51 protein-coding genes (2 of these 51 only partly in view) are annotated in these 57,671 nt (G+C 71.6%); 15 read left to right on the forward strand and 36 right to left on the reverse strand.

Annotated elements, in window-relative coordinates; genetic code table 11:
* The 4 genes from recA to N553_RS0113610 all read right to left on the reverse strand — a co-directional run.
* Positions 1 to 256, reverse strand: partial view of a recombinase RecA gene (gene recA / locus N553_RS0113595; RefSeq protein ID WP_028046978.1) — the 5' end (the start) only. Its footprint begins 788 nt before the window's first position; only the first 256 of its 1,044 coding nucleotides appear in the window; its start codon is at positions 254 to 256; the stop codon falls past the left edge of the window.
* A gap of 257 nt (positions 257 to 513) precedes the next feature.
* Positions 514 to 1,281 carry an MBL fold metallo-hydrolase gene (locus N553_RS0113600; protein WP_051640175.1) on the reverse strand — a complete coding sequence of 256 codons (768 nt, stop codon included), beginning with the start codon at positions 1,279 to 1,281 and terminating at the stop codon, positions 514 to 516.
* Positions 1,278 to 3,353, reverse strand: a complete 2,076-nt coding sequence (locus N553_RS0113605; protein WP_028046980.1) for an alkaline phosphatase family protein — start codon at positions 3,351 to 3,353, stop codon at positions 1,278 to 1,280. The genes N553_RS0113600 and N553_RS0113605 overlap by 4 nt, the downstream gene beginning before the upstream one ends.
* Positions 3,354 to 3,368: 15 nt before the next feature.
* Positions 3,369 to 3,602 carry a DUF3046 domain-containing protein gene (locus N553_RS0113610; RefSeq protein WP_028046981.1) on the reverse strand — a complete coding sequence of 78 codons (234 nt, stop codon included), beginning with the start codon at positions 3,600 to 3,602 and terminating at the stop codon, positions 3,369 to 3,371.
* A 75-nt stretch (positions 3,603 to 3,677) separates the two neighbouring features.
* On the opposite strand from N553_RS0113610, the gene N553_RS0113620 reads away from it, so the two are divergent.
* Both N553_RS0113620 and N553_RS0113625 read left to right on the forward strand, forming a co-directional pair.
* Positions 3,678 to 8,534 carry an ATP-dependent helicase gene (locus N553_RS0113620; RefSeq protein ID WP_028046982.1) on the forward strand — a complete coding sequence of 1,619 codons (4,857 nt, stop codon included), beginning with the start codon at positions 3,678 to 3,680 and terminating at the stop codon, positions 8,532 to 8,534.
* Positions 8,535 to 8,546: 12 nt separating this feature from the next.
* Positions 8,547 to 9,311, forward strand: coding sequence for a DNA-formamidopyrimidine glycosylase family protein (locus tag N553_RS0113625; RefSeq protein ID WP_028046983.1), 765 nt, complete (start codon positions 8,547 to 8,549; stop codon positions 9,309 to 9,311).
* Between the two features lie 238 nt (positions 9,312 to 9,549).
* Here the strand turns inward: N553_RS0113625 and N553_RS0113630 are convergent, their stop codons facing one another.
* From N553_RS0113630 to N553_RS0113650, 5 genes are all read right to left on the reverse strand, one after another.
* The gene (locus N553_RS0113630; RefSeq protein WP_028046984.1) at positions 9,550 to 9,891 is read right to left on the reverse strand and encodes a helix-turn-helix domain-containing protein; all 342 of its coding nucleotides are present in this window, start codon (positions 9,889 to 9,891) and stop codon (positions 9,550 to 9,552) included.
* 215 nt (positions 9,892 to 10,106) lie between these two features.
* Complete coding sequence (locus tag N553_RS0113635) at positions 10,107 to 10,604, reverse strand: CinA family protein (RefSeq protein WP_028046985.1); 498 nt, start codon at positions 10,602 to 10,604, stop codon at positions 10,107 to 10,109.
* Positions 10,605 to 10,607: 3 nt separating this feature from the next.
* The gene (gene pgsA / locus N553_RS22755) at positions 10,608 to 11,201 is read right to left on the reverse strand and encodes a CDP-diacylglycerol--glycerol-3-phosphate 3-phosphatidyltransferase (protein WP_034622479.1); all 594 of its coding nucleotides are present in this window, start codon (positions 11,199 to 11,201) and stop codon (positions 10,608 to 10,610) included.
* Positions 11,202 to 11,296: 95 nt separating this feature from the next.
* The gene (locus N553_RS0113645; RefSeq protein ID WP_028046986.1) at positions 11,297 to 13,492 is read right to left on the reverse strand and encodes an EAL domain-containing protein; all 2,196 of its coding nucleotides are present in this window, start codon (positions 13,490 to 13,492) and stop codon (positions 11,297 to 11,299) included.
* A complete protein-coding gene (locus N553_RS0113650) occupies positions 13,489 to 16,194 on the reverse strand; it encodes a DNA translocase FtsK (RefSeq protein WP_081844595.1) in 2,706 nt (901 codons plus the stop codon). Before N553_RS0113650 ends, N553_RS0113645 begins: the two co-directional genes overlap by 4 nt.
* 119 nt (positions 16,195 to 16,313) lie before the next feature.
* On the opposite strand from N553_RS0113650, the gene N553_RS0113655 reads away from it, so the two are divergent.
* Positions 16,314 to 17,420: a winged helix DNA-binding domain-containing protein gene (locus tag N553_RS0113655; protein WP_028046988.1), complete on the forward strand. Its 1,107-nt coding sequence runs from the start codon at positions 16,314 to 16,316 to the stop codon at positions 17,418 to 17,420.
* Here N553_RS0113655 and N553_RS22760 read toward each other — a convergent pair.
* Entirely contained in the window at positions 17,417 to 18,220 is an 804-nt protein-coding gene (locus tag N553_RS22760) for an MBL fold metallo-hydrolase (RefSeq protein ID WP_051640176.1), read from the reverse strand. The genes N553_RS0113655 and N553_RS22760 overlap by 4 nt on opposite strands.
* 70 nt (positions 18,221 to 18,290) lie before the next feature.
* On the opposite strand from N553_RS22760, the gene N553_RS0113665 reads away from it, so the two are divergent.
* From N553_RS0113665 to N553_RS0113680, 4 genes are all read left to right on the forward strand, one after another.
* Complete coding sequence (locus tag N553_RS0113665; protein WP_028046989.1) at positions 18,291 to 19,241, forward strand: GlxA family transcriptional regulator; 951 nt, start codon at positions 18,291 to 18,293, stop codon at positions 19,239 to 19,241.
* A gap of 95 nt (positions 19,242 to 19,336) precedes the next feature.
* Positions 19,337 to 20,260 carry a DMT family transporter gene (locus N553_RS0113670; RefSeq protein ID WP_028046990.1) on the forward strand — a complete coding sequence of 308 codons (924 nt, stop codon included), beginning with the start codon at positions 19,337 to 19,339 and terminating at the stop codon, positions 20,258 to 20,260.
* Positions 20,261 to 20,321: 61 nt separating this feature from the next.
* On the forward strand, positions 20,322 to 20,723 hold the full coding sequence (locus N553_RS0113675; RefSeq protein WP_028046991.1) for a hypothetical protein: 402 nt from the start codon (positions 20,322 to 20,324) through the stop codon (positions 20,721 to 20,723).
* Positions 20,724 to 20,855: 132 nt separating this feature from the next.
* Positions 20,856 to 21,233, forward strand: coding sequence for a hypothetical protein (locus tag N553_RS0113680; protein WP_028046992.1), 378 nt, complete (start codon positions 20,856 to 20,858; stop codon positions 21,231 to 21,233).
* A 41-nt stretch (positions 21,234 to 21,274) separates the two neighbouring features.
* On the opposite strand, the gene N553_RS0113685 is transcribed toward N553_RS0113680, so the two are convergent.
* The 6 genes from N553_RS0113685 to N553_RS0113710 form a co-directional block, all read right to left on the reverse strand.
* Positions 21,275 to 22,960 (reverse strand): ribonuclease J, encoded by a 1,686-nt coding sequence (locus N553_RS0113685; protein WP_028046993.1) that lies wholly within the window; start codon positions 22,958 to 22,960, stop codon positions 21,275 to 21,277.
* Between the two features lie 16 nt (positions 22,961 to 22,976).
* The gene (gene dapA / locus N553_RS0113690) at positions 22,977 to 23,894 is read right to left on the reverse strand and encodes a 4-hydroxy-tetrahydrodipicolinate synthase (RefSeq protein ID WP_028046994.1); all 918 of its coding nucleotides are present in this window, start codon (positions 23,892 to 23,894) and stop codon (positions 22,977 to 22,979) included.
* Positions 23,895 to 23,984: 90 nt separating this feature from the next.
* Positions 23,985 to 24,293 carry a hypothetical protein gene (locus N553_RS0113695; RefSeq protein ID WP_028046995.1) on the reverse strand — a complete coding sequence of 103 codons (309 nt, stop codon included), beginning with the start codon at positions 24,291 to 24,293 and terminating at the stop codon, positions 23,985 to 23,987.
* Positions 24,294 to 25,823 carry a M6 family metalloprotease domain-containing protein gene (locus N553_RS22765; protein WP_081844646.1) on the reverse strand — a complete coding sequence of 510 codons (1,530 nt, stop codon included), beginning with the start codon at positions 25,821 to 25,823 and terminating at the stop codon, positions 24,294 to 24,296.
* A gap of 116 nt (positions 25,824 to 25,939) precedes the next feature.
* Positions 25,940 to 26,434: a dihydrofolate reductase gene (locus N553_RS0113705; RefSeq protein ID WP_028046996.1), complete on the reverse strand. Its 495-nt coding sequence runs from the start codon at positions 26,432 to 26,434 to the stop codon at positions 25,940 to 25,942.
* Positions 26,431 to 27,237 carry a thymidylate synthase gene (locus N553_RS0113710; RefSeq protein WP_197030084.1) on the reverse strand — a complete coding sequence of 269 codons (807 nt, stop codon included), beginning with the start codon at positions 27,235 to 27,237 and terminating at the stop codon, positions 26,431 to 26,433. The genes N553_RS0113705 and N553_RS0113710 overlap by 4 nt, the downstream gene beginning before the upstream one ends.
* 61 nt (positions 27,238 to 27,298) lie before the next feature.
* On the opposite strand from N553_RS0113710, the gene N553_RS0113715 reads away from it, so the two are divergent.
* The 4 genes from N553_RS0113715 to N553_RS0113730 are packed head-to-tail and all read left to right on the forward strand — an operon-like array spanning position 27,299 to position 30,431.
* Positions 27,299 to 28,771 carry an NAD-dependent succinate-semialdehyde dehydrogenase gene (locus tag N553_RS0113715; RefSeq protein WP_028046998.1) on the forward strand — a complete coding sequence of 491 codons (1,473 nt, stop codon included), beginning with the start codon at positions 27,299 to 27,301 and terminating at the stop codon, positions 28,769 to 28,771.
* Between the two features lie 13 nt (positions 28,772 to 28,784).
* Positions 28,785 to 29,492 carry an AzlC family ABC transporter permease gene (locus N553_RS22770; RefSeq protein WP_034622484.1) on the forward strand — a complete coding sequence of 236 codons (708 nt, stop codon included), beginning with the start codon at positions 28,785 to 28,787 and terminating at the stop codon, positions 29,490 to 29,492.
* Complete coding sequence (locus tag N553_RS0113725; RefSeq protein ID WP_028046999.1) at positions 29,489 to 29,809, forward strand: AzlD domain-containing protein; 321 nt, start codon at positions 29,489 to 29,491, stop codon at positions 29,807 to 29,809. The genes N553_RS22770 and N553_RS0113725 overlap by 4 nt, the downstream gene beginning before the upstream one ends.
* A 58-nt stretch (positions 29,810 to 29,867) precedes the next feature.
* Positions 29,868 to 30,431 carry a GNAT family N-acetyltransferase gene (locus tag N553_RS0113730; protein ID WP_028047000.1) on the forward strand — a complete coding sequence of 188 codons (564 nt, stop codon included), beginning with the start codon at positions 29,868 to 29,870 and terminating at the stop codon, positions 30,429 to 30,431.
* Here N553_RS0113730 and N553_RS0113735 read toward each other — a convergent pair.
* From N553_RS0113735 to N553_RS0113775, 9 genes are all read right to left on the reverse strand, one after another.
* On the reverse strand, positions 30,428 to 30,883 hold the full coding sequence (locus N553_RS0113735; protein ID WP_028047001.1) for a hypothetical protein: 456 nt from the start codon (positions 30,881 to 30,883) through the stop codon (positions 30,428 to 30,430). The genes N553_RS0113730 and N553_RS0113735 overlap by 4 nt on opposite strands.
* A 4-nt stretch (positions 30,884 to 30,887) precedes the next feature.
* Positions 30,888 to 31,643: a 4-hydroxy-tetrahydrodipicolinate reductase gene (dapB, locus tag N553_RS0113740; protein ID WP_028047002.1), complete on the reverse strand. Its 756-nt coding sequence runs from the start codon at positions 31,641 to 31,643 to the stop codon at positions 30,888 to 30,890.
* Between the two features lie 11 nt (positions 31,644 to 31,654).
* Positions 31,655 to 32,461: a hypothetical protein gene (locus N553_RS0113745; protein ID WP_028047003.1), complete on the reverse strand. Its 807-nt coding sequence runs from the start codon at positions 32,459 to 32,461 to the stop codon at positions 31,655 to 31,657.
* A gap of 134 nt (positions 32,462 to 32,595) precedes the next feature.
* Positions 32,596 to 33,939 (reverse strand): pitrilysin family protein, encoded by a 1,344-nt coding sequence (locus N553_RS0113750; protein ID WP_028047004.1) that lies wholly within the window; start codon positions 33,937 to 33,939, stop codon positions 32,596 to 32,598.
* A gap of 1 nt (position 33,940) precedes the next feature.
* Positions 33,941 to 36,175, reverse strand: a complete 2,235-nt coding sequence (locus N553_RS0113755; RefSeq protein WP_028047005.1) for a polyribonucleotide nucleotidyltransferase — start codon at positions 36,173 to 36,175, stop codon at positions 33,941 to 33,943.
* Between the two features lie 251 nt (positions 36,176 to 36,426).
* Complete coding sequence (rpsO, locus tag N553_RS0113760; protein ID WP_028047006.1) at positions 36,427 to 36,696, reverse strand: 30S ribosomal protein S15; 270 nt, start codon at positions 36,694 to 36,696, stop codon at positions 36,427 to 36,429.
* A 93-nt stretch (positions 36,697 to 36,789) separates the two neighbouring features.
* Positions 36,790 to 37,815, reverse strand: a complete 1,026-nt coding sequence (locus N553_RS0113765) for a bifunctional riboflavin kinase/FAD synthetase (protein WP_028047007.1) — start codon at positions 37,813 to 37,815, stop codon at positions 36,790 to 36,792.
* Positions 37,816 to 37,916: 101 nt separating this feature from the next.
* On the reverse strand, positions 37,917 to 38,849 hold the full coding sequence (gene truB / locus N553_RS0113770; protein WP_028047008.1) for a tRNA pseudouridine(55) synthase TruB: 933 nt from the start codon (positions 38,847 to 38,849) through the stop codon (positions 37,917 to 37,919).
* A complete protein-coding gene (locus tag N553_RS0113775; RefSeq protein ID WP_231505281.1) occupies positions 38,846 to 39,433 on the reverse strand; it encodes a TetR/AcrR family transcriptional regulator in 588 nt (195 codons plus the stop codon). The genes truB and N553_RS0113775 overlap by 4 nt, the downstream gene beginning before the upstream one ends.
* 77 nt (positions 39,434 to 39,510) lie before the next feature.
* Between N553_RS0113775 and N553_RS22775 the strand changes: the two genes are divergently transcribed.
* The gene (locus N553_RS22775; protein ID WP_081844596.1) at positions 39,511 to 40,950 is read left to right on the forward strand and encodes an MFS transporter; all 1,440 of its coding nucleotides are present in this window, start codon (positions 39,511 to 39,513) and stop codon (positions 40,948 to 40,950) included.
* A gap of 60 nt (positions 40,951 to 41,010) precedes the next feature.
* Here N553_RS22775 and rbfA read toward each other — a convergent pair whose 3' ends face one another.
* From rbfA to rimP, 5 genes are all read right to left on the reverse strand, one after another.
* On the reverse strand, positions 41,011 to 41,445 hold the full coding sequence (rbfA, locus tag N553_RS0113785) for a 30S ribosome-binding factor RbfA (RefSeq protein WP_028047010.1): 435 nt from the start codon (positions 41,443 to 41,445) through the stop codon (positions 41,011 to 41,013).
* Between the two features lie 81 nt (positions 41,446 to 41,526).
* Positions 41,527 to 44,382: a translation initiation factor IF-2 gene (gene infB, locus N553_RS0113790; RefSeq protein WP_028047011.1), complete on the reverse strand. Its 2,856-nt coding sequence runs from the start codon at positions 44,380 to 44,382 to the stop codon at positions 41,527 to 41,529.
* 135 nt (positions 44,383 to 44,517) lie between these two features.
* The gene (locus N553_RS22780) at positions 44,518 to 44,937 is read right to left on the reverse strand and encodes a YlxR family protein (protein ID WP_369796716.1); all 420 of its coding nucleotides are present in this window, start codon (positions 44,935 to 44,937) and stop codon (positions 44,518 to 44,520) included.
* Positions 44,934 to 45,962 carry a transcription termination factor NusA gene (nusA, locus tag N553_RS0113800; RefSeq protein ID WP_028047012.1) on the reverse strand — a complete coding sequence of 343 codons (1,029 nt, stop codon included), beginning with the start codon at positions 45,960 to 45,962 and terminating at the stop codon, positions 44,934 to 44,936. Before nusA ends, N553_RS22780 begins: the two co-directional genes overlap by 4 nt.
* A 1-nt stretch (position 45,963) precedes the next feature.
* The gene (gene rimP, locus N553_RS0113805) at positions 45,964 to 46,545 is read right to left on the reverse strand and encodes a ribosome maturation factor RimP (RefSeq protein ID WP_028047013.1); all 582 of its coding nucleotides are present in this window, start codon (positions 46,543 to 46,545) and stop codon (positions 45,964 to 45,966) included.
* Positions 46,546 to 46,659: 114 nt separating this feature from the next.
* Between rimP and N553_RS0113810 the strand changes: the two genes are divergently transcribed.
* The gene (locus N553_RS0113810) at positions 46,660 to 47,745 is read left to right on the forward strand and encodes a DUF4439 domain-containing protein (protein ID WP_028047014.1); all 1,086 of its coding nucleotides are present in this window, start codon (positions 46,660 to 46,662) and stop codon (positions 47,743 to 47,745) included.
* 22 nt (positions 47,746 to 47,767) lie between these two features.
* Here the strand turns inward: N553_RS0113810 and N553_RS0113815 are convergent, their stop codons facing one another.
* Complete coding sequence (locus N553_RS0113815) at positions 47,768 to 49,564, reverse strand: proline--tRNA ligase (protein ID WP_028047015.1); 1,797 nt, start codon at positions 49,562 to 49,564, stop codon at positions 47,768 to 47,770.
* Positions 49,565 to 49,629: 65 nt separating this feature from the next.
* Between N553_RS0113815 and N553_RS0113820 the strand changes: the two genes are divergently transcribed.
* Entirely contained in the window at positions 49,630 to 50,520 is an 891-nt protein-coding gene (locus N553_RS0113820; RefSeq protein ID WP_028047016.1) for an Fpg/Nei family DNA glycosylase, read from the forward strand.
* A gap of 22 nt (positions 50,521 to 50,542) precedes the next feature.
* On the opposite strand, the gene N553_RS0113825 is transcribed toward N553_RS0113820, so the two are convergent.
* The 3 genes from N553_RS0113825 to N553_RS0113835 all read right to left on the reverse strand — a co-directional run bounded on the left by N553_RS0113825 (position 50,543) and on the right by N553_RS0113835 (position 54,161).
* Positions 50,543 to 51,445, reverse strand: coding sequence for a DUF4081 domain-containing GNAT family N-acetyltransferase (locus tag N553_RS0113825; protein ID WP_028047017.1), 903 nt, complete (start codon positions 51,443 to 51,445; stop codon positions 50,543 to 50,545).
* A gap of 90 nt (positions 51,446 to 51,535) precedes the next feature.
* Positions 51,536 to 52,696, reverse strand: a complete 1,161-nt coding sequence (gene ispG, locus N553_RS0113830) for a flavodoxin-dependent (E)-4-hydroxy-3-methylbut-2-enyl-diphosphate synthase (RefSeq protein WP_028047018.1) — start codon at positions 52,694 to 52,696, stop codon at positions 51,536 to 51,538.
* A gap of 154 nt (positions 52,697 to 52,850) precedes the next feature.
* Entirely contained in the window at positions 52,851 to 54,161 is a 1,311-nt protein-coding gene (locus N553_RS0113835) for an RIP metalloprotease (RefSeq protein ID WP_028047019.1), read from the reverse strand.
* A 212-nt stretch (positions 54,162 to 54,373) separates the two neighbouring features.
* On the opposite strand from N553_RS0113835, the gene gabT reads away from it, so the two are divergent.
* Positions 54,374 to 55,720, forward strand: a complete 1,347-nt coding sequence (gabT, locus tag N553_RS0113840; RefSeq protein WP_028047020.1) for a 4-aminobutyrate--2-oxoglutarate transaminase — start codon at positions 54,374 to 54,376, stop codon at positions 55,718 to 55,720.
* Here the strand turns inward: gabT and N553_RS0113845 are convergent.
* Together N553_RS0113845 and N553_RS0113850 are read right to left on the reverse strand one after the other, a co-directional pair.
* Entirely contained in the window at positions 55,717 to 57,000 is a 1,284-nt protein-coding gene (locus N553_RS0113845) for a saccharopine dehydrogenase family protein (RefSeq protein ID WP_028047021.1), read from the reverse strand. The two genes, gabT and N553_RS0113845, sit on opposite strands and share 4 nt — an antisense overlap.
* Before the next feature lie 44 nt (positions 57,001 to 57,044).
* Positions 57,045 to 57,671, reverse strand: partial view of an ABC transporter permease gene (locus N553_RS0113850; protein ID WP_028047022.1) — the 3' portion only. 171 nt of this gene lie beyond the right edge of the window; the window shows 627 of its 798 coding nt (coding positions 172-798); its start codon lies beyond the right edge, outside the window; it ends in the stop codon at positions 57,045 to 57,047.

The raw sequence follows: 57,671 nt of genomic DNA on the forward strand, positions 1-57,671 counted from the left end.
GCTGTGCGTTGGCCACCGCGTGCAGCGCGACGGTCGTCTTGCCCGAGGACTCCGGACCATAGATCTCCACGACGCGGCCGCGCGGCAGCCCGCCGATACCGAGCGCGACGTCCAGGGCGATGGAGCCGGTGGGGATGACCTCGACCGGGGCACGCCCGTCGTCGCCGAGACGCATGATCGATCCCTTGCCGAACTGGCGGTCGATCTGGCTGAGCGCTGCCTCGAGGGCCTTTTCGCGATCCTTTGGTGCGGGCATGTCCGACCTCGTCTGTCTCGAGCAGCACGTGCTGCGGTACGGGGGCTGGTCTTTGTCACGAGCGACGCTATGTCCGACCACCGACATCCCGACCGAACCACCCCCGACCCTGTGCTCCGGCACCCGCCGGCAGGGCTGTGGAAGGCTCAGCCGCTCGCAAGCGCCACCATACCGAACAGATGTTCGAGCGCGCGCTCGACATGCCCGGCGTGTCGAGACCTGTGTCGGACGTCGTGCCGGCGCGGCGGCGGATCCGATCAGGACAGCTCGAGCTGCTCCCCCGGAGCCACCACGTGCACCTGCACGCCCGGCGCCACCCGTGCCGCCGCGTGCGCGAACGCGGGTCCTGCCCGGTCCATCCATCCCGGCGGAAGCCGTCGTGACACCGGTGCGTGGAGTGTCCCCCAGTGCACCGGGACCGCGGCCCGGGCACCCACCGTCACGCACGCGCGCGCGGCCTGCACGGGATCCATGTGCCCGCCCGACAGCCGGGGTCCCCAACCGCCCACGGGGATCAGCGCGAGGTCGATGGGACCACCGGCCAGGTCCGCGAGGTCGGCCATCGCGGCGAACGGCGACGTGTCGCCCGCGAACCAGATGCGATACGTCGGCGTGGTCACCAGGAAGCCGTTCGCGGCGTTGGGCCGGTGCGGCATCGGCCGGTGGATGTGCATCGCAGTGACCAGCCGGACCCGGACCTGCGAGCCCGGGACCTCCCACCAGTCGTGGTCGGTCAGCCCGGCTGCACCCTCGATGCCCCGCCGTCGCAGCCAGTGCGCGTTGGCCGGCGCGGTCAGGACGGGCGTCTCGCCGAGGAGCCGCAGGGAGCCGAGCTCGGCATGGTCGTGGTGCAGGTGCGACAGCAGCACTGCGACCGGACCTGCCCAGTCCTGCGGGCGTGGTGCGCCTCCGCGCCGCCGGAGCAGGCCGGCATGACGCAGGAGCAGAGGGTCGGTCAGGAGCCGGACGCCGTCGAGGTCCAGCACGGTGCTCGCGTGCCCGAGCCACCTGAACCGCAGGGTCACGGTCGCAGACCTTCCGCCGCGGCCCAGCGGATGAGCTGTTCGTGCACCGCCTCCGCACCGACGAGGATCACCCCGTCGCCCACCGGCTCGCGGAGCTCGTCGTCCATCTCCCACCGCGCAGGGTGCAGCAGGAAGGCGTGGTTCTGGGCCCCGCCGATGCCGCCGTGGGAGCCGACCTGCCCCTCGAACGCGTGCACGTGGCCGGTCGCGCTGACCGTGGAGATGAGCAGCAGGTCCCCCGTGTGCGGGAGCCGTGCCGCTCGCACGAGGTCCGGACGCCCGCGCGGGCCGTACGGCAGGAGCGGGTCCTCCCCCTCGGGCTCGGCGTCGTCCTGCTCGAGCAGGACCAGGCCCCGCGGCCCGATCGCGACGAGCCCACGGTCGGCGCTGTCGACCACGACCACACCCACGCCCGGTCGCTCCGCCAGTCCGGCGACGAGCCCCGGCCAACGCTGCTGGAAGTCCTCGAGCGTCAGCCGCCGTGGCACGCGGGGGAACCACACGAGACCCAGGTTGCCCGAGCCGACGGTGACCACCTCGGGCAGGTCGTCCGCACCCTGCTGCTTCGGTCGTCCCTGGTCGGGGCCGAGGACCGCCGTGCCGCGCGACAGGTTCAGGGCGCTGTTGACGAGGGCGTTCAGGGGACCCCAGTCCTCCCCGGTCCCGCTGTCCACCCCGTCCGCAGCAGGTTCTGCCATGAGCGCGCGCACGGTGTCGAGCAGGGTCTCGCCGCCCAGCTGCTCGTAGGTGGCCCCCAGTGCCTGCCCGTGGTCGGACAGCACCACGATCTCGTAGTCCCGCGGCGCCACGGCGACCACGCGCTCGAGCGTGCCCAGCACCCGGTCCAGTCCCTCGAGCGAACGCAGCGACTCAGGACGGGTGGGACCCGCGTGGTGGGCGATCTCGTCGTAGTCGACGAGATCCACGTAGATCGTCGGGTCCCCGCGCAGGAGCGCCTCGGCCACCAACGACGTGTTCAGGTCGCGCAGCAGCACGTTGCTGATGCCGCGCAGCAGGATGTACCAGCCGGTACGCGAGATGCGCGGCTGCACCTCACGGACGCGCTGGCGGCGAGCCTGGTAGATCTCCTTGACCATCTCCGCGACCGAGACCGTAAGTGCGCGTGCGAGGACGAACGGGCTCGCGAAGAACCGGACGTAGGCCGGTCCCGGCCCGAGGCCACCGTCGGGGCCCTTCGTACGCGAGCGGCTCATCACCACGTACGCGGTCGCGGCGTCCCCGGAGAACATCGTCGAGATCGCCGAACCACCACCTGCGAGAAGTCCCTTTCCCGTGGACAGCCGCCCCTCCACGAGCGCAGCGTCCTCCGGGTGGTTCGTCACCACGAGGCGACCGAGGTCCCTGTCCCACCAGCGGAACGCGGGGATCTGGCCCGAGTCGCCGTGCAGGAGGCCCGCCTGGCTGGCCGGTGTCGTCGACGGGATCCGCGCCCACCAGTCCTCGAGCACGTGGTTCCCGTCGGCGATCCACCGTTGGATGTTCGGCGCCAGACCGGCCTCGATGGCCTCACGCAGCACGGGCGCCGCGACACCGTCGAGCTGCACGACGAGCATCCCGGGCTCTCGCTGCGCACCTCGGCTCGGCTCGACGATGCCCCGGCGGCGGGCCTGCCGACGAGCGCGGCGCACCACGACAGAGATCACGTAGTCGCTGTCGTTGGCGCCCAGGACCCAGCGCCCCACCGCCATCACGACCGCCGTGAGGAGCATGACACCGACCACGTCCCAGACGGTGTCCGCGACGATCCCAGGAACCAGCCCAAGCGCGACCCAGAGGACCGCGACCTGCGCGAGCAGGCCGAGGCCCAGAGCGAGAACGGCACTGCCTCGTCGTGCGAGGTACCGCAGCGGTCCACCCAGCAGGAGGTCCCCGAGCGCCACCACGGCGGCCGCCGCGACGATCGAGCCCGGGTTGTCGGACCGCACGCCGTCGATGAGCCACACCGCGGCCGCGAGACCGAGGGTCGTCGTCGCGAGAGTGAGAACGGCTTCGCCGATGTCCTGCAGGGTGGGCACCCACGCGCGGACGCGCCGGCCGGTCGGTGAAGTCATCGTCGGTGTCTCTCCTCAGGACCGCGGCGGCGCCGGGCGGTGGGCGTCGGCCCCCCAGCGAGAGTTCTCGGGAATCTCGAGCTCGTCACACAGGGCGTGCCAGACGTCGCGGGGCTCGACGTTGTCCTCGAGAGCCTGGACGGCTGTGCGCTGGTCGAGACCGCCGAGCACGAGCTCACGGGTGAGCTCGCGTCCGTGCGCAGCGCCCAGGACCTCGTCGACCAGCTGCCAGAACTCGCGATACCGCACGAGGCACAGCCTGCCACCTGCACGGGGCCTTCGGATCCGCTGTCCGGTGTGGGTGCTGCCAGCCACAATGACCTCGTGGTGCTGAAGCGATTCTCCGACCCGACCAGGTCCTGGTTCGAGGGCGCGTTCGCGGAGCCCACGGCCGCCCAGCTCGGCGCCTGGGGCGCGGTGTCGGGCGGCGACCACGCGCTGGTGGTCGCCCCGACCGGCTCGGGCAAGACTCTGGCGGCGTTCCTGTGGGCCCTCGACGGGCTGCTGACCGGGGCACCTGTGGACGACCCGGTCGAGAGGTGCCGCGTCCTGTACGTGTCCCCGCTCAAGGCCCTGGCAACGGACGTCGAGCGGAACCTGCGCTCACCTCTGGTGGGCATCCGCCAGGCGGCCCAGCGCCTCGGAGTCACGCTGCCCGACGTCACGGTCGGCATCCGCACGGGCGACACCCCACCGAACGAGCGCAGGGCCTTCGCGACAAAGCCGCCGGACATCCTCATCACGACGCCCGAGTCGCTGTACCTCGTCCTCACGTCGGGCGCCCGGGCCGGGCTCGCCGGGGTGCGCACGGTGATCGTCGACGAGATCCACGCCGTCGCCGCGACCAAGCGAGGCGCGCACCTCGCGCTCTCCCTGGAGCGCCTCGACGCGCTGCTGGACCGGCCGGGAGGTCCCGGACCGGCGCAGCGGATCGGGCTGTCGGCGACCGTGCAGCCTGTCGCGGCGGTCGCGGAGTACCTCGGCGGCGCGCGCTCCCGCGAGGACGGCGGGCGCGAGGTCGTCGTGGTGCAGCCGCCGTCGACCAAGCAGATCGTCGTGGACGTGGTGGTCCCCGTGCCCGACCTGGCGGACCTGCGCGCTGCCGGCGGGCTTCCTGACGACGACCTGTCCGGCGCCGCGGACGCGCCCCTGGTCCGGGCGTCCATCTGGCCGCACGTCGAGGAGCGCGTCGTGGACCTCGTCGCGGACCACCGCTCGACGCTCGTCTTCACCAACTCCCGGCGTGGCGCGGAGCGCCTGACCGCCCGGATGAACGAGGTCTGGGCGGGACGCCGCGGCGAGGACCTCCCGGACCACGGGTCCGTGGTGGCGGCGTCGGTGCCAGGCCAGTCCGGTACCGCGGTCGGTGTGGACACCCGAGACGCGGCGACGATCTTGGCGCGTGCGCACCACGGCTCGATGAGCCGGGCCGAGCGGACCCGCACCGAGTCGGAGCTCAAGGCCGGGAACCTCCCTGCGGTCGTCGCGACGAGCTCGCTCGAGCTCGGCATCGACATGGGCGCGATCGACCTGGTGGTGCAGGTCGGCGCGCCGCCGTCCGTCGCCAGCGGGCTGCAACGGATCGGCCGGGCCGGGCACCAGGTCGGTGCCGTGTCCCGAGGCGTGGTGTTCCCGACCTTCCGGGGCGAGCTCGTGGCGTCGGCGGTCACGGCCGAGCGGATGCGCACCGGGATGCTCGAACCTCTGCACGTGCCGCGCAACCCGCTCGACGTGCTCGCGCAGCAGATCGTGGCGATGGTCGCGGTCGAGGACTGGTCGCTCGACGACCTGTCGACCGTCGTGCGCCGCGCGGCACCGTTCTCCGGTCTGGGAGACGCGACCCTGCGCGCTGTGCTCGACATGCTCGCCGGACGGTATCCCAGCGAGGAGTTCGCGGAGCTGCGTCCGCGGCTCGTGTGGGACCGCGTCCGGGACGTGCTGACCGGACGCCCGGGCTCGCTGCGGCTGGCTGTCACGAGCGGGGGCACGATCCCCGATCGCGGGATGTACGGGGTCTTCCTGGCCGGCGGTGCCACGGCCAGCGACGTCCCCGTGGACGCGGAACGCACCGGAGGTGCGCTGCGCGGCGGCAAGCGCGTCGGCGAGCTCGACGAGGAGATGGTCTACGAGTCGCGTGTCGGTGACATGTTCACGCTCGGGTCGAGCACCTGGCGGATCGACGACATCACCCCGGACCGCGTGCTGGTCACGCCCGCACCCGGCGTGCCCGGCCGGCTTCCGTTCTGGAAGGGCGACGCACCCGGCAGACCCGCAGAGCTGGGTCGCGCGATGGGCGGCTGGGTGCGTGAGGTGCTCGGCGCGGCCGACGCGCGGACGCGGGTCGAGGCAGCCGGCCTCGACAGCTGGGCGGCCGACAACCTGCTGACCTACCTGACCGAGCAGCAGGCTGCTACCGGGGAGGTGCCGTCGGACACCACGCTCGTGGTCGAGCGCTTCCGGGACGAGCTCGGTGACTGGCGGATCGTCGTGCACTCGCCCTACGGCGCCCGCGTGCACGCGCCCTGGGCGATCGTGATCGGCGCACGGCTGCGGGAGAAGTACGGCGTGGACGCCGCCGCGATGCACTCGGACGACGGGATCGTCCTGCGACTTCCGGACATGCTCGACGCGAGTGCCGGACTCGGTGCCGACGACCCGTGGGCGGACGCGTCCGGACCGGCGATCGACCTGGCCGACCTGCTCCTGGAGCCCGACGAGGTGCTCGACTCGGTCCGTGCCGAGCTCGGCTCGTCGGCGATGTTCGGAGCGCGGTTCCGCGAGGCCGCCAGCCGGGCCCTGCTGCTCCCCCGTCGTCGGCCCGACCGCCGGACGCCGTTGTGGCAGCAGCGTCAGCGGTCGGCCCAGCTGCTCTCGGTCGCCGCGGGGTACCCCGACTTCCCGATCCTGCTCGAGGCCGTGCGGGAGTGCCTCCAGGACGACTTCGACACCGACGCTCTCACCACGCTCATGAGGGACATCGCCGGGCGTCGGGTGCGGGTCGTGGAGGTGACGACGACGCAGCCGTCGCCCTTCGCGCAGTCGCTGCTGTTCGGCTATACCGCCCAGTTCCTCTACGACGGCGACGCCCCGCTGGCCGAACGACGAGCAGCGGCGCTCACGCTCGACCCCACCCTTCTCGCCGAGCTGCTCGGCCAGGGCGGCGCCTCTCAGCTGGCTGACCTGCTCGACCCTGACGCCGTCGTGCGCACGGAGGCGGAGCTGAGCGGGCGCGCGCCGGAGCGACAGGCAGGGTCGATGGAGCAGGTCGCGGACGTGGTGCGCAGGCACGGACCACTCACGACGGCCGAGGTGGCGGAACGCGTGCAGCCGTCGGTCACCGAGCAGCTGCCGGACTGGCTGGCCTCGCTCGAGGCCGCCCGCCGGTTGATCCGCGTCCGGCTCGGCGGGGTCGCGCCGGATCGGACCGAGCAGTGGGCTGCGGTCGAGGACGCGGGGCGGTTGCGAGACGCCCTCGGCGTTGCCCTGCCGATCGGTGTCCCGGAGGTCTTCACCGAGGTGGTGCCAGACCCGGTAGGCGACCTGCTGCGCCGGCACGCCCGTACGCGTGGGCCGTTCACGGCCGCGTCCGCCGCGGCCCGGTTCGGCTGGGGCGTCGCGATCGTCACGGAGACGCTGCGGCGGCTCGAACGCCTCGGCGTCCTCGTGCAGGGACGACTGCGACCCGATGTGCTCGGCGGCACCGGCGACGAGTTCTGCGACGCCGACGTGCTTCGCCAGCTGCGCCGACGGTCGCTGGCGGCCCTGCGTGCCGAGGTGGAGCCCGTGGCTCCGCAGGCACTCGGTGTGTTCCTCCCCCGGTGGCAGGGCGTGCGCCCCGTGGGGCGCGCAGACCGTGCCTCCGCGACCGGTTCGCTGCGGGGCGTGGACGGCGTGGCACGCGTGGTCGAGCAGCTTGCCGGGTCCGTGCTGCCCGCTTCCGCCCTGGAGACCCATGTGCTGCCGGCCAGGGTCTCCGACTACGTCCCAGCCATGCTCGACGAGCTGACCGCCGCCGGGGAGGTCGTGTGGGCCGGGCACGGTGCGCTTGCGGGCCACGACGGTCTCGTCTCCCTGCACCCCGCGGGCGTGGCCGACCTGACCCTCCCGCCGGTCGATCCCGGCGCCGCGGACCTCGGGGACCTGCACCAGGCGGTGCTGACGGCGCTCGCCGGTGGTGGTGCGTGGTTCCTCGGCGCTCTGACCGACCGGGTGCGCCAGCTGCTCGAGGAACAGCCCGAGCAGACACCGACGCAGGTGGACGTCGCGACGGCGGTGTGGGACCTGGTGTGGACCGGGCACGTCACGAACGACGGGCTCGCCCCACTGCGCGCCTGGCTCGGCACGGGGACGACGGCGCACAAGACGCGCACACCCACGCCGCGGGGACGCGCGCTGCGGCCCCGACTCGGTCTGCGCGCGGCCGTCCGCGTCGGCGGCTCGTCCGAGGTCGGCTCGTCGCGGGGCACGGCACTGGCCGCGGGCGGGGGGCGCTGGTCGTTGCTGCCCGCGCGGGAGGCAGACCCGACCCTGCGCGCACACGCACTCGCAGCGCAGCTCCTGGACCGGCACGGGATCCTGACGCGCGCCGTTGCACCGGCGGAGGGCATCGGGTCGCAGTTCACCGACGTCTACAAGGTGCTCTCGGCGCTCGAGCAGGGTGGGCAGGTGCGCCGCGGGTACTTCGTCGAGCGCCTCGGCGGCTCGCAGTTCGCGTTGCCCGGTGCCGTCGACCGCCTGCGGGTCGACGCACAGGTGGTGGAGCGTGCGAGCGACCCCGACGAGCGCAGCGAGCCGCTGGTCGTGGTGCTGGCCGCCACCGATCCGGCGAACCCGTACGGCGCATCGTTGCCCTGGCCCGTCACGGCCTCGGACGGTGGCCACCGACCGGGTCGCAAGGGGGGCGCCCTGGTCGTGCTCGTGGACGGCGCGCTCGTGCTGTACGTGGAACGCGGCGGCCGCACCGTGCTCTCGTTCTCTCCTGACAGTGCCGTCCTGCTCTCCGCGGCGGACGGTCTCGCGGTCACGGTGCGCAGCCGGCGCAGCGGGCGCCTCACCATCGCGCGGCTGGACGGCGAGGACGTGCTCGGCGGCGGAGCGCTCCACGGGCAGGTCGGCCAGGCGCTGGTCGCGGCCGGCTTCGCACCCACGCCGCGCGGCCTGCGCCTGCCGGGACAGTCGTGACGGCGGGCGACCGTGCCCGAGGGTGACGTCCTGCGACGGACGGCCCAGCGGCTCGACGTCGCCCTGACGGGCCATGTCGTCGTTCGCTCCGACCTGCGTTGGCCCTCAGCCGCCACGGTCGACCTCGTCGGCACCACCGTCGTGGGGACGCGCTCGTACGGGAAGCACCTGCTGACCCGGTTCGACGACGGTCGCACCCTGCACACCCACCTGCGCATGGAAGGTCGCTGGCGGGTGGCCCGGACGGGTTCACCGCAGGCTGCCGCCCGGTCGGACGAGGTCCGTGCCGTGCTGGCGACGCAGGAGTGGACGGCTGTCGGGTACCAGCTGGGGATGCTGGACGTGGTGCGAACCACCGACGAGCACGCCGTGATCGGTCACCTCGGCCCGGACCTGCTCGGGGAGACCGTCGACGCGGAGGAAGCCCTGCGACGGTGGGCTGCCCGCCGAGCAACGCCTGTCGCGGAGGTCCTGCTCGACCAGCGGGTCGTCGCGGGGATCGGCACGATCTACGCGGCCGAGTCACTGTTCGCGGAGCGCATCTGGCCGTGGACACCGGCCGACGCCGTCCGCGACCCGTCCCGGCTGCTCGCTGTGGCGCGCCGCCAGATGCAGCAGTCGGTCGCCAGCGGTCGGCCGCCGGGTCGGGTGCACGGACGGTTGCGTCAGCCGTGCGTCCGCTGCGGCACACCGATCGCCGTGGGCCAGGCTCGCAAGCCTCCGATGGAGCGGCCCATCTTCTACTGCCCACGCTGTCAGGCGCCGCCGACCGGTTGACACGGTTGCCGCGCGCCCCTGGTGCCGGGAGGCCGGACGTCGGACCTTCCCCGAGCCGACACGCGGAACGGCCCGCAGACCGATGTCTGCGGGCCGTTCGAGCACATCGCGCGGCAGCACTGGCGCGCGTATGACATAGGCGACGCGCTTGGGCGAACCTTCCAGATGGAAGGTGCACACCCACGCGCCGCGGTGAGCTGACCGTCCGGACCGACGCCACAGCGTCGTCCTGACCCGATCAGCCGATTGCTGCGAGCTCCGATCGCGACCGCGCCCAGCCGCCGTCGGTGGCACCGGCCACCGAAGCCGCCAGGTACGCGGGAATCGTGTCGGGGATCAGCAGACCCTCGGCGACTGCAACACGGTCGCTGACCTCACGCAGGACGAGCGACATGGGGACGTCCAGCGCCTCGCAGATGCTGTTCAGCAGCTCCGACGACGCTTCCTTCTGACCCCGTTCGACCTCGCTCAGATACCCGAGCGAGACGCGGGCTGCCGACGACACTTCACGCAGGGTGCGCCCCTGGCGCTGTCGCGCGTCCCGCAGCACGTCGCCGATCTCTCGACGCAGTACAACCATCCGGGCTCCCCCTCTCGCGTCACGTGCCTCTCCCACACCGGGTGCCAACGTCCGGATCGGACCTGGAACCACGGCTCCCGGCTGTCCCTTTGCCGGGATAACTCCACCGTACCTTGCACCACCGACGCGCGACGGAGTCCTGCGTGCCGGAGGTCGACTGCTCATCACGGTCCTTGCAACGAAGGGCGGGGTCATCGTGTTCCCGCCTCCCTATCTCATCGGCTGTGAACGTCCTCAGGTTCACCCAAGTGTCGGATGACTTCGAGCGCCAGCTGCAGGACGGCGTCCACCGCACCAGCACGGACCGCCGGGCGGTCACCGTCGAGGTGCAGGGAACGCGCCGTCACACCGGCCGGGGTCGCGACCGCGACGTGAACCGTGCCCGGCGGGCGCCCGTCCTGCGGATCTGGTCCGGCGACACCCGTCGTCGCGAGCCCCACATCGGCCCCGAGGCGCAGACGCACACCGTCAGCCATCTCTTGTGCGACCACCGGGTCGACCGCTCCGTGCGCGGCCAGCAGGTCCGTGTCGACGTCGAGCAGCGTGCCCTTCAGGTCGGTGGCGTAGGCGACGATGCCGCCGCGCAGACTCGCGGACGCGCCCGGCACGGCGACCAGGTCGGCGCAGACGAGCCCGCCCGTGAGCGACTCGGCCACCGCAACCGTCCACCCGCGCCACCGCAGCGCCGCGAGCAGCTCGGGGGCGACCTCCATCGGTCAGAGACCGGCGTACGGCGGCCGGCTTGCAGTCCGCCGGATCTGGATCGCGGCACGCACGTAGTCGAGTCCGGTCACCACGGTGACGACCAGTGCCGCGGCCATGGCCAGGACGGCCGCCACGGTCACCCACCCGGGGAGCACGTCGAGCGGCATGAGGTACAGACCGATCGCGACCGACTGCAGGACCGTCTTCAGCTTGCCCCCGCGGGAGGCGGGCAGGACCACGTAGCGCAGCAGGAAGAACCGCATGACCGTGATGCCGATCTCTCGGACGAGGATCACGACGGTGACCCACCACGACAGCTCTCCCAGCCAGGACAGGAGGACCAGAGCGGTGCCGACGAGCAGCTTGTCGGCGATGGGGTCGAGCAGCTTGCCCAGGTCGGTGACCTGCCCGGACCGGCGGGCGAGCCAGCCGTCCACGCGGTCGGTGGCCGCCGCGAGCACGAAGATCACGGTCGCGGTCCACCGCCAGCCGGTGCTGTGCCCACCGTCGGCGAGAAGCGCCCATGCGAAGAACGGCACCAGCGCGATGCGCAGGACCGTGAGCATGTTCGCCAGGTTCCAAGCGGAGGGCACGGCGTCGACCACCGGAACAGCCTAGGTGGACGACGGCCATGCTCAGGTACACCGCACGCCGATGACCTCCCGCCTCGACCGGCGGCGCCGGCACGGGAGGTAGCCGCTCAGGTGGAGACGTCACCCGGTTGTGCCGGCCCGTACAGCCAGCCCTGGCCGTAACGCCACCCGTTGCGGTGCAGGAACTCGGCCTGCTCCTCGTGCTCGATGCCCTCGGCGATCGTGACCATCGCGAGCTCGCGCGCCAGCGCCCCGAGTGCCCGGGCCACCTTGCCGGCCGTGGGGTCCTCGGGGATCCCCGAGGTGAACGACATGTCGAGCTTGACGCCCGCCACGGGCAGGTCCCGAAGGTAGGACAACGGGGAGACGCCGGTACCGAAGTCGTCGAGAAGCACGGGCACACCCGCGGCGGACAGCTGGGTGAGCTCGTGCCGGATCCGCGTACCGGACGCGACGAGCGAGGACTCCGTGAGCTCCACGACGACGCGCCCTGCAGTCAGCCGGTGCCTCGAGATCTCCCCGAGCAGCGTCGTCGCGAACTCCCCGTCGCCGAGCTGGTCGGCCGAGACGTTGACGGAGACCCAGCGTGTCTTGTCCACGGTCGAGGCGACGAACTCGACCACCCGCGTGGCGACGAACTGGCCGAGCGCCACCGCCATCCCGGCCTCCTGGACGTGCGGGAGGAACGATCCGGGGAGCAGCAGCCCTCGGTAGGGGTGCTCCCACCGGACCAGGGCCTCGTAGCCGACCACCCGGGCGTCCGCGAGGTCGACGATGGGCTGGTAGTGCACGACCAGCTGGCCCTCGGCGAGCGCGACCGCGAGCTCACGCTGCAGGTCCGAGGGTGAGCCGGTGGTCATGGACGGTTCGAAGACCTCCGTGCGGCTGCGGCCCGACGCCTTGGCACGGTAGAGCGCGGCGTCTGCAGCGGCCAGCAGCGCGGGCGCTCCCCCGCCTGCCGTCTCGATGTCCACGAGCGCGATACCGATGCTCGCGGCGACGGCGAGCCGTCGGCGTCCGACGCGGACCGTCTCACGCAGCCCGGCATGCACGGCCTGGGCCACCTCGAACACCGCACGCGGAGCGTCGAGGTCCTGCACGACGACGACGAACTCGTCGCCACCGAGGCGTGCGACCGTTCCTCGTCGGGCGGTGGCGGCACGGAGCACGCCGGCGACGTGCACGAGCACCTCGTCACCGGCCGCGTGACCGTAGCGGTCGTTGATCTCCTTGAACCCGTCGAGGTCGCATGCCAGCACGGCCACCCGGTCGGCGGCACCGGGCTGCTCGAGGACCGACTGCAGGACCTCCTGGAGCAGCGTCCGGTTGGCCAGGCCGGTCAGCGGGTCGTGCATCGCCCGGTGGGTCAGCATCTCGGCCTGCAGGCGGGACTCGGTGGAGTCACGAACCTGCACGACGAAGTGGTCGGGCTGCCCGCTCGGCGTGCGCACCAGGGCGGCGTCGAGCGCGACCCACACCAGGTGCCCATCGGCGCGCTGGTACTTCTTCTCGAGCGAGAACCGGTGCTGACCGCCCCCGAGGAGCCGGTCCACCTCGAGGCGCTCGGCGGGTCGGCTGTCTGCCGTGCTGAGGTCCTCCATCCGGTACCCGCGCAGGGCGCCGACGCTCGTTCCCAGCAGCTCGGCGAACGCCGCGTTCGCCTCGATGATGCGCCAGTCGAGGTCCACCAGCGCCATGCCGATCGGAGCGTTCTCCATGGCGACCCGGAACTGCATCTCGCTGCGGGTGAGCGCCGCCTCGACCTCGCGCCGTCCCGTCACGTCGACGAGTGTCGTCAGCAGCGCGTCACCGTCCCTGTCACCCGCGTGCACCAGCTGGCTCGACACCTGCACCATGCGCGCCTGGCTCCCGTCGGTCCCGGGCAGCGCGACACCGACCAGTGTCGGCTCCTCGTCACCGCCCATCAGCGGGCTGTGCGTGCGGTGGCTGAGCACAGACGCGGGGTTCATGGCCAGGCCCTGCTCGTTGAGCAGCACGATCGGCAGGTCCGCGATCGTGCGTCCGACCGCGCTCGCCGCGTCGATACCGAGGATCTCGGCGGCCCGCTCCGAGATGTCCAGCACGCGACCCGTGAGCGACTGGACGAGGACGCCCTCCTTGGTCACGGCCTGGAGTGCGTCGTACCGGTGCCGGAGCTCGCGGCTGAGGGCGAGGAGCTCGTTGGCTCGCCGGACCTCGGCCCGCTGCTTGGCCGCCAGGACGAGCACCGACACGAGCGCGATCACGGCGACGACGGCGATGGCGGTGCTCACGAGCTGCAGACCGCTCCCGAGCGGCGTCATCTGCGGCTGCCGGCCCAGGGCCCGGCGTCCTCCTCCTCAGCACCGTCGAAGTAGTCCGTGGCGACCGGCGGCTCTCCCGGCAGTGCGCCGTCGGGTCCCATCGCGTACGGGTCCGCATCCTCGACGGGTGCACCTCGCAGCATCGCGAGCGTCCCCGGCAGGTCGTCGGGCTGGACCAGGACCTCTCGCGCCTTCGAGCCCTCGGACGGCCCGACGATCTCGCGCGACTCCAGCAGGTCCATGAGCCGGCCGGCCTTGGCGAACCCGACGCGCAGCTTGCGCTGGAGCATCGAGGTGGAGCCGAACTGCGTCGTCACGACGAGCTCCGCCGCCTGCAGCAGCAGGTCGAGGTCGTCGCCGATGTCCTCGTCGACCTGCTTCTTGGCGGCGACGACGGCGATGTCCTGGCGGTAGACCGGCTTGAGCTGCTTCTTGACGTGCTCGACGACCGCGTGGATCTCCGACTCGGACACCCATGCACCCTGCGTGCGCATCGGCTTCGCTGCCCCCATCGGCAGGAACAGCGCGTCACCCTGGCCGATGAGCTTCTCGGCGCCCGGCTGGTCGAGCACGACGCGGGAGTCGGTCAGCGAGCTCGTGGCGAAGGCGAGGCGGGACGGCACGTTGGCCTTGATGAGGCCGGTGACCACGTCGACGCTGGGTCGCTGCGTCGCGAGCACGAGGTGGATGCCGGCCGCGCGGGCCAGCTGGGTGATCCGCTGGATCGAGGCCTCGACGTCGCGCGGCGCGACCATCATCAGGTCCGCGAGCTCGTCGACGACCACCAGCAGGTACGGGTAGGTGGAGATCCTCCGCTCGGAGCCGGGCAGGGGCTTGACCTTGCCCAGGCGCACGGCCGCGTTGAAGTCGTCGATGTGCTTGAACCCGAAGTTGGCCAGGTCGTCGTACCGGGCCTCCATCTCGCGCACCACCCACTCGAGGGCCTCCGCGGCCTTCTTGGGGTTCGTGATGATCGGCGTGATCAGGTGCGGGATGCCCTCGTAGACCGTGAGCTCGACCCGCTTGGGGTCGACGAGCACCATGCGGACCTCGTCCGGCGTCGCCCGCATGAGGATCGACACGATCATCGAGTTCACGAAGCTCGACTTGCCGGCGCCGGTCGCCCCAGCGACGAGCAGGTGCGGCATCTTGGCGAGGTTGGCGGTGACGTAACCGCCCTCGACGTCCTTGCCGACACCGATGACCATGGGGTGCTCGGTGCGCTTCGCGGCGCTGGAACGCAGGACGTCCCCCAGCGAGACCGTCTCGCGGTCGGTGTTCGGGATCTCGATGCCGATCGCGGACTTGCCCGGGATGGGCGACAGGATCCGCACGTCCGCGCTGGCGACCGCGTAGGCGATGTTCTTGCTGAGCGCCGTGACGCGCTCGACCTTGACCGCCTGCCCGAGCTCGACCTCGTACCTGGTCACGGTCGGTCCGCGTGTGAAGCCCGTGACCTTGGCGTCGATCTCGAAGGAGTCGAGCACCGTGGTGAGCGACTCGACGACCCGGTCGTTGGCCGCGGAGCGCACCTTGTGCGGCGCGCCCTTGGTGAGCGTCTCGTCCGAGGGCAGCGTGTAGAGCACATCGCCCTCGAGCATCGGCTGCTCGCCGCGCGGCACCGGCGTGGTCTCGGGGGCCGTGATCGGCTTCTTGGCGACCCGGGCGATGGGCTCGGTGTCCGGCGCCGCGTCACGCTGCCGCGCGGCCTCCGCCTCCGCCTCGGCCGCCTCAGCCGCTGCGGCGACGATGGCCGCGCGTGCGAACGCCTCGTCGCCGTCGTACTCGTCGAGACGCGTCTCGTCGGCCTCGTCGACGGTGTCGGCACGCTTGCGCCCCAGCAGGCCGGGCCTCTTGAGCTTCTTCGCGCGGGGCTCCGGCGCCTCGAGCGCGGTGTGGCCGGCGTTGATGACGAGCGGCGCATCGTCGTCGGGCTCCACCTCGTCGTTCTCGCCGCGCTGGTTGCCCGTGAGCCGGTCGTACACGCCACGCAGGCGCGGGATCACCTGGTGAACGGGCGTCTTGGTGACGACGAGCACCCCGAAGAACGCCAGCAGGACCAGCAGCACGATGGCCACGGCCGGCGTCAGCAGCGTCGCGAGCGGCGTCCCGACGATGAGCCCGAGCATCCCGCCCGCGGAGCGCAGCGCCGCGAAGTCGTCGGTGGTGGGAAGTCCGGCGGCGACCTGCAGGATGCCGCAGACGGCGAGCGTGATCGCTGCGAGCCCGATGCCGATCCGCCCGTTGGCCTCCACCCGGTCCGGGTGGCGCATCAGGCGGACAGCGAGGCCCAGCAGCAGCAGCGGGACGGCGACGCCGACCTTCCCGAACGTCCCGGCGACGACGCTGTGCACGGCGTCGCCCGCGGTCCCGGACAGCGCCCACCACTCACGGGCGGCGATGACGATCGCGAGACCGAGCAGCGTGAAGGCCAAGCCGTCCCGCCGGTGAGCCGGGTCGAGGTCGCGAGCGCCGTGACCGATGTGCCGTGCGGTGCCGCCGATGACATGGGCAGCGCCCATCCAGACGCCCTTGACCATGCGGACGGGAAGTGCCTGCTTGGGTCGCGGCGCTGGGGTCTTGCGCGCGGGAGGCCGGGTGGACGAGCCTCCCCGGCTCGCGCCGGAGGTGGCCTTGCCCGCGGCGCGCGACGACGTCGACGCACCAGAACGGGCGCCTGAGGTGGACGTACGGGTCGCCATGGTCCTCAAAGTAGCCGTGGCCGACCACGGGAGCGCTGTGGGCGGGCGCGTGTCGGGCTCGGATCGGTCAGGATCACCCTGACCGCCACCATGTCGGTGCACGGTGGCACGCTCGCGGGGTGAAGGTCACCGCGTCCCAGGTTCGTCGCTACCGGGTGCACGTTCAGCAGCTGGACAGGGCTGCACGCCCGGACCGCGACCCGGGCGACGCCGCGCTGCTGGACATCGGCGTGCAGGACACCGGGCCGGACGGCGCGCTCTGGGCACTCGCGATCCGCGGCGTGCCGGTGACGGCCGGGCACTGGCCGCACGCGCTCGCCCTGGCATGGACCCTGCGTGGCGCTCCCCACGCCTACCGTCGAGCCGACCTGCCGGACGTCCAGCGAGCGCTGCGGCCGTACTCGGAGGCCGACGCCGCCAAGCGGTTGCTCAACGCCGCCGGCCCGCTCACGGCGGCAGGGATCGCGGCGACCGAGGCGCTCGCCACGACTGCGCGCACCATGCGGGAGGTCGTGACCGGGCCTCTGGTCAAGGGGGACCTGTCGACGCGCATGACTGCGCAGATGCCGGACCCCTACCTCCGCTGGTGCGAGGGCTGCCAGGCCACGCACATGTACGAGATGCCGTTCCGGCTCGCAGCGCTGCACGCCGGCCTGGAGCTCGAGCCCGGCACCTCTCCCCCGGTGGTGCGCCGCATCCCGAGCTGGCCCGCGAGCCAGGTAGGAGTGATCGAGCGCGACGACAGCGACCCCGACCCGGTCCGCGCGGTCCTGCACCTGCTCGGACCGCTCACACCGAAGCAGGTCGCCGCCTACCTCGACGCACCGGCCAGGGACGTCGTCGCACGATGGCCGTCCGATGCCGTCGCGGTGCAGGTCGACGGCGCCGAGGCGCACATGCTGGAGGCTGACACCGAAGCGCTGCGGGACCCACCGGAGACCGACGCGGTGCGGCTCCTCGGGCCCTACGACCCGTACCTGCAGGCCGGCGACCGCGAGGTCGTCGCGCCGGACCGCGACCGCCACGCGTCGCTGTGGCAGTCGATCGGGCGCCCGGGAGCGGTGCTCGCGCGAGGCGAGATCGTCGGGACCTGGCGGCCGCGCGCCCATGGCAAGACGCTCGGGGTCCAGATCGACGAGTGGGTTCCGTGGGACGCCGCCGTTCGCGACGCCGTCGAGGCCGAGCACACGCGGCTGGCCGTATTCCGCGGCGCCCGGCCGGGCTAGACCGCGAGGCGTTCTGGGGCCCCCACGGTCGGTCCCAGCGCGTCCGTCGGCACGCCACGCTCCAGCACCAGCAGGCGCTCGCGACGACCGCCCACGGCCAGCCGCTCCTCGAGCGCTGCCAGGGGGTCGACGAAGTGAGCCCAGTCGGTGTGGTGGACGGGAATCACCCGGGCCGGCGCGAGCAGGTCGATCGCGGCGCTCGCGAGCAGCGCGTCGAGCGTGACCGGCTCAGCCCCGAACCGGCCGACGTTCGCACCGCCCACGAACAGGACCGCGAGGTCGATCGCAGAGAACCTCCTTGCCACGGCAGCGACCACGTCGAGCGAGGCGTTGTCCCCCGACACGTAGACCGTGGGACTTCCCGCGGCCTGAAGGACGAAGCCAGTGACGACTCCGCTGTACGGCTCGGCACCCTCCGGTCCATGACGGGCAGGCACAGCCGTGATGGTCACGTCGCCCTCGTCGATGGACTCCCATGCGTCCAGCCCGACCACACCGGGCACACGGTCCGCGGCGTCCTGGGTGGACACGACCGTCGGCACGTCGGCGAGGAACGCGCGCCCGGCATCGTCGAGGTTGTCGGCGTGCTGGTCGTGCGAGAGCAGCACGACATCGACCGGACCGAGGTCGCGGACAGCGATCGCGGGCCCGACGAGCTTGGTGAGCGTCACGCCGCCGGCACCCGCCGCCGGGAACGCGCGGGGGTCGTCGAACGTGGGGTCGGTCAGGAACGTGAGACCGGCGTAGGTCAGGCGCAGCGTGGGTCCGCCGACGAGCGTGGCGGTGATCGAGGAGGTCATGGCTCCAGCCTTGTCTCGGACGCCTCCGCCCACCAGTGACCCGATGGACACTCTTCGCTAAGATCGGGCCATGCCGTTGCACGAGGTCGCCGTCGTCGCATTCCCCGGTATCAGCCCGTTCCACCTGTCCGTGCCCTCCACCGTCTTCACCTCGAGGTCCAGAAGCGCACCGGAGCCTCGGTACCGGGTCACCGTCTGCGCTCAGCTCCCCGGAGTCCTGAGCACGGACGCGGGCTACGACCTGGTCGTGGCGCACGGCCTCGAGGCGCTCACGTCGGCTCAGACGGTGGTCATCCCGAGCTGGAACACCGCGATCGAGCCACCGGACGAGCTCGTGGATGCCGTCCGTGAGGCGCACGCACGTGGCGCCCGGGTCGTCGCGCTCTGTCTCGGCTCGTTCGTCGTCGCTGCTGCCGGACTCGTGGACGGCCGCGAGGTCGCCACGCACTGGTCTGCCGCGCCCGAGCTGGCCCGTCGCACGCCGTCCGCGACCGTGCGGTCCGACGTCCTGTGGTGCGACCTCGGCGACGTGGTGACGTCAGCGGGGGTTGCGGCGGCCCTCGACTGCTGCCTGCACGTGGTCCGTTCCGACCACGGCGCCTCGTACGCCGCCGACCTCGCCCGGACCCTCGTGCTCGCCCCGCACCGGGACGGCAGCCAGGCCCAGTACATCCGCGCGCCGGTGGCACCCCACGAAGGTCCTGACACCTTCGAGTCCGCTATCGCCTGGGCGACGGCTCGGCTCGACCAGCCGCTCGACCTCGACACCTGGGCGGCGAGCGCGCACCAGTCACGCCGAACGTTCACCCGCCAGTTCCGCGCACGGACCGGTACGAGCCCGGGCCAGTGGCTCCTGCGCCAGCGGCTCATCCGCGCCCGCGTGCTGCTCGAGACCACCGACCAGACAGTCGAGGTCGTCGCGGCCGCATCGGGGTTCGGCTCCTCTGCCGCACTGCGGCAGCACTTCGCGCGTGAGTTCCGCACGAGCCCGCGCCGCCACCGCTCCGCGTTCCGGCCATGAGCGCCGGGTGTCAGTGCCCCGTCGTACGGTTGCCGGATGCGTCTGAGGATCGTGCTCTCGGGGTCGGGCGGCTCGCAGCGGGACGGTGAGTCGTCATGACGCGACGTGGGTGGACGCTGCTGCTCGCCGTCGGAGTCATCTGGGGCATCCCGTACCTCCTGATCAAGATCGCGGTCGGCGAGGTGACGCCGGCGATGGTCGTCTTCGTCCGCACCGCGATAGGCGCGCTGCTGCTGCTGCCCTTCGCGCTGCGTGGCGGTGGGCTCCGCGTGCTGCACGGTCACTGGAGACCGCTTCTCGCCTTCGCGGCGCTGGAGATCATCGGTCCGTGGATTCTGTTGTCCAACGCCGAGACCACGCTGGCCAGCTCGACCACAGGGCTGCTGATCGCCACGGTGCCGATCATCGCGGTCGTCCTGGGGCGCCTCGTCGGCGACCGACGCCCGGTCGGGGCCATCCGGTGGACCGGGCTGCTGGTCGGCCTGGCCGGGGTCGGGCTCCTGCTCGGGCCGGGCGCAGCAAGCGGTGGGAGCCCGTGGGCAGTCGCACAGGTGCTGCTCGCAGCCGTCGGCTACGCCAGCGCGCCCATGATCGCGGACCTCTTCCTGCGCGACGTGCCGGCCATCCCGCTGACCGCCACCTGCCTCGCCGTGACTGCCATGTTCTACCTTCCCGTCGTGCTGCTCACGGGGCCGCACGCGTGGCCGACGCTGGACGCGGTGCTGGCGCTGATCGCCCTTGGCGCCGCCTGCACGGCACTCGCATTCGTGCTGTTCTTCCGGCTCATCCTCGAGGTCGGCGCCGCGCGCTCGACCCTGGTCGCCTACCTCAACCCCGTCGTCGCGGTGGCGCTTGGTGCGCTGGTGCTCGACGAGGCGGTCACGATCGCGGTCGTCGTCGCCACGGCACTGATCCTGCTCGGCTCCGCCGCCGCGTCGCGCCGGTCACGCCCTTCCGAGCCGGCGCCTCGAGACATCGAAGAGCTCGCGGTCCAGCCGGAGGGCGTGCCACCAGGCTGACCTGCAGTGAAACGACCCGACGTCTCGTCAGGAAGCCCGCGGCCACTGCGAGGCTGGCCGCGTGTCCGCGCGCGAGAACCCGGCCGATGGGCCTGAGACGCGCTCTGCGGCTTTCCTGCGGAGCTCTCACGCGTCCAGGCCTCGTGGCTGGTCGACCGGCGAGACGGCAGCGCTGCTCGGCGTCCTGCTGTACGTGCTCCTGCCGTTCGCCTACGTCCTCCTCGTGCTCGCCGCCACATCCTCCTTGGGTGGAGCCGGGAGCGACAGCCCCGAGACGCGACGGCTGGGCCTCATCGCAGTCGTCCTGGCTGCTCTCACGATCGGCTGCGCGATCGGGGCGGTCGTCGCCGGCTGCGTCGCGCTGCTACGAGGGAGACGCGACTCCACCCTGGCGCTCATCGGCATCGTGCTCGGCCTGTTCCCGTTCCTCTGCCTCGTCGTCCTGGCGCTGGTTCCGCACTGACCGCGCCGTGAGGCGCTCGACGGTTGCGCGGTGAGCCTCGGGCGACGGGGGCGGGCGCCCCCGGGGCGAGCGGACGGGTGAAGCGAGCTCTCGTGGAGCACGGTGGGCCACCTCGGGTGCCACGCTCGAGACATGTCCGTGCCGCCGGAGGGCCCCGTCGCAGACCGGACGCCGGTCTCCTTCTCGCCCGGCACGCCTCGCTGGACGACCGGCGCCACGGCGCTGCTGCTCGGCATCCTCACGATCGCTCTGCTGGCCGTCGGGGCCTTCGCCGGTCTGGTCGCCGCCCTCGCGGGCTTCGGCGGCACGAGCGAGGCCGAGGCCAACCTGTGGACCACCGCCGCGGTCGTTGCTGTCGTGCTCGGTGCCGGCTGCGCGATCGGCGCGGTCGCGACCGCCGTCTTCGCCCTCGTCCACGGGCGCGAACGGACGCTGGCGACGACCGGGCTGGTGCTGGGCGTGCTCCCGGTCGTCGGCGTCGCCGTCGTCGTGCTCTTCTCCGTGAGCTGAACCGACCCCGGCCCGCGAACGGACCGGGGTCGGGTCTGACGTCAGGCCTCCACGACCACCGGGATGATCATCGGACGGCGGCGCAGACGGTTGGACACCCAGCGGCCGACGACGCGTCGGATCACCTGCTGGAGCGAGTGCGCGTCGGAGTTGCCGTTGCGCGCCGCGTCCTCGAGGGCAGCGGTGAGCTCAGGGAGGATGTCGTCGAAGACGGCGTCCTGCTCGGCGAAGCCGCGTGCGTGGATCTGCGGGCCGGCCAGCACCTTGCCGTCAGCGGAGCTGACCACCGCGAAGATCGAGATGAAGCCCTCGTCCCCCAGGATCCTGCGGTCCTTGAGCTCGACCTCGGTGATCTCACCGACGCTCGAACCGTCGACGTACACGTACCCGCACGGTACGGCGCCGACGATGCTCGCCTTGCCGTTCACCAGGTCGACCACGATGCCGTCCTCGGCGAGCACCACACGGTCGGCGGGCACCCCGGTCTGGACGGCGAGCGCAGCGTTGGCCACGAGGTGACGGATCTCCCCGTGCACCGGCATGACGTTGCGCGGCTTGAGGATGTTGTAGCAGTACAGGAGCTCACCGGCGCTGGCGTGCCCGGAGACGTGCACCTTGGCGTTGCCCGAGTGCACGACGCGCGCACCGAGACGCGTGAGGCCGTTGATCACCCGGAAGACGGCGTTCTCGTTCCCGGGGATCAGCGACGACGCCATGATGACGGTGTCGCCGGGTCCCACGCTGACCTTGTGGTCGTTGTTGGCGATGCGCGAGAGGGCAGCCATCGGCTCACCCTGCGAGCCCGTGCACATCAGCACGATCTCGTCGTCGCGCAGCTCGTCGACCTTCTTGATGTCGATCAGCACACCGTCGGGAACGTTCAGGTACCCGAGGTCTGCGGCGATCCCCATGTTGCGCACCATCGACCGGCCGACGAGGGCGACGCGGCGGTTGTGCGTGTAGGCGGCGTCGAGGACCTGCTGGACGCGGTGCACGTGCGACGCGAACGAGGCGACGATGATCCGCTTGGTCGAGTCCGCGAAGACCTGGTCCAGAACGGGTCCGATGCCGCGCTCGGGCGACACGAAGCCGGGAACCTCGGCGTTGGTGGAGTCGACCATGAAGAGGTCGACGCCCTTCTCACCGAGCCGCGCGAACGCACGGAGGTCGGTGATCCGGCCGTCCATCGGCAGCTGGTCCATCTTGAAGTCGCCGGTGTGCAGCACGGTCCCGGCCCCGGTGGTCACCGCGACCGCGAGCGCGTCAGGGATCGAGTGGTTGACGGCGATGAACTCGCACTCGAAGTCGCCGAACGCCTCGGTGTCACCCTCGGCCACCACCCGGGTGACCGGCGTGATGCGGTGCTCCTTGAGCTTGGCCTCGATGAACGCCAGCGTCAGGCGGGAGCCGACCAGCGGGATGTCGCGGCGCAGGCGCAGGAGGTACGGGACGGCACCGATGTGGTCCTCGTGCCCGTGGGTCAGGACGATCGCCTCGATGTCGTTCAGGCGGTCCTTGATGTACTCGAAGTCGGGGAGGATCAGGTCGACGCCGGGCTGGTGGTCCTCGGGGAACAGGACGCCGCAGTCGATGACGAGCAGGCGGCCGGCGTACTCGAGGACGGCCATGTTGCGGCCGACCTCACCCAGTCCGCCGAGCGCCACGACGCGCAGGGCCCCGCTCGGCAGTGCCGGGGGCAGGGTGAGCTCGGGGTGCGGGTGACTCATGTGTCTCCTGGTGGGGTCAGCGAACGGCGACGTCGAGCAGTCCGGAAGCCCGCAGGCCGTCTCGGATCAGCGCGAGCTCGTCGTCGGACGCGGGAACGAGCGGGAGGCGCACCGAGCGCTCGGGCAGCAAGCCCAGCACCTGGAGCGCGGCCTTCGCGGCGACGGCCTGGAAGCCGGCACCGTTGAGCGCGTCGATCGCGGGGATGATCGATCGGAAGATGCGCAGCGCCTCGGCGTGGTCACCCGCGTCGAACGCCTGGACGGTGTCCGCGAGCTGACGGCCGGCGACGTGTCCGGTGACGCTGACGATTCCTGCGGCGCCGTGCGCCAGCAGGGTGAGCAGGGCGCCGTCGTCACCGGAGTACCACGCCAGACCGGTGCGCTCGATGGCCTTCGCGGCGGCGAAGGTGTCGCCCGTGGCGTCCTTCATGGCGACCACGCGGTCGTGCTCGGCGAGCGCCTCGATGGTCGCTGCCCCGAACCGGACCCCGGTACGACCGGGCACGTCGTACAGCATGACGGGCAGGTCGGTCGCGTCCGCAACCGCCGTGACGTGCCGCCGGACGCCCTCCTGCGAGGGGCGCGAGTAGTAGGGGCTCACCACGAGCAGACCGTGGGCACCGGCCTCGGCTGCCTGTTCGGCCATCCGGACGGCGTGTGCGGTGTCGTTGGAACCTGCTCCGGCGACGACCCACACGTCGTCGCCCACGGCCTCGACGACGGCGGCGACCAGCTCAGCCTTCTCGGGCGCGTGCGTGGTCGACGCCTCACCGGTCGTGCCGTTCAGCACGAGGCCGTCGTGACCCGTGGCGACGAGGTGCCGGGCCAGCTGGACCGCGGTCCCGAGGTCGACTGCGCCGTCCGCCGTGAAGGGCGTGACCATCGCGGTGAGCACGGACCCGAACGGGCGGGCGGGCGTGGCGGTGCGCGGCATGGGGCCACGGTACCGCCCCGGCGTGTATCGGCGTGGCGGCCGGTCACGACCTAGGCGACCGCCGGACACCGGCGATGCGGTCTGAGCGGGTCACGGTCCTGGTGGCGAGAGCACGGGCGCAGGTTCCGTGGTGACGAGCCTGATGACGTCGGGGCCGGCGAGCACGGCCTCCCCCGAGACGTGCCAGCCGGTCAGGTCCCCTTCGGGCAGCTCGGATCGTCGGGCCTGCAGCGTCCAGGGGCGGCCGGTGCTCTGGTGGTCCGTGAGCAGGTCCGGCTGACCCTCCACCCCGCGCGTGCTCTGGACCTCCACCTCGAGCTCGACGACGTCCGACCCGACCTCTCGGACGGCCTGGACGACCCCGACGACGGCGGTGCGGTTCTTGCGCGCCGCGACCACTCAGCTCACCTTTCCGCCCGCCGGGACGGTGTCGTACAGGGCCTTGAGGTCGAGGGCCTGCTGGGCGATCCCCGTGCCGTCCTTGACGAGCGCGTCGATGAGCACCTTGATCGCGGCCGTGCTGTCAGGAGGCGGCGTCGGGGTCGAGCTGACCCGGACGGACACGGTCATGGAGGCGCCGGACGCGGAGATCGTCGACAGGGCCACGCTCGTGTCGACGTTGGCGAACGACCTCGTGCTCGGCGTGGTCGACCCGTCGACCGCGGTGATCGCACCGGTGCCCGGGAACGGGTCGGCAGGGTCGCCGCCGTTGTGGTTGAGCTCGAGGTCTCGTCGTCCGTCGGCCTGGACGAGCCCGACCTTGTAGTGGTTCTCGTCGGTGTTCCCCGGCATGGACTCGTCGATGTGCCACAGGAGCAGACCGGACCCGGGCAGCGCCGCGTCGTAGCCGTTCGGCTGGCGGTTCTCGAGCAGGAAGTACTCCGACCCGGCGGTGCCGTCCTGCCACAGTCGGAACACCGTGTGCCCGGTGTCGACCGAGGGGATGGTCAGCGGGCCGTCGGCGGTGACGACGGTCGTGGTCACCCAGCCCTGGTTCACCTTGCACCACGCACCCGGGTGTGCGGGCTGCTCACCGGGCACCGCGCCGTTCCAGGAGCCGCCGGCCATGAGGCACCAGTCGCCGATGCCGGAGGACGAGTAGTCGGTGTCGTACAGGTCCGGGAAGCCGAACAGCAGGTGGCCCAGCTCGTGCGCGCTGACCCCGATCTTCGCGTCCTCGGGGATGGTCAGGTAGCCGTAGATCTTGCTCGAGTCCGCCTTGTAGGCCTTCTCGAGCGTCGACTTGTGGGACCAGATGTCACCGAGCGCGCCGGTCTCCTCAGCGCCCTGGCCGGCGTGCACCACGATGAACGCGTCGACGAACCCGTTGTGGTCGTTGTCGTAGGGCGAGAAGTCGACGTCCTTGTTCGCGGCGACCGCTGCGTCGTGCGCCAGGACGGGTGTGCGGAACGGTGTGCCGTTCTTGCCCACGCCGGAGCCGTTCGCGGCGTACCAGGCGAGCGTGTGCGGCATCCGGTACGGGCCGACCACGACTCCCTCGAGCTGGACGAGGTTGTTGGTGACCTCCTGGTAGTACTCCTTGACGCTTCCGTGCGGCAGCACGCCCGTGGAGAAGAACAGGTCCTCCATCTGCGTCTGCGTCGCCGTGAGGTGCTTGTCCGAGAAGTCGACCAGGACCACGGCGATGCGGACGGCTCCGCGCAGCGGCGCCCGGTCCGCAGCCGCACCTCGGATCGCGGTCAGCGACGTGCCGACGGGGAACTCCTCGGGTGGCACGATCACGCCGTCGTTGAACCCGAGAGGGCGCGGGTCCCGCTCGATGCGCAGGAACGGCGCCGCGCCGTCCGTGCGCGCCGCCGCCTCGTTGGCCCCCTCGAGCGCCCGGGTCCACTGTTCACGCAGCTGAGGGCTCGGCGGGACGGCACAGGTCTGGTGAAGCTGGTCGTGCGTGAAGACGGGTTCGCTCAAGGAGTCCGACATCGTCGTGCCTCTCTGCATCGTGGTCGGGGTCCCGTCGATGCGAACCCTTCCTCACCATGAGCCTTCCGCGACGCCGTCGAATACGCCAGAGGCGCCTCGGATTCTCAGCGCCTCAGGTACGACTCGAACCGGTACCGGGTGCCGCCCGCGCTCGACGTGAGCCACGTCTGGTCGGGGTCGGTGCGCGTCCACTCGAGGGGGTCGAGCGTGGGAGCACGCGTGTCGCCGCCGACGTCGAGGGACACCAGCGTGCGTTCCACGCGCTGGGCCAGGGGCAGGAAGAGCGCGTAGACCTCGCCCCCACCCACGACCCACGCGTCCCGGTCCCCGACGAGCCGCAGGGACTCCTCGACCCCGTGGGCGACGAGCGCGCCCGGGGGCTCGACCAGGGGGTTGCGTGTCAGCACGATGTTCGTCCTGCCCGGCAGCGGTCTGAACCGTGGCGGCAGCGAGTCCCAGGTGCCACGACCCATGATGACGGGGTGGCCGCGGGTCAGGTCCCGGAAGTGGGCCATGTCCTCGGGCACGTGCCAGGGCAGGGTTCCGTCGCGGCCGATCACGCCCGTGGGCGTCTGCGCCCAGATCAGGGCGATCGTCACACGGCCACCGGAGCCTTGATGGTCGGGTGGTGCTCGTAACCGACGACCTCGATGTCCTCGAACGTGTACTCGAAGATCGAGGCGGCCCTGCGCAGGTTGAGCGTCGGCGCGGGGTACGGCGCCCGGGTCAGCTGCTCGCGCACCTGGTCGACGTGGTTGTCGTAGATGTGGCAGTCGCCGCCGGTCCAGACGAAGTCCCCGACCTCCAGATCGGCCTGCTGGGCGACCATGTGCGTGAGCAGCGCGTAGGACGCGATGTTGAACGGCACCCCCAGGAACAGGTCCGCCGAGCGCTGGTACAGCTGGCAGGACAGCCGACCGTCCGCCACGTAGAACTGGAAGAACGCGTGGCAGGGCGCGAGCGCCATCGACGGGATGTCCGCGACGTTCCAGGCGGAGACGATGTGCCGGCGCGAGTCGGGGTCGCGGCGCAGGTTCTCGATGAGCTGGGTGATCTGGTCGATGTGGCCGCCGTCGGGCGTCGGCCAGCTGCGCCACTGCACGCCGTAGACGGGGCCGAGCTCACCCTCAGGCGAAGCCCACTCGTCCCAGATGGTCACCTTGTTCTCGTGCAGCCACGCGACGTTGGACTCGCCGCGCAGGAACCAGAGCAGCTCGTACGCGATCGAGCGCAGGTGCACACGCTTGGTGGTGACCAGCGGGAAGCCCTGCGACAGGTCGAACCGCATCTGGTGCCCGAACACGCTGCGGGTGCCGGTCCCCGTGCGATCCGCCTTCGGGGTGCCCGTCTCCAGGACGAGCCTCAGGAGGTCTTCGTACGGGGTCTCGATCATGGGGGCCATCGTAGGTCGCAGATGCGGCGTGCCGGTGGTGCGACGCCCCCGTGCGAGCAAGACTGCGAGCATGACTCCCCCGGCCCTGCCGCCCACCGTCGCGGCGCACGTCCCGACCGGCATCCTGATCGACGGGGCGTGGCGCCCGGCAGCGAGCGGGCGCACGTTCACCGTCTCGGACCCGGGCACGACCGAGTCTCTGTTCGACGTCGCCGACGCCGGCTCCGACGACGCGCTCGACGCCCTCACCGCGGCGTCCAACGCCTTCCCCGAGTGGCGGGCCACGGCACCACGCGTGCGCTCGGAGCTGCTGCGCGCGGTCTTCGAGACGATCACGGCGCGTACCGAGGACATCGCGGCCCTGGTGACCGCCGAGGGCGGCAAGCCTCTGGCCGAGTCACGCGCTGAGGTCGCCTACGGAGCCGACTACATCCGCTGGTACGCCGAGCAGGCGGTCCGCTTCGAGGGCCTCGCGCGCCGCGCACCCTCCGGGACCAACCACCAGCTGGTGCTGCGCCGGGCGGTCGGTCCAGCGCTGCTGATCACCCCGTGGAACTTCCCCATCGCGATGATCGCGCGCAAGGTCGCGCCCGCGCTCGCGGCCGGGTGCAGCGTCGTCATCAAGCCCGCGCAGCTCACTCCGCTGACCACTGCGTACGTCGCCGAGATCATCCGGGCCGAGCTCGCCGACCGTGGTCTGCCGACAGGCGTGATCAACGTGCTGCCGTCGGCCTCGGCCCGCAGCATCTCCGGTCCGCTGCTGTCCGACCCACGGCTGCGCAAGCTCTCCTTCACCGGCTCCACGGAGGTCGGCTCGGCATTGCTGAAGGCGTCGGCAGACACGGTCCTGCGCACGTCCATGGAGCTCGGGGGCAACGCCCCGTTCCTCGTCTTCGAGGACGCCGACATCGACGCTGCGGTGACGGGCGCGGTCCAGGCCAAGATGCGCAACGCCGGCCAGACGTGTGTCGCCGCGAACAGGTTCCTGGTGCACGCGTCGGTCGCGGAGGAGTTCACCGCAGCCCTGACGGTCGCGTTCGACAAGCTCGTGGTCGGGCATGGCGCGGACGAGGGCGTGACCGTCGGCCCGCTGATCGAGGAGGCTGCGGTCGACCGCGTGCAGGAGGTCGTCGCCGAGGCCGTGGACGGCGGGGCGCGCGTGCGGATCGGCGCCGAGCGGCCGGACCGTGCGGGCTACTTCTACAACCCGACCGTCCTGGACCGGGTGTCGCCGGACCTGCGGGTGATCACCGAGGAGACGTTCGGGCCGGTCGCGCCGGTCGTGACCTTCGGGTCCGAGGACGAAGCCGTCGCGCTGGCCAACTCCACACCGTTCGGGCTGGTCGCGTACGCCTACACCCGCGACATCGGGCGGGTCCTGCGTCTTGCGGAGTCGGTCGACACGGGGATGCTCGGCGTGAACCGAGGCCTCGTGTCCGACGCGAGCGCCCCCTTCGGCGGCGTGAAGTCGTCCGGGCTCGGCCGGGAGGGCGGCGAGGCGGGGATCGAGGAGTACCTGGACAGCGTCTACGTGGCCATCTGAGACAGTTGCGTCCGTGACCGAACCCGACGACGACGGCCGGGGCGCCATCCGGCAGGCCGTCTCGGTCTCGCTGGCCACCGGCCTCTACGGGGTCTCGTTCGGTGCCCTTGCCGTAGCGGCAGGCCTGTCCTTGCCGCAGGCGATGGCGCTCAGCCTCCTCATGTTCTCCGGGGGCTCACAGTTCGCGTTCATCGGCGTGGTCGGTGCAGGTGGGGCGGCGGGTGCCGCCGTCGCGACCGCGGGTCTGCTGGGCGTGCGCAACGGGCTCTACGGACCGCAGGTCGCTCCCCTGCTCGGCGTGCGCGGCTGGCGCCGGCTGGCAGCCGCGCAGCTGACCATCGACGAGTCGACCGCCGTAGCGACAGCGCACGCCGGTCGACGCGCCTCACGCCTCGGGTTCTGGTGGACGGGCATCGGTGTCTTCGTCCTGTGGAACACGTTCACGCTGATCGGTGCCCTGCTCGGCGACGCGCTCGGCGACCCGCGCCGATACGGTCTGGACGCGGCGGCCGCGGCCGCGTTCCTCGGTCTGGTGTGGCCGCGGGTCACCGGCCCGAACGCGCGGCACGCGCAGCTCGTCGCGGCGGGTGCCGTCGCGGTCGCCCTGCTGACCACCCCGCTCGTCCCTGCCGGGATCCCGGTCCTCCTCGCGGCGGTCGTCGCGATCCTCACCGGGATGCTGACCTCGGTCCGGCCCCGCAGGGACGAGGCGCCCGCATGAGCCCCACGGTCACCTGGATCGCTCTCCTCGTCGCCAGCGCGGTGTGCTTCGCGCTCAAGATCTCCGGCCACCTGGTGCCCGAGCACTGGCTCGCGCAGCCCCGGGTCGCCCGAACCGCTGCGCTCGTCACGGTCGCCCTGCTGTCCGCTCTGGTCGCTGTCCAGACCGCGACGACCGGCGGAAGCATCGTGATCGACGCCCGGCTGCCCGCACTTCTCGTCGCGGCGATCGCGCTCGTGCTGCGCGCACCGTTCATCGTCGTGGTGCTGCTCGCGGCACTCACGGCCGCAGGCCTGCGCGCCCTCGGCATGCCGTGAGCCGGTTAGGGTGACCAGGCCGCTCCGGCCCCACCAGGACGACGAGAGAGCAGGACCGATGGCGCTGTTCAGCGAGAACGCCGACGTGTCGGTCCGCCCTGCCGTCCGTGGCGACGAGCACGCGATCGCGCGTATCCAGCTGAACGCCTGGCGCGTGTCGCACGCGGACGTCCTGGCCGGCGCACTCGACCTTCTCGACGAGGCCGCGATCGAGTCGCAGTGGCTGGCGGCCGTGACGACGCCGCCGGGAGCCGGGTTCCGGGTGCTCGTGGCGTGCGACGGCCCGACGGTCGTGGGCGTCGTGTCGCTGGCACCGGTCCCCGCGGCGGAGGACCGGCCGTTCGACGCGCCCGGCGGCGTAATCCTCACCCTCGAGGTCGAGCCCTCGCAGCAGCGCAGCGGGCACGGGTCGCGGCTGCTGGCGGCGGCGGTCGACACGCTCCGTCAGGACGGGGCGGACCAGGTGCACACCTGGGTGCTCGACGGAGACAGCGCGCGAGCCCAGTTCCTCGCGTCGTCCGGCCTCGGCCCTGACGACGTCGCGCGTGACCTCGCCTCCGGGACGCTGCCCGACGGCACCGCGCGGGTGGTCGCCGAGCACCGGTGGTCCGCGTCGATCTAGGCCTTGTGCAGGGCGCTCGCCTTGCGCAGGGACTCGCGCGCCCGACGCCGGTCCCCCGCAGCGTCGTACGCGAACGCCAGGTGGTACCAGGACCGCCAGTCGTCGGGTTCCGCCTCGGCCAGCTCCCGCGCGGGCTCGAACGCGGCTCGGGCCGCGGCCCGGTCGATCCGTCCACCGGGTGACCGCGGCAGGTCGTCGACCGGCAGCTCGTCGGCGGCCGCGAGCTCGTCGGCCATCCGCTGCACGTCGACGGCGAGCGACCACTCCCGGAACACGAGCCAGACCACCACGAGGGGCAGCACCCACAGCGCGACGCCGAGGACCGCCCCGACCGGCTCACCGGTGCGGATCAGCGCAGTGGCGCGTGCGGCCACGAGCCACACGTACAGGCCGAGCAGCACCGTCAGGACGGCTGCGCCGGCGAAGGAGGTCCAGCGGGCGCGAGCGCTCACAGGGTCAGGCCAGGTCGAGCAGCTGGTCGAGACCCACGGTCAGGCCAGGTCGGCTGCCCACCTGCCGCACCGCGAGCAGCACACCCGGCATGAAGCTCACACGGTCGAACGAGTCCGTCCGGATCGTCAGCTGCTCGCCCGCGTTGCCCAGCAGGATCTCCTCGTGTGCGACCAGACCGCGTAGGCGCACCGAGTGCACCGGGATGCCGTCGACGGATGCGCCGCGGGCACCTTCCAGGCCCTCGGACGTCGCGTCGGGTACCGGACCAACGCCAGCCGCGGCCCGTGCGGCGGCGATCGCGGTGGCAGTGTGCCGGGCGGTGCCGGACGGGGCGTCGATCTTGTCGGGGTGGTGCAGCTCGACGACCTCGACGGACTCGAACCAGGGGGCTGCCTTCGCGGCGAACGCCATGGCCAGCACCGCGCCCAGCGCGAAGTTCGGGGCGACGAGGACACCCACTCCGGGACGGTCGACAAGGTGGTCCCGAACCCTGGCCAGCGACTCGTCCGTCCACCCCGTCGTCCCGACGACCACGTCGATACCGGCGTCGACGAGCGCATGCACGTTGCCCTCGGTCACCGCAGGGATCGTGAAGTCGACGGCTACCTGCGCACCCACGGCCGCCAGGACGGCGAGATCGTCACCGGCGTCGACCGCCGCGACAAGCTCCAGGTCCGGTGCACTCTCCACGGCGCGGACGACGGTCTGCCCCATACGGCCCGCCGCACCCAGCACGGCCACCCTGATGCGTTCGCTCACGGGGGCACACCCTATCCGTCGACGAGCGACCCTACGGCCTGGGCGAGCCGCCGCAGCTCGACGGGCTCCAGTCCGGTGAACCGTTCGACCTCGCGGGGCGGGTACCCCGCGCGGACGTACCACTGCAGGGCCGCGACCACGTCTTTCGGTCCGACGACCCCCGGTCCGATGGCCTCGCGGACGAAGGTCGAGAACCGCACGGCGGCGAGGTACTCGGTCGGCGGGATGCCGAGGTATCGCACCGACCACCGGTACAGCTCCGAGACGGTGCACCCGGCACGGCGCGCCAGATCTGCCGCGCTTACGAGCCCGCCCGCGTCGTCGATCGTCCGCACCACCTCGGCGAACCTGTCGAGCTCGTCCGACCCGTGCCGCCTGAGCGCTGCCAGCGCCTCGGCGGCGAGCCCGACGGCGGCCGCGTCGGAGCCGTCGGCCAGGAGCTTCTCGAGCGCAGCCTGGACTCCGGTACCGAGCACGGCGTCCACGTCGACCCAGTCGTCGGTCAGGGGCGTCCCGAGCCGCGCTCCGGCGAGCGGGTGGAGCTGGAGCCCGAGCCGCACGGTTCTGCCCACGCTCGCGCGGACGACCGCGCGGGTGGTCAGGCCGCGCACCCCGGACACGTCCGGCTCACGGGTGTCGCCCAGCGGGTCGGTGCGGACCGACGGGCCGCCGAGCACCACCTGGAGGAGACCCCGACCGTCCGGCAGCAGCACCTCACGTCCGGGCGTCGTCGACTCGCGGACGACCCACGCGTGCTCGACGAGGTCGGCGACGTCGTCCGTCGCGAATCGTTGGTACTCCGCCTGGGCGATGGGCATGGACCCATTCTCGCTCCCCGGTCAGCCGCCGTGCGTCGAACCGTCGTACTCGATCCCCGCCCGAACCTGAGGTGACGCAGGTTGACCTGAGACGCCTACCGGCGACGCCCGCGATGGGGACCGTTCCCGCCGTGTCAGTCCCCGAAGGGACCGACACGGACGACCGAGCGCGGGCGCGACGCGAGGTCCGCGGCGAGCTCCTGCACGTCCTGGACGGTGACGGCACGGATCATCTCGAGCGACTCGTCGATGCTCATGAGCGAGCCGTGGACCAGCTCGGACTTGCCCAGGCGGCTCATGCGCGACCCGGAGTCCTCCATGCCGAGCACGAGCCCCCCGGACAGCTGGCCCATGGACCGCTCGAGCTCTGCCTGCGTGATGGGCTCCTGCGCGATCCGCTCCCACTCCTCGGCCATGAGAGCGACGACCTCGTCCACACGGCCCGGGGTGCACCCTGCGTACAGGCCGAAGATCCCGGTGTCGGCGTGCCCGGACGCGAAGGAGTACGTGGAGTACGCCAGGCCCCGGCGCTCGCGGATCTCCTGGAAGAGCCGCGACGACATCCCGCCGCCGAGCACCGCGTTGAGCACCGACAGCGTGAACCGGCGCGGGTCCGTGGCCGTCAGCGACGTGCTGCCGACGATGACGTTCGCCTGCTCGGTGGGGCGCCGGATCGTCCGTTCGAGGCCCTGGGCGGGGATGCCGTCCTGTCCGGCGAGAAGACCCGTGCTGGACAGGCGCCGCCCACGGGGCTGCACCGTCTCGTCGAGGTCCCAGCCGCCCGAGTGCAACGCTTCGACCACCTGCTTGCAGAGCAGGTCGTGGTCCACACCGCCCGCGGCGGTCACCACGAGCGTCGAGGACTGGTAGTGCTCGCGGTAGTGCTCCCAGACCGCTTCGCGCGGGACAGCGCGGATGGTGTCGGGGATGCCACCGATCGGCCGGCCGAGAGCGTGCTCACCCAGGACGAGCGCCGCGAACTGCTCGTGGACCACGTCGCTCGGGTCGTCGTCGTTCATCGCGAGCTCTTCGAGGATCACGCCGCGCTCGGTCTCGAGCTCGTCCGTGTCGAGGCGCGCGGAGGTGACCATGTCCGCGATGACGTCGACCGCCATCGGGAGGTCGGTGTCGAGCACCCGCGCGTAGTAGCACGTGTGCTCCTTGCCGGTGGCGGCGTTGGCCTCACCCCCGACGGCGTCGAACGCCTCAGCGATGTCCATCGCCGTGCGCCGCGCCGTGCCCTTGAACAGCAGGTGCTCGAGGAAGTGCGTCGAGCCGTGGTGGCCGTCGGACTCGTCGCGCGAGCCGACTCCTACCCACGCGCCCACGGTCGCCGAGCGCAGGCCCGGCATGTGCTCCGTGAGCACGCGGACCCCGCCGGGCAGGACGGAACGACGCACGATGGCGTCGCCGTCCTGCCCGACGGTCTGCTCGCTGCCCGGCTGACCCGGGCGGACGAGCGGAAGGTCCAGCGGCACGTCAGGCGTCGACCGGCTCGGCCGCGCCCTCAGACGCCGCGGCGTCCTCGGCCCCCTCGTCGATCACAGCGTGCAGCGACAGCTTGCCGCGCGGGTCGATCTCGCCGATCTCGACCTGGACCTTCTGCCCGATGGACAGGACGTCCTCGACGTTCTCGACGCGCTTGCCACCCACGAGGCGGCGGATCTGCGAGATGTGCAGCAGACCGTCCTTGCCCGGCGAGAGCGAGACGAACGCACCGAACGTCGTGGTCTTGACGACCGTACCGACGAAGCGCTCCCCGATCTCGGGCATGTGCGGGTTGGCGATCGCGTTGATCGCCGCACGCGCGGCCTCCGCCGACGGACCGTCGGTGGCGCCGATGTAGACCGTTCCGTCGTCCTCGATCGAGATGTCGGCGCCGGTCTCCTCCTGGATCTGGTTGATCATCTTGCCCTTCGGCCCGATGACCTCGCCGATCTTGTCGACCGGGACCTTCACCGTGATGACGCGCGGTGCGAACGGGCTCATCTCGTCGGGCACGTCGATCGCCTCGGCGATGACGTCGAGGATCGCCAGGCGAGCCTCCTTGGCCTGCGTGAGCGCGCCGCCGAGCACCGAGGCGGGGATGCCCTCGAGCTTGGTGTCGAGCTGGATGGCCGTGACGAACTCGCGGGTACCGGCGACCTTGAAGTCCATGTCGCCGAACGCGTCCTCGGCGCCCAGGATGTCGGTCAGCGCCGCGTAGCGGGTCTCACCGTCTACCGTGTCGGAGACGAGGCCCATGGCGATGCCCGCGACCGGCGCGCGCAGCGGCACACCCGCGTTGAGCAGCGACAGGGTGGACGCGCAGACCGAGCCCATGGACGTCGAGCCGTTGGAGCTCAGCGCCTCGGAGACCTGACGGATCGCGTAGGGGAACTCCTCGCGGCTCGGCAGGACCGGCATGAGCGCACGCTCGGCGAGCGCCCCGTGACCGATCTCGCGACGCTTGGGCGAGCCCACGCGGCCCGTCTCACCGGTCGAGTACGGCGGGAAGTTGTAGTTGTGCATGTAGCGCTTGCGCGTCTCCGGGGAGAGCGTGTCGAGCTGCTGCTCCATGCGGAGCATGTTCAGCGTGGTGACACCCAGGATCTGGGTCTCGCCGCGCTCGAAGATCGCCGAGCCGTGCACGCGGGGCAGCACCTCGACCTCGGCCGACAGCGTGCGGATGTCCCGCAGGCCACGGCCGTCGATGCGGAAGCCGTCCGTGAGGATGCGCTGGCGGATGAGCTTCTTCTGGACCGAGCGGTACGCGGCCGACAGCTCCTTCTCGCGGCCCTCGAACTGCTCGGAGAGGCCGGCGACGACCTCGCCCTTGATCTCGTCGAGACGGTTCTCGCGGGTCTGCTTGTCCGCGATGCTCAGGGCCTCGCCCAGCGACGCGGTCGAGAAGGCCTCGACGGCGGCGTAGGCGTCGTCCTGGTAGTCCGGGAACGTCGGGAAGACCTGGGTCTCCTTGGCGGCCTTGGACGCGAGCTCCTGCTGCGCCTGGACCAGCACCTTGATGAACGGCTTGGCCGCCTCGATGCCCTGGGACACGACCTCTTCCGTGGGGGCGGTGCCACCCTCGAACTTGATGAGGTTCCAGGACTTCTCGGGCGCCTCGGCCTCGATCATCGCGATGGCGACGTCGTCGCCGACCACGCGACCGGCGACGACCATGTCGAACGTCGCGCGCTCGCGCTCGGAGTACCGCGGGAACGCGACCCACTGGTTGTCGATGAGGGCGATACGCACACCGGCGACGGGGCCGGAGAACGGCAGGCCCGACAGCTGCGTCGAGATGGATGCCGCGTTGATGGCGAGCGTGTCGTAGGAGTCGTCCGGGTGGATCGACAGCACGGTGATGACGACCTGGACCTCGTTGCGCAGGCCCTTGACGAACAGGGGGCGCAGCGGGCGGTCGATGAGCCGGCACGCGAGGATGGCCTCGGTGGACGGACGGCCCTCGCGACGGAAGAACGAGCCGGGGATCTTGCCGGCCGCGTACGACCGCTCCTCGACGTCGATCGTCAGCGGGAAGAAGTCGAACTGCTCCTTGGGGTGCTTGCCGGCCGTGGTGGCGGCGAGCAGCGTGGTCTCACCGTCGAGATAGGCGACGGCGGAACCGGCGGCCTGCTTGGCGATGCGGCCGGTCTCGAAGCGGACGGTGCGGGTGCCGAAGCGACCGTTGTCGATCACGGCTTCGGCGAACTGGATCTCGGGACCCTCCACGGGTGCCCTCCTCTTTCGTGAAGGCGCCGGCCGTCCGCGAGCGATCTTCGATCGAGGCCACCGGACTCTCCTTCGAGGTTCCGGAAGCCACTACCGAGGACCGAACCGAGCGGACCGACGCGGTGTGGTGGTGCAGGTACTACGTCATGCATGTACTACGTCGTGCGGTGCTACGTCGTGCGGGTGCTACTGGTCGTGCCCAACGCCACACCAGCCCGGACCCTGTACCGGGTCCGGGCTGGTGGAAGGCGTTATCGGCGCAGGCCGAGCCGCTCGATGATGCTGCGGTAACGGTTGATGTCGACCTTCTGGAGGTAACCGAGAAGGCGACGACGCTGACCGACGAGCAGCAGCAGACCGCGGCGGCTGTGGTGGTCGTGCTTGTGAGCCTTGAGGTGCTCCGTGAGGTCCTTGATGCGCTGCGTGAGCATCGCGATCTGGACCTCGGGGGAACCGGTGTCACCCTCGTGGGTGGCGTACTCGGCCATGATGGACTGCTTGACGGCACTTTCGAGCGGCACTCGATCTCCTGGTTGACTCGTTGCGCGGTGCGCCGGGGCATATCCACCCGGGCTCTCTCTGTCCGCGGCCGTTCAGACGGCCCACAAAGACTATCAGGCTGCGGGCGTGGGCCGCGCATCGGTGTCGAGGATCACGCGCGTGCGATCGACGTCGTCGCGCATCTGGACCACCAGCTCGTCGATCGACTCGAACCGCAGCGTCGGGCGCAGCCGCTCGACCAGCTCGAGCACGACGACCTCGTCGTAGAGGTCCAGGTCCGTGCGGTCGAGGACGTAGGCCTCGACGCGCCGCTCGACCCCGTCGAACGTCGGGTTGGTGCCGATGGAGACGGCCGCCGGCAGGACGACACCGTCGGACTCGCCCGGCTCGGCCGACACCCGGCGCAACCAGCCCGCGTACACACCGTCGGCCGGCACGAGACCCGTGGAGTCCGGCCCGAGGTTGGCCGTAGGGAACCCCAGCTCCCGACCGCGGGCGTCGCCGTGGACGACCGTGCCGCGGATGCGGTGGGGACGGCCCAGCACCCGGGCGGCCTGGACCACGTCGCCTTCGTCCAGCAGCTCACGGACCCACGTCGACGACCATCGACGGCGCAGCGGGTCGGCCACGAGGTCCTCTGCGCTACCGGGATCGGCCGACTCGGCAGGCGTGACGTCCTCGATCACCTCGACGTCGAACCCGTAGGTCTGGCCGAGCGCGATCATGGTCGACAGGTCCCCCGAGTTCTTCCAGCCGAACCGCACGTCCCTGCCGACGACCACGGTCCGGGCCCGCAAGCCCTCCACGAGGTAGCGCCGGACGAACTCGTCGGGCGTCTGACGGGCGAACTCGAGCGTGTACGCGAGCATCAGGACCGCGTCCAGACCGGTGCGCTCGAGCAGCTCGAGGCGGTCCTCGTCGCCCGTGATGACGGGCGGTGCCGTGTCCGGGCGATGAACCTGCAGCGGGTGGGGCGTGAACGTCACCGCGACCGCCTGCGCGCCCACCGCACGGGCGTCGGCGCACATCCGCGTCAGGACGCTCACGTGCCCACGGTGGACACCGTCGAAGTTGCCGATCGTGACAACCGAGGGTCCGAACCCGTCAGGGACGTCCGAGAGGGCGTTCCAACGCTGCACACAAGCTCCTGTCGAGGGACCCATCGGGCCGATCGGGACGGACTGTGGTCGCGCAGTCCGGGTCCAGCCTGCCACCTCGGGCGCCGACCGCCGAATGGCGGTCAGGCCGGCGCGAACACCAGCACCGGTCGAACCGCTCCCCCACGCGTCTCGACGAGGGCCACGAGCCGGCCGTCCGGCGCGATCGCAGCCACTGTTCCGTCGGTCGTCTCGCCGGCCGCCGAGAGCCGCTGCCCGTGGGACAGGGCGACCGACTCCTCGGCGGTCAGGTCGCGTACCGGGAACGTGGCGCGCGCGGAGTCGGCGAGCGAGACGACGTCGATCGATACGTCCGGCCCGACCTCCGCGAGCTCGTCGAGGGTGCGCGCCACGTCGAGCCCGTACCCACCCACTCGCGTACGCCGCAGCGCGGTCAGGTGTCCCCCGACGCCGAGGCCCGCGCCGAGGTCACGGGCAAGGGCGCGGACGTAGGTGCCCGACGAGACGACGACGGTGACGTCGACGTCCACCGCTCGATCGGCAGGTCGCACGTCGCGGATCTCGAACCGGGACACCGTCACGGGCCTGGCCGCGAGCTCGACCTCCTCGCCGGCCCGCACTCGTGCGTACGCCCGCTGCCCGTCGACCTTGATCGCGGACACCGCGCTGGGAACCTGCTGGATGTCGCCGGTCAGCGCGGCCACCCCGGCCGCCAGCGCCTCGGCGGTCACATCCGAGGCGTCCGTCACGGCGAGCGTCTCACCCTCGGCGTCGTCGGTCGTCGTGCTGACCCCGAGCCGGATCGTGGCGGTGTACTCCTTGTCGGCTCCGACGATGTACGTCAGCAGCCGGGTCGCCCGACCGATCCCGACGACGAGGACCCCCGTCGCCATCGGGTCGAGGGTCCCGGCATGGCCGACCTTGCGGGTGCCGGCGAGCCACCGCATCTTGGCGACGACGTCATGGCTCGTCCAGCCGGCCGGCTTGTCGACGACGACGACCCCGTCGGGCGCGGTGGGGCGCCGTTCGGTTCGCGGCCGGTCCGCTCGCGTCACGCGGTGCGCCGCTCGGCGATGCTCTCCTGAACGCACATGACCAGTGCGTCCATGCCGTCGTCCTCTCCCTTGTGGGCGGGCGCGTCGACCGCGAGCAGCACGTTGATGAGCATGCCCTGGGCGACGAAGAGGCGGGCCGTGTCGTCGTCGGCGCCGGTGCGGTCCTGGAAGATGCGGAACGCCTCCCCGAGGGTGTGCCGCGCGATCTTGCCGACCTCGTCGTCGGCGCCCGCGATGAACCCGTGCATGGTCAGTCTCAGCAGGTTGCGGTCCTCGAGCAGGCCCACGTAGGCGTCGGCCATCAGCGGCCCCGCGTCCGGCCCTGCCGGCACCGAGCCGAGTGCGGCGACGATCTCCGCGCTGGCCACACGGTAGGCCTCGAGGAAGAGCTCCCGCTTGGAGCCGAACAGCCGCACGACGTACGGCTGCGACACCCCTGCCGCGCGGGCCACCTCGTCGGTCGTCGCCGCGTACCCCTTGTCGGCGAAGACCCGCCGCGCCGCGGCGAGGATCTGGTCGCGTCGCTCGGCACCGGTCATGCGCGACGTCGTCGAGGGAATCTGCTGATCGATCTGCTCGGACATGTTGACATGTTATCAGCCGATGCCTAACGTCGCTGTTGGTAGTAATCAATCAATGCCAACAAGCCTAGGAGCCGCTCGTGACCCTCACGACACCCGCTGAGTCCCGGGCGGACACCCTGCTTCAGCGCCCGGTGCTCCGCCGCCGAGGTACCGCGATCGCGCTCGTCGCAGCCTCGGTCCCGATGTTCATGGCCACCCTGGACAACCTCGTCATGACCACGGCGCTCCCGGTCCTGCGAACCGAGCTGAACGCCTCGCTCGAACAGCTGCAGTGGATGATCAACGCCTACACCCTCAGCTTCGCGACGCTCATGATCGCCGCCGCCACCCTCGGTGACAGGCTCGGTCGGCGGCGCGTGTTCATCGCCGGCATCGCGATCTTCGGTGGCGCCTCCATCCTGTCCGCGCTCGCCACCAGCCCCGAGATGCTCATCGGGGCGCGCGCCCTGCAGGGTGCGGGCGCGGCCGCGATCATGCCGCTGTCCCTCGCGCTCCTCGCGGGTGCCGTCCCGGCCAGCAGGCGCGCGATGGCGATCGGCGTCTGGGGAGGCGTCTCGGGTCTGGGCGTCGCACTCGGACCGGTCATCGGTGGCGCTGTCGTCGGCGGCATCTCCTGGGAGGCGATCTTCTGGATCAACGTCCCCGTCGCGCTCGTCGCCATCCCCCTCGTGCTCTGGGCGCTGCCCGAGTCGCACGGTCGCCGCCAGCCGCTCGACCTGCTCGGGCTCGCCCTGGCCGGGACCTCCGTCCTGGCCATCGTCTGGTCGATCATCCGCGGCAACGACGACGGCTGGGGCTCGACGCGCGTCCTCGGCGGCCTGCTGGTCGGAATCGCCCTGCTGCTCGCCTTCGTGGCCCGCGAGTCCCGCACCGACCACCCGCTGGTCCCGCTACGGCTGTTCCGTGAGCGGTCGTTCTCCGTGGCCAACATCAGCGCCCTGGCGTTCTCGTTCGGAGTGTTCGGGCTCGTCTTCCTGCTGGCTCAGTACCTGCAGATCGGGATGGGGTTCACTCCCCTGCAGGCCGGCGTCCGCACCCTTCCGTGGACCGCGGCGCCGATGATCTTCGCGCCCATCGCCGGCATGCTCGCCCCCCGCATCGGCGTCCGACCGCTCCTGTTCACCGGGCTGCTGCTGCAGGCCGCCGGTCTTGCGTGGCAGGGACTCCTGGTCACGTCCGACGGCCTCACGTACGCCGACCTCGTGCCGGGTCTGGCGCTCGCCGGCATCGGGATGGGGCTCACGTTCGCCCCCGCCGCGACCGCCGTGCTGGCAGACATGGCGCCCGACGACCACGGAACGGCGAGCTCGGTCAACGCGACGATCCGTGAGATCGGCGGAGCGCTCGGCGTCGCAGCGCTCGTCGCCGTGTTCACCGCGTCGGACGGCACGTTGACCCCGGGCGGCTATGCCGCGGGCCTGCAGCCGGCGGCGTACGTGGGAGCCCTGGTCGTCGCGCTCGGCGCCCTCGTCGTCCTGCTCTGGATGCCGAAGGACACCGGCAAGACGCTCTCCTGAGCCGGGTCCCCCAGAGACGACGAAACCCCCGGGCTCTCCCGGGGGTTTCGTGGTGTCGCGTCAGTCCTCGTCGTCCTCGTCGGACTTCTTGTACGGGTCCGCGTCGCCCGCGAACGTCGCCGCGGCGGCAAGGGCTGCCACCTCGCGGTCACGCCGAGCCGCCTCGAGGAGTGCGGCGTCGAGCTGCGCGGACGTGTCTGGCAGAGCATCGAGGTGGAAGTCCAGCGACGGCGTCAACCGGATGCCGACCTGCTTTCCGACCTCGGAGCGCAGGACGCCCTTGGCACTCTCCAGGGCGGCAGCCGTGTCTGTGCGCGCGACGTCGTCGCCGAGCACCGTGTAGAAGATGTCGGCGTGCTGGAGGTCACCCGTGACACGGACGTCGGTGATGGTGACGAAGCCCAGCCGGGGGTCCTTGATCCGGGTGTCGAGCATCTGCGCGACGACCTGCTGGATGCGCTCACTGAGCTTGCGGGCGCGGGCGGTGTCTGCCATCGGATCGCTCCTTTGCTTGAGGGAGACCGCGGGGCGGGCGAAGAGAACTCGCCCGCCCCGCGGCCCTGGTGATCACTGAGGTCAGGCGCGAGGCTTCTCGCGCATCTCCCAGGTCTCGATGGTGTCGCCGATCTCGACGTCGTTGAACGAGCCGAGGCCGATACCGCACTCGAAGCCCTCGCGGACCTCCGTGGCGTCGTCCTTGAACCGCTTGAGCGACTCGATCGTCAGGTTCTCGCCGATGACCTTGCCACCACGCGTGACGCGCGCCTTGGTGTTGCGTCGGATGAGGCCCGACCGCACGATCGAGCCGGCGATGTTGCCGAACTTCGAGGACCGGAAGACCTCGCGCACCTCGGCGGAACCGAGCTGCACCTCTTCGTACTCCGGCTTGAGCATGCCCTTGAGGGCCGCCTCGACGTCGTCGATCGCCTGGTAGATGACCGAGTAGAAGCGCACGTCGACGCCCTCGCGGTCCGCCAGCTCCTCGACGCGCTCCGCGTACTTGACGTTGAACCCGATGATGATGGCCGAGTCGACCGTCGCCAGGTTGACGTCGTTCTGCGTGATCGCACCGACACCGCGGTGGATGACCCGCAGCTCGACCTCGTCGCCCACGTCGATCTTGAGCAGCGCGTCCTCGAGCGCCTCCACGGCACCCGAGACATCGCCCTTGAGGACCAGGTTGAGGGTCTCGACCTTGCCCTGGGCCAGCGCCTGCGTGAAGTCCTCGAGGCTGACGCGCTTGCGACGCTTGGCCAGGAGGGCGGCACGCTCGGCCGCCTCGCGCTTCTCGCCGATCTGACGCGCGGTGCGGTCGTCCGGGGCCACGATGAACGTGTCGCCGGCGCGGGGCACCGAGGTCAGGCCGAGCACCTGGACCGGACGCGACGGTCCGGCCACGAGCACCGGCTCGCCGTGCTCGTCGAACATCGCACGGACGCGGCCGTAGGCCGTCCCGGCGACGATCGCGTCGCCCACCTCGAGCGTTCCCGACTGGACGAGCACCGTCGCGACGGCACCGCGTCCCTTGTCGAGGTTCGCCTCGATGGCCACACCACGTGCGTCCTTGTCGGCGTTGGCCCGCAGGTCGAGCGCGGCGTCCGCCGTGAGGAGGACCGCCTCGAGCAGCTGGTCGATGCCCTGGTTCTGCTTGGCGGAGACGTTGACGAACATCGTGTCGCCGCCGTACTCCTCGGCCACCAGGTTGTACTCGGTGAGCTGCTGGCGGATCTTGTCGGGGTTGGCCCCCTCCTTGTCCACCTTGTTGACCGCGACCACGATCGGCACACCGGCCGCCTGGGCGTGGTTGAGCGCCTCGATGGTCTGGGGCATCACGCCGTCGTCGGCCGCGACCACGAGGATCGCGATGTCGGTCACCTGTGCACCACGGGCACGCATGGCGGTGAACGCCTCGTGGCCCGGGGTGTCGATGAACGTGACCGCACGGTCGACGCCCTCGTGCACGGTGTGCACCTGGTAGGCACCGATGTGCTGCGTGATCCCGCCGGCCTCGCCCGCGACGACGTCCGTCTGGCGGATGGCGTCGAGGAGCTTGGTCTTTCCGTGGTCGACGTGGCCCATGACGGTGACGACCGGCGGACGTGCCGTCAGGTCGTCGTCGCCCTCGGCCTCGAGCTCGGCATCCAGGTCGATGTCGAAGGCCCCGAGCAGCTCGCGGTCCTCCTCCTCGGCCGAGACCATCTCGATGATGTAGCCGAGCTCGACCGCGAGCGTGCCGAACGTGTCCTCGTCGAGCGACTGCGTCGCCGTGGCCATCTCACCGAGGTGGAACAGCACGGTGACGAGTGCCGCGGGGTTCGCGTCGATCTTGTCGGCGAAGTCGTTCAGCGACGCACCGTGGCGCAGCCGGACGACCGTCTTGCCGTTGCCGCGGGGAACCTGCACGCCACCCAGCGAGGGAGCCTGCATCTGCTCGAACTCTTGACGCTTCGCACGCTTCGACTTGCGGCCACGGACGGGACGACCGCCCGCGCGACCGAAGGCACCCTGCGTGCTGCCACGACCGGCACCACCGGGACGACCGCCGCCGCCACCGGGGCGACCGGCGAAACCGCCGCCACCACCGGGTGCACCGCCGGGAGCGCCACCAGGCGCGCCACCGGGACGACCGGCGTAGCCACCGCGGGCACCACCCGGACCACCTGCACGACCGCCGCCGGGACCGGCGGGGCGCTCACCGGGGCGACCGACACCGGACGCCGTGCGACCGGGCATCATGCCGGGGTTGGGGCGCGGACCGCCGGGACGGGGACCACCGGGACGCGGGCCACCGGGACGTTCGCCCGCCGACGCCGCGGGAGCACCCTCGGCCGGAGCGGGACGACGGTCGCGGTCACCCGGTCGCGGCATGCCCTGCGAGGGCGCGAACGGGTTGTTGCCGGGACGCGGACCGCCGGGGCGGTTGGCGGCCGGACGCTCACCCTGGCGGGGCATGCCCTGCGAAGGTGCGAAGGGGTTGTTGCCGGGACGCGCGGCAGGCGCAGGCGCCTGACGTGGCCCGGGACGAACTGCGGCGGACGACGCAGCGGCGGCAGCCGGCGCCGCGACGGCCGCGGCGGGAGCCACAGGAGCCGGAGCGGCGGGGGCCACGGGAGCCGGAGCGGCGGCCGGGGCCGGACGCGACGGCGCCGGAGCAGCCGGCGCAGCAGCAGCCGGACGAGGTGCCTCGACGACGGCCGCAGGTGCGGGGGGCGCAGCCGGCGCGGGACGCGCGGGTGCCTTGGGTGCTGCTGCAGGCGCGGGCGAGCTCGCACTCGGTGCGGGGTACTCGTCGCGCAGCTTGCGAACGACCGGGGGCTCGATGGTCGACGATGCCGACCGGACGAACTCACCGAGATCGTTCAGCTTGGTCATGATGGTCTTGCTGTCGACCCCGAGCTCTTTCGCGAGCTCGTAGACGCGGACCTTGGCCACATCTCTCCTGTCTCGGTCCGCCCGGACAGGGTCGGACCGTCGTTAGTTCTGGGTACTCATCGCTGGGTACTCATCGGTGCGTGCTCATCGGGTAGCCATCGGCTTCCAGACCCGCTTCCCTCATCGACGATCGGCCTACGACGCCGGGATCTGCCCGGGACCGCTCATTCCCTGCTGCTCTGCGACGTACCTGCGCACGGCGCTCACGTCGAGCAAGCCTGCGTTACGCAGTGCCCGCCCGAGTGCACGTCGGCGTTCGGCGGTCTCGAGGCATCCAGGATCGGGGTGCAGCCACGCCCCCCTGCCCGGCATCCGGCGACCGGCATCCACGACCAGCGCGGGAACTCCCGCGGCGTCCGTGGCGACGACCACCCTCAGCAGGGCTGACCTCGGACCGGTGGCTCGGCACCCCACGCAGGTCCGGACCGGACCCACGCCAGAGACTGCTTTCGCAGTTCGTGGGGTCCGCCGGCTCAACGGGAGGAGCCGGACATCCGGCCCAGCCGCAGAGAGTCTACCGCGCCGCGCCACTGGGCGCGTCATTCGTGACGTCATTCACCAGCGCTCGCACCCTGCAGGTCTCCGGGGACCTCCGCGTCGGAGCGGATGTCGATCCGCCAGCCGGTCAGCTTCGCGGCGAGCCGGGCGTTCTGGCCCTCCTTGCCGATCGCGAGGGAGAGCTGGTAGTCGGGCACCACCACGCGCGCCGCGCGCGCCTCCGGGTCCACGACCGTCACGGAGAGCACCCTGGCCGGCGACAGCGCATGCGCGATCATCTCGGCCGGGTCGTCCGCGTGGTCGACGATGTCGATCTTCTCGCCGTGCAGCTCCGCCATGACCGCGCGCACGCGACCGCCCATCGGTCCGATGCACGCACCCTTGGCGTTCACGCCCGGCACGGTGGCACGGACGGACATCTTGGTGCGGTGACCGGCCTCACGGGCCATCGCCGTGATCTCCACGGTCCCGTCAGCCACCTCGGGGACCTCCAGCTCGAACAGCTTTCGGACGAGGTTGGGGTGCGTCCGCGACAGGGTCACCTGCGGTCCGCGCGGACCGCGCGCGACCTCGAGGACGTAGCCCCGGATACGGTCCCCGTGCACGTACTCCTCGCCCGGTACCTGCTCGTGCGCGGGCAGGACCGCCTCCGTGCCCCCGACGTCGATGAGCACCGTGCGCGGGTCGCGGCCCTGCTGGATCACACCGCCCAGAACCTCGCCCTCCTTGCCGCGGAACGCGCCGAGCACCTGGTCGTCCTCGGCGTCCCGCAGGCGCTGCACGATGACCTGGCGGGCGGTCGCGGTCGCGATGCGCCCGAAGCCGTCCGGTGTGTGGTCGAACTCCGGCTCGTCGTGCTGCGTGTACGCCGGTCCGTCCTCGGTCGGCGCCGGCGGGTCCTCACGCGCCCACACGGTGACGTGCCCGCTCTTGCGGTCCACCTCGACGCGTGCGCGCACGTGAGCGCCCGGCGTGCGGTGGTACGCCGAGAGGAGCGCCTGCTCGATCGCCGAGACGAGCACGTCGAGGCTGATCTCCCGCTCGCGCTCCAGCATCCGCAGCGTCTGCATGTCGATGTCCATCTCAGCTCTCCTGTCCGGCGTCGGCGTCAGCGCCGGCCTCGTCGTCGTCCACGGGCCCGACGCCTGTCAGGTCCACCTCGACGTGCGCGGCGCGCACCTCGGACAAGGAGACCCGAACGGGGTCCCCGATCACCGGCTTGCGGCCCTTCAGGCCGGGCGTCACGGGGACGACGACGATCGTGCCGTCATCCGCTCCCGATCGCTCGACCGCCGTCAGTCGCCCGCTGACGAGCGCGCCGTCATTCAGGTGCACCACCACGGCGTGCCCGACCGCGTGCGTGAAGTGTCGGCGCTCCGTCAGCGGACGGGACACGCCGGGGCTCATCACCTCGAGCGTGTACTCGCCGGTGATCGTGTCCGCAGCATCCAGGGCGTCCGAGACGGCGCGCGTCGCGTCGGCGATGCGGTCCAGGTCCAGGCCGTCCGCGTCGTCCTCGCTCAGGTCGACCACGACCTCGACCACGGACCGTCCGGCTGAACGGCGCACGGCGACGTCCTCCAGGAGAAGACCCACGGACGCGACGGCCGGCTCGACGACCTGCCGGACCCGCTCGGCGTGTGCTGGGTGCTCTGGCGCGGCCATGTCAGCCTCCTGTCGGCTCCAGCGGGTCAGTGCCGAGGCAACGGATCGACCCTGTGATGTTGTGGGGTCCAGCGTAACGAGTCCGGGCGTGCCCGACCGCCGCGGGTCGGCCGCATGGCAGGATCACCCGCGATGCTTCCCCTGCCGCGCCCGCACCACCACCCGGATCTCGCCCCCCGCGCCCGCCGGTTCGGTGTCGCGCTCGCCACACTTCTCGGGTTCGTCCTGCTGACGGCCTGCGGTGTGCGCACCGAGACGCCGCCCCCGGTCGAGCCCAGCCCGGACGCGGTCGAGCAGGTCCGCGGCCGCACGGTCGCAGACGCCCTCGAGCTCGCCGAGACGGCGCGGGCGCTCGGTGCGACGCCGGCAGGTGCCGCCGAGCCTCTGGCGAGCGTGCTCGCCGACGTCGCGTCCTTCTCGGACCAGCACGCCGAGCAGGCAGGTGGAACCTACGTATCGGGTCTCGCGACGCCGACCTCGCCGGTGGACCCGGCCACGACACCGCCCGTCGCGCCCGACGTGACGACGTTCCTCAGCGAGCTCGCGACGACAACCACGGCTGCGCTCACGGATGCGGACGCCGTCGACGACGGCGCGCTCGCACGTCTCGTCGCGTCGATCGCCACGTCACGCGCAGAGCTCACCACGCGCCTCGCGCAGGCAGCCGGTCTTCCCGCACCGGTCGTGGACCCTGTGGCCGACGAAGCGACCGCTCCCCCGGCTACCGCGCCCGCGACCCCGGAGCCCACCGAGAGCCCGAGCACTGGTCAGCAGCGCGGTTCCTCGCTCGACGCGGTCGCGCTCGCCCACGACCAGGCCGGGTACGGGTTCGAGGTGATCGCCGCCAAGCTCTCCGGCGACCAGCGCGCAGCGGCCCGCGCGGCCGCGTCCTCGAACCGTTCCGACTCCGAACGCTGGGCGCGCGAGTCAGGGACGGACGGCACCGCACAGGACCCACGACGGGCCTCGTACGCGCTTCCCGCGGGAATGGACGACCCGTCCGTCGCCGTCGCGCTCGGGCGCACCATGGAGTCCGCGGTCGCTGACGCCTACGCGGCCGCAGTGGCCGCAGCACCGGCCGGCGAGCGCCTGCCGTTGGTCGACGGCCTGCGCTCGGCGACGGCCGCCGCGGCGGCGTGGGGCGCCACCCCGGTGCCGTTCCCGGGTCTGCCGGAGCAGGTCGAGCAGCCCGCGGGCTGACGTCCCGGCCCCGGTCTGCGGCTCAGGTGGCCAGCAGCGTCGCCACGAGTGCGGAGACGTGGTCGGCAGCCTGTCCGACCGGGACCTGCTCGGTCGTGCCGCCAGTCCTCGGCCGGACCTCGACGACGCCCTCGGCCAGTCCTCGGCCGACGACCACGACGAGCGGGACGCCCAGCAGCTCTGCGTCGGCGAACTTCACACCCGGCGAGACGCGACCGGGACGGTCGTCGTAGATCACCTCGATACCGCGTGACGACAGCTCGACGGCGAGCGCCTCAGCCGCCTCGAACACCGCCTCGTCCTTGCCCGTCGCGACGACGGTCACGTGCGCGGGTGCGACGTGGGCCGGCCATGCGAGGCCACGCTCGTCGTTGTTGGCCTCGGCCAGCGCGGCGAGCACGCGGGTCACTCCGATGCCGTACGAGCCCATGGTCACCACCTGGGCCTTGCCGTTCTGGTCCAGAACCGTCAGGCCGAGCGCCTCGGCGTACTTGCGGCCCAGCGCGAAGATGTGTCCGATCTCGATCCCCCGGGCCAGCTCGAGCGGCCCCGAACCGTCCGGCGCGGGGTCGCCCGCGCGCACCTCGGCCGCCTCGACGGTGCCGTCGGCGGTGAAGTCGCGCCCGACGACCAGGTCGAACACGTGCCGACCGGGCTCGTTGGCGCCGGTGATCCACCGGGTTCCGTCGACCACCCGCGGGTCGAGCAGGTAGCGGACGGCCGTCCGCTCGGCGCCCTCGGCGACAGGGACGTTCGGGCCGATCGCGCCCGGGCCGATGTAGCCGCGGACCAGCTCGCGGTGCGCCGCGAAGTCGGCGTCACCCGCCGGTTCGACCTCAGCCGGGGAGACGGAGGCCTCCAGCCGCTTGAGGTCCACCTCACGGTCACCCGGCAGGCCGACGACCAGGAGCTCCCGCACGCCCGTCGGGTGCACAAGAGCCAGGACGACGTTCTTGAGGGTGTCGGCCGCGGTCCAGGCGCGGTCCGGGCGCGGGAAGCGCTCGTTCGCGACGGCGACCAGCGAGTCGATGGTCGGCGTGTCAGGGGTGTCCTCGACATGCGCGGACGGCGCGTCGTCCCAGGTGAGCGCGTCGGGGACGACCGTCGTGACCGCCTCGACGTTCGCGGCGTAGCCGCCCGCGGACCGGACGAAGGTGTCCTCGCCGATCGCCGTCGGCGTCAAGAACTCCTCCGACCGCGACCCTCCCATGGCACCGGAGGTCGCCGCCACGATCACGTACTCCAGGCCCAGGCGCTCGAAGATGCGCCGGTAGGCATCACGTTGCGCCTGGTACGAGGCCTCCAGGCCGGCGTCGTCCACGTCGAACGAGTACGCGTCCTTCATGATGAACTCACGCCCGCGAATGAGCCCGGCGCGCGGACGTGCCTCGTCGCGGTACTTGGTCTGGATCTGGAAGAGCGACAGGGGCAGGTCCTTGTACGACGAGTACAGGTCCTTGACCAGGAGCGTGAACATCTCCTCGTGCGTCGGGGCGAGCAGGTAGTCGCCGCCCTTGCGGTCCTTGAGCCGGAAGATGTTCGGCCCGTACTCCGTCCAGCGGCCCGTCGCCTCGTAGGGCTCCTTCGGCAGCAGCGCCGGGAAGTGCACCTCCTGCGCACCGGCAGCGTGCATCTCCTCGCGGACCACCGCCTCGACCTTGGCCAGCACGCGAAGTCCGAGAGGGAGCCACGTGTAGATACCGGGGGCCGCGCGCCGGATGTAGCCGGCGCGCACGAGGAGCCGGTGGCTCGCGACCTCGGCATCGGCCGGGTCCTCGCGCAGCGTGCGGAAGAAGAGCGTGGAGAGGCGCAGGAGCATGGTCGGGAGCCTAGTTCCTCGCACGGGTACTCCTTCATCGCCGTTTCATACGAGAGCATGGGCTCGTGCCGGAGCTGCCCGAGGTCGAGGCGCTCGCGCAGTTCCTGCGTGGGCGTGCGGTCGACCACACCGTGACGTCCGTCGAGATCGGCGCGATCAGCGCGCTCAAGACCTTCCGACCGCCGCCCGACGCGCTCCGGGGCGGGGTCGTCGTCGACGTGCAACGTCACGGCAAGTGGCTCGACCTCATGGTGGCGACGACCACGGGCGAACCCCTGCACCTGGTCTGGCACCTGTCACGCGCGGGGTGGGTGCGGTGGTCGGAGACCTTGTCCGAGAGGCCCGTGCGCCCGGGCAAGTCCCCCATCGCCCTGCGGGTCCGCTTCGAGGACGGTGCAGGGTTCGACCTGACCGAGGCGGGCACCCGCAAACGCCTGGCAGTCCACGTCGTCGAAGACCCGGCCGACGTCCCCCAGATCGCGACGCTCGGCGTGGAGCCTCTGTCCGAGGAGTTCACCCGGGAACGACTCTCCGAGCTGCTCGCCGCGCGCAACCAGCAGGTCAAGGGCCTCCTGCGGGACCAGGGCACCATCGCAGGGATCGGGAACGCGTACTCCGACGAGATCCTGCTCGTCGCCCGGATGAGCCCGTTCGCCATGACGAAGTCGTTCGACGCGGCCAAGCTGAGCACGCTCTACACGGCGATCAGGGACGTGCTCACGGAGGCGGTCCGAGCGGCGTCCGGGAAGCCCGCCGCGGAGCTCAAGGACGCCAAGCGCCAAGGGATGCGCGTGCACGGCCGGACCGGAGAGCCGTGCCCCGGCTGGGACGGGGTGCCGTGCGGCGACACCGTGCACGAGGTGTCGTTCGCCGACTCGGCGTTGCAGTACTGCCCCACGTGCCAGACGGGCGGCAAGCCGCTCGCGGACCGGCGGATGTCCCGTCTGCTGCGGTGAGCCGCTCAGCGCAGTGAGCGGCTCAGAACAGCACGGTTGCGTAGGTGCCGACCTGCCGGAAGCCGACGGCACGGTACGCGGCGAGCGCCCGGGCGTTGTAGTTGTTGACGTAGAGCGACACGAGCGGAGCCACCTCCGAGCGGGACGCCTGCACGACCGCCGCCATACCGGTCTCCGAGAGCCGCTCACCGCGGCGGTCGGGCGACACCCACACCCCCTGGACCTGGGCGACGCCGCCTGCGACAGCCCCGAGCTCCGCCTTGAAGACCACGTGACCGCGCGGCCGCTCGGGGGACTTGTCGACCCGGACGAACGACCGTCCCTGCGCCATCAGGTTGCGCACCCGCGTCTCGTACGGACCGCCGGGACCGGAGACCGGCGAGTAGCCGACCTCCTCGGTGAACATCCGCACGCAGGCCGGCAGAACGAGGTCGAACTCCTCGGGGTTCGACCGACGCACCCTCGGGTCCGGCGTCACCAGGGGGGCGTGCTCGATGACCATGGAGGGCTGGTCGTCGCGGACCTCGCGGGCCGCGGGCCAGAACTGCCGCAGGCGAGACCACATGCCGAGGACCGCATCCGCCGGGCCGACGATGGACGAGCACCGGCGCCCTTGCGCTCGCGCCAGACCGGCGAACGCGTCGAGGGCGCGCGACACCGTGCGGGATTCGTCGACGGGGACGACGGGGACCATGTTCGCGCCCGCGAAGCAGATGGCCACCAGCTCGCCGTCCTGCTCGTATCCCCAGAGGCTGCCACCTGCCGAACGCAGACCGCGACCGACGGCCTGCTCCAACCGGGCGGTTGCGAGCACGGAGCCGACGGCGTCACGTGAACAGACGGCCAGCGCACCCTCGAGGTCGATGTCCGAGAGGACTCGACCTCCAGCCCGGTTGTCGAGCAGAGCAGCGCGGCGTTGCACCATGAGCCGATCTTGCACCACCGGGACCCGATTCACCCGATCTCCGGCGCGTCGATGTGGTGAATTGCTGGTATCGATCGGGCGACGTCGCCGTCAGCCGACCGTGACGACGGCGGCGCCGGATCCGGTCTCGACCGGGTCCATGGACTCGGCGAGCCGCATCGCCTCTTCGATCAGCGTCTCGACGATCAAGGCCTCCGGGACGGTCTTGATGACCTCGCCCCGCACGAAGATCTGCCCCTTGCCGTTGCCCGAGGCGACGCCCAGGTCGGCCTCGCGCGCCTCGCCGGGTCCGTTGACGACGCACCCCATCACCGCGACACGCAGCGGGACCTCGAGGCCCTCGAGCCCGGCGGTCACGCGCTCCGCGAGCGTGTAGACGTCCACCTGAGCGCGCCCGCAGGACGGGCAGGAGACGATCTCGAGCTTGCGCGGACGCAGGTTCAGCGACTGCAGGATCTGGATGCCGACCTTGACCTCCTCGACCGGCGGCGCGGACAGGGACACGCGGATGGTGTCGCCGATGCCCTTGCTGAGCAGCGCGCCGAACGCGGTCGCGGACTTGATGGTGCCCTGGAACGCAGGTCCGGCTTCGGTGACACCCAGGTGCAGGGGCCAGTCACCTCGCTCCGAGAGCAGCTCATAGGCGCGCACCATCACGACGGGGTCGTTGTGCTTGACGGAGATCTTGAAGTCCCGGAAGCCGTGCTCCTCGAACAGCGACGCCTCCCAGACGGCCGACTCGACGAGCGCCTCCGGCGTGGCCTTGCCGTACTTGGCGAGCAGACGCGGGTCGAGCGAGCCGGCGTTCACGCCGATCCGGATCGAGACCCCGGCGTCGGTGGCCGCCCGGGCGATCTCCTTGACCTGGTCGTCGAACTTGCGGATGTTTCCGGGGTTGACCCGGACGGCAGCGCACCCGGCGTCGATCGCGGCGAACACGTACTTCGGCTGGAAGTGGATGTCCGCGATCACGGGGATCTGCGACTTGCGCGCGATCGCCGGGAGCGCGTCCGCGTCGTCCTGCGTCGGGACGGCGACACGCACGATGTCGCAGCCTGCCGCCGTCAGCGCCGCGATCTGCTGCAGCGTCGCGTTGATGTCGGTGGTCGGCGTCGTGCACATCGACTGGACGCTGACGGGTGCATCACCGCCCACGTCGACCTTGCCGACGCGGATCTTGCGGGTGGGACGCCGGGCTGCCAGCACGGGAACGGGCGCCGCCGGCATGCCGAGGCTGATCGGGATACTCACGCCGCAATCATCGCACCCGCGCCGGTGCTCGCCCGCTCGTGGACGGTGGTGTGCACGACATCCCCCCATTGCTGCTACCTCGAGGGCGTCCAGGCGTGGGCGTCGGCCGGGCGCAGCCCGCTCGGCGGCCGACCGCCCTCGAGGAGCCGCGCGGTCAGATCTGGACGGGGTTGACCAGGTCTGCGTACACGAGGAGCAGGCCTACGCCACCGAGCAGGATGAAGACGCTGTAGGCGACAGGCACGAGCTTGGCGCTGTCGAACGGGCCCGGCCGCGCGGCCCCTCGGAGCCGGGCGACCTGTCGACGACCGCCCTCCCACAGAGCCGCGGCAACGTGCCCACCGTCGAGCGGAGGCAGCGGGATGAGGTTGAACACGAACAGGGCGATGTTGAGGCTGGCGAGGATCGAGAGCAGCCCGGCGAGCTTGAGGCCCCAGTCGATGTTGTCCTCCGAGGCGATCTCGCCCGCGAACCTGCCGATCCCCACGACTCCGACGACGCTGCTGGTGTCGCGCGGGGTGTCGTGCACCGTCGAGCTCCACAGCTCGCCGATCTTGGACGGGAGCCTGACGACCACCGACGCGGTCTCACCCGTCATCGAGGCGACCTTCCCCGGGATCGCCCAGATGGTCTCCCGCTGCGGCTCCTCCTGGGGACCGATGCCGATGTACCCGGCCGGCGTCGTCTTCGGCGTGCCGTCTGGGTTCATCACCGGGTTGTCGTACTCGTCGTAGACGGGGCGGTCTGCGACGACCGGCGTGACGGACAGGTCGACGGTGGTTCCGTCGCGCTCGACCGTGATCGGCACAGCCTCGTCACCGGTCGAGCGGATCAGGCCCGTCAGCTGGTCCCATGACTCGACGCTGGTGCCGTCGTAGGACACGACGGTGTCGCCGGGGAGCAGGCCCGCGGCGGCGCCCGGAGCAGCCGGGTCGCTCGAGGTGCACGTGCGGTCGGCGGGCGCGTCCGTCGGGATCACGCAGGCGCTCACCGTGTCGACGGTCGTGGTGGGGCCGGGGACGCCGATGCCGACGAACACGATCGCGAGCAGCGCGAACGCGATGAGGAGGTTCATCACGGGCCCACCGAGCATGACGACGAGCTTCTTGGGCGTCGAGAGCCGGTAGAACGCACGACCGTCCTCGCCGGGGTGGATCTCCTCCGCGCTGGCCTGCCGGGCGTCGCTCGCGAGCCGTCCGAGCCACGTTCGGGCGGGTGGATTGCCGACGGCCTCGGCCGGTGGGTACATGCCCACGAGCCGCACGTAGCCACCGGCCGGGATCGCCTTGAACCCGTACTCGGTCTCGCCCTTCGTGCGGGACCACAGCGTCGGACCGAAGCCGACCATGTAGTGGCTCACCCGGACACCGAACCGCTTGGCGGGGACCATGTGCCCGACCTCGTGCAGCGCGATCGAGCCGAGCAGCACAACGACGAAGATGACCAGTCCGACCAGGTACTCCATCAAGATCCTCCGTCAGAGACCGCACTGCGCCCAGCGTGGACCCACGGTCCATGCGGGCGCATCCTCCCCCGAATTCCTGGGAACTGTCTGGACGCCCGCTGGGCTCACTCGTTCGGGCGCTATGCCGGTGGTCTGCGCAAGTGGACCGGACGGTCGCGGAATGCGTCGCCACGCTCCTTTCCCACGCTCGACATCGGCACTAGCGTCCAACCATGACCACCGATTCCGTACCCCGCACCGCCCTCGAGCAGCGCCGCTCGCTGCGCACGGCCATCCCCGGTCCTAACTCGGTCGCCCTGGGCGCACGGCGCGCGGCCGCGGTCGCCGCTGGCGTGTCGTCGACCCTCCCCGTGTACGTCGCGCGCGCTGCAGGTGCGGTCATCGAGGACGTGGACGGCAACGTCTTCGTCGACCTGGGGTCCGGGATCGCCGTGACCTCGGTCGGAGCGAGCGCACCCGAGGTGGCCGCGGCCGTCGGCGAGCAGGCGCTCGACTTCACACACACCTGCTTCATGATCAGCCCGTACGAGGAGTACGTGGCGGTGTGCGAGTCGCTCGCACGGCTCACCCCTGGCGACCACGCGAAGCGCTCCGTCCTGGTGAACTCCGGCGCCGAGGCCGTCGAGAACGCCGTGAAGATCGCCCGTCGAGCGACCGGTCGCGACGCCGTGCTCGTGCTGGACCACGCCTACCACGGCCGCACCAACCTGACCATGGCGATGACCGCGCGGGCCATGCCCTACAAGACGGGCTTCGGACCGTTCGCCGGCGAGGTGTACCGCGTGCCCGCGTCCTACCCGCTGCGTGATCCCGAGGGGATGACCGGCGAGCAGGCCGCGCGCCGCGCGATCGACGTGGCCGAACGGCAGGTGGGCGCCGACCAGGTGGCCGCGATCGTCGTCGAGCCGATCCTGGGCGAGGGGGGCTTCGTCGTCCCTGCGCCAGGCTTCCTGCGGGCGCTCGCCGCCTGGGCGCGGGACAACGGCATCGTGTTCGTCGCCGACGAGGTGCAGACCGGTTTCGCGCGCACCGGGGCGATGTTCGCGTGCGAGCACGAGGGGGTCGTGCCGGACCTGATCGCGCTGGCCAAGGGCATCGCGGGCGGCCTGCCGCTGGGCGCCGTGACCGGCCGGGCCGAGCTTCTCGACGCGGTGCACGCCGGCGGCCTGGGCGGGACCTTCGGGGGCAACCCCGTGGCGTGCGCGGCCGCCCTCGCGAGCATCGACCTCTACGAGCGCACGGACCTGGCCGGTGCCGCACGGGCCATCGAGGACCGCGTGCTTCCTCGGCTCACCGCGAGCCTGGCCGGGGTCGGCTCGGTGGCGCAGATCCGGGGTCGCGGAGCGATGCTGGCGATCGAGCTCGTCGTGCCGGGCACGCTGGACCCGGACAAGGCGACTGCCCAGAGGGTCGCCGCCGCGTGCGCGGCCCAGGGCGTACTCGTGCTGACCTGCGGCACCTGGGGCAACGTGCTGCGGCTGCTGCCGCCGCTGGTCATCGGCGACGACCTTCTCGACGACGCGTTGACCGTCCTGGAGGACGCGCTCCGCGCGCTCTAGCCCACCTGACGCTCCTCGAGGCCCCACGGCGAGCCGTGGCCCTGCGGGGTCGGGCCCGCGAGCAGCTCCAGGAACGGGACGGCGTCGAACGCCTCCGGGCCGAGCACCCCCTTCCCCGACCACACGCCGCTGGCCAGGAGCTCGAGCGCCACGACCGGGTTGACGGCCGTCTGCCAGACGACGCACTGCGCGCCGTACTCGGCCATCGACCATGCGTTGTCGACGACATGGTGCAGATACACCTCGCGCGGTGCACCGTCCTTGCCGGTACCGGTCACGAGGAGCCCGGCACACGTGGCTCCGCTCATCCTCGGACCGATCGTCGCCGGGTCCGGTAGGCACGCCGCCACCACGTCGCGCGGGCTGACCTGCACGCCCCTGACGGTCACCGGATCGGTGCGGTCGAGGCCGAGCGTGTGCAGCGTGCGGAGCACACCGATGAACTCCTCACCGAGGCCGTACTTGAACGTGACCTTGCGCGCGTCCACCCAGCGCGGCATGAGGAGCACCTCCTCATGCTCCACGTGCACGCACTCCACGTCGCCGATCGGGTCGGGGAACCGGAACACCTCGGGCTCGTGGAACGGCGCGACCGTGAACCAGCCGTCCTCCAGCCCTGTGCCGGCCTCGGCGCGGTCCGCCGACCAGATGACCGGTGGGTTGAGGCACTCCTCGATCGTCGTCCAGATCGAGAACGACGGGGCGAAGATCGGTTCGCCGTCGTCGCCGCGGACCACGAGGTTGGCCCCGTCGCGCACGCCGAGCTCGTCGATCGACTCGAAGAGGTGGTCCGCGGCGTAGCGCGCGAAGACGTCCGACAGGCCGGGCTCCACACCGATGCCGACCAGTGCGAGCCGTCCGTTGCCGGCCCAGTCGTCATGTGCTGCGAGCTGGGCGTCCCCGAGCTTGACGCCGGGAAGCTCGTAGGGGCGCTCCGCATGGGGGCGTGACAGGGACATCGCCATGTCGAGGTAGTCCGCGCCTGCGGCCCGCACCCCCTCGAAGATCGGCATCACGAACCGTGGGTCGACCGCATTGAGCACGTGCGTGGCGCCGTGCTCGCGCACCAGCGCCTCGACGGCGGAGGGGTCCGACGCGTCGACGACGGCAGCGACGAACCGGCCCCCGACCACGTCGTGCTCGTTCGCGGCGTCGACCGTGCGCTGTGCACGAGCGAGGTCCACGTCGGCGACGACGAGCCGCTCGAAGAACCGTCGGCGCGCCGCGATGCGGGCTACCGCGTCCCCCACCCCTCCGCTACCGACCACGAGGATCCGCACGACGTCCCACCTCTCATCGGGCACGGCACCGCGCCCGCCACCCTTCACCTGGACCGGAGTCGTTTGCCCCGGGCGTACCCGACCAGCTGGACGATCACGACGATCGCGAGGGCCAGCACGAACATGAACGAGCTGATCACGTTGGCCTGCGGCGGGATGCCGCGGGTCGCCGAGATGTACACGAACTTGGGGAACGTCTCGTACGAGCCCGACGTGAAGTTCGTGACGATGAAGTCGTCGAAGCTCAGGCTGAACGCGAGCAGCGCCGCCGCCGCGATCCCGGGCAGCAGAAGCGGGAAGGTGACCCGCCAGAACGCCTGCAACGGTGACGCGTACAGGTCCGCGGCCGCCTCCTCGAGCGCCGGGTCGAGGCTCGAGACTCGCGCCTTGACCGTGACGACGACGAAGCTGATGCAGAACAGCACGTGAGACGCGACGACCGTGCTGAAGCCGAGCGGCACCCGCACCGACAGGAACTGCGCCAGCAGCGCGGCACCGAGCACGACCTCCGGCGTCGACATCGGCAGGAAGATCAGCAGGTTCGCGGCTGAGCGCCCGCGGAACTGGAACCGCACCAGCGCGATCGCGACCAGTGTGCCGAGCACCGTCGCGATCAGGGTGGACAGCAGACCGACCTGGAGCGAGTGCCCGAACGCCTGGCACACCTGCGG

It is taken from the genome of Cellulomonas sp. URHE0023, assembly GCF_000688475.1.
Classification (GTDB): domain Bacteria; phylum Actinomycetota; class Actinomycetes; order Actinomycetales; family Cellulomonadaceae; genus Cellulomonas.

What these genes read in the sequence shown, in the direction of transcription:
- N553_RS0113605 (WP_028046980.1), bottom strand. Translation starts at nt 3,353, where the DNA reads ATGACTTCACCGACCGGCCGGCGCGTCCGCGCGTGGGTGCCCACCCTG.
- N553_RS0113630 (WP_028046984.1), bottom strand. Translation starts at nt 9,891, where the DNA reads ATGGTTGTACTGCGTCGAGAGATCGGCGACGTGCTGCGGGACGCGCGA.
- N553_RS0113635 (WP_028046985.1), bottom strand. Translation starts at nt 10,604, where the DNA reads ATGGAGGTCGCCCCCGAGCTGCTCGCGGCGCTGCGGTGGCGCGGGTGG.
- N553_RS0113645 (WP_028046986.1), bottom strand. Translation starts at nt 13,492, where the DNA reads ATGACGCCGCTCGGGAGCGGTCTGCAGCTCGTGAGCACCGCCATCGCC.
- N553_RS0113650 (WP_081844595.1), bottom strand. Translation starts at nt 16,194, where the DNA reads ATGGCGACCCGTACGTCCACCTCAGGCGCCCGTTCTGGTGCGTCGACG.
- N553_RS22760 (WP_051640176.1), bottom strand. Translation starts at nt 18,220, where the DNA reads ATGACCTCCTCGATCACCGCCACGCTCGTCGGCGGACCCACGCTGCGC.
- N553_RS0113665 (WP_028046989.1), top strand. Translation starts at nt 18,291, where the DNA reads ATGCCGTTGCACGAGGTCGCCGTCGTCGCATTCCCCGGTATCAGCCCG.
- N553_RS0113670 (WP_028046990.1), top strand. Translation starts at nt 19,337, where the DNA reads ATGACGCGACGTGGGTGGACGCTGCTGCTCGCCGTCGGAGTCATCTGG.
- N553_RS0113680 (WP_028046992.1), top strand. Translation starts at nt 20,856, where the DNA reads ATGTCCGTGCCGCCGGAGGGCCCCGTCGCAGACCGGACGCCGGTCTCC.
- N553_RS0113685 (WP_028046993.1), bottom strand. Translation starts at nt 22,960, where the DNA reads ATGAGTCACCCGCACCCCGAGCTCACCCTGCCCCCGGCACTGCCGAGC.
- dapA (WP_028046994.1), bottom strand. Translation starts at nt 23,894, where the DNA reads ATGCCGCGCACCGCCACGCCCGCCCGCCCGTTCGGGTCCGTGCTCACC.
- N553_RS0113710 (WP_197030084.1), bottom strand. Translation starts at nt 27,237, where the DNA reads ATGGCCCCCATGATCGAGACCCCGTACGAAGACCTCCTGAGGCTCGTC.
- N553_RS0113715 (WP_028046998.1), top strand. Translation starts at nt 27,299, where the DNA reads ATGACTCCCCCGGCCCTGCCGCCCACCGTCGCGGCGCACGTCCCGACC.
- N553_RS0113725 (WP_028046999.1), top strand. Translation starts at nt 29,489, where the DNA reads ATGAGCCCCACGGTCACCTGGATCGCTCTCCTCGTCGCCAGCGCGGTG.
- N553_RS0113730 (WP_028047000.1), top strand. Translation starts at nt 29,868, where the DNA reads ATGGCGCTGTTCAGCGAGAACGCCGACGTGTCGGTCCGCCCTGCCGTC.
- N553_RS0113745 (WP_028047003.1), bottom strand. Translation starts at nt 32,461, where the DNA reads ATGCCCATCGCCCAGGCGGAGTACCAACGATTCGCGACGGACGACGTC.
- N553_RS0113775 (WP_231505281.1), bottom strand. Translation starts at nt 39,433, where the DNA reads ATGTCCGAGCAGATCGATCAGCAGATTCCCTCGACGACGTCGCGCATG.
- rbfA (WP_028047010.1), bottom strand. Translation starts at nt 41,445, where the DNA reads ATGGCAGACACCGCCCGCGCCCGCAAGCTCAGTGAGCGCATCCAGCAG.
- N553_RS22780 (WP_369796716.1), bottom strand. Translation starts at nt 44,937, where the DNA reads ATGACGTCACGAATGACGCGCCCAGTGGCGCGGCGCGGTAGACTCTCT.
- nusA (WP_028047012.1), bottom strand. Translation starts at nt 45,962, where the DNA reads ATGGACATCGACATGCAGACGCTGCGGATGCTGGAGCGCGAGCGGGAG.
- rimP (WP_028047013.1), bottom strand. Translation starts at nt 46,545, where the DNA reads ATGGCCGCGCCAGAGCACCCAGCACACGCCGAGCGGGTCCGGCAGGTC.
- N553_RS0113810 (WP_028047014.1), top strand. Translation starts at nt 46,660, where the DNA reads ATGGCAGGATCACCCGCGATGCTTCCCCTGCCGCGCCCGCACCACCAC.
- N553_RS0113815 (WP_028047015.1), bottom strand. Translation starts at nt 49,564, where the DNA reads ATGCTCCTGCGCCTCTCCACGCTCTTCTTCCGCACGCTGCGCGAGGAC.
- N553_RS0113825 (WP_028047017.1), bottom strand. Translation starts at nt 51,445, where the DNA reads ATGGTGCAACGCCGCGCTGCTCTGCTCGACAACCGGGCTGGAGGTCGA.
- N553_RS0113835 (WP_028047019.1), bottom strand. Translation starts at nt 54,161, where the DNA reads ATGGAGTACCTGGTCGGACTGGTCATCTTCGTCGTTGTGCTGCTCGGC.
- gabT (WP_028047020.1), top strand. Translation starts at nt 54,374, where the DNA reads ATGACCACCGATTCCGTACCCCGCACCGCCCTCGAGCAGCGCCGCTCG.